Consider the following 57,671-nt stretch of genomic DNA (forward strand, 5'->3'; position numbering starts at 1 on the left):
AAATTAATCCTGTGTGTTCCAACACCCAAATCGTCTAGATTTTGAGCAGTAATATCAAATGCTTTGCTTGCTGTCGTTTGAGAGACAATATTTGTCGGACCTGAAATTTCAATTGAAGCGGTTTCTGGAAAACCTGAAACAAAATATTTTTCTTGATCAATATCAACTACAATGGGTAAATTGGCAATGATTTTGCTTGACGATGTGCTAACACCATTTAGTGGATTTGTTGTTAGCACCTTGCTATTGTTTTCATAATTTACATAGGTAAACAATAAAATTGCAAAAGCAAAGGCAGTCAACCTGATGAACCAAGGAGAATTATAAAGTTTTTCCATCTTTACACTCCTTTCTTAAAGTTATCAACAAACTCTTGGAATGGATTTTTTTTGACTTCTTCTTCTGGAAGAATCAATTCTTTATTTAAAAATTTAATGAAGTCTTCCTTAGATAACTCTCTTAACAAGTCTCCTCGATGAGAAATACTAACATCTCCGGTTTCCTCAGAAACAATGATAGTAATCGCATCAGTAACTTCACTTAAACCAATAGCTGCGCGATGTCTAGTACCTAATTCTTTAGGGATTAATGAGCTCTCAGATAACGGCAAATACCCTGCTGCCGCTGCTATTTTATAATCTTTTATCATCACTGCGCCATCATGCAAAGGAGTATTAGGAATAAAGATGTTAATCAATAACTCGCCTGAAATATCTGCATCCAATGGTATCCCTGTCGCAATATATTCATCTAATTCTGTTTCCATTTGAATTGAAATTAATGCGCCAATTCTTCTTTTAGCCATATATTGAACAGCTTGATCTAATTGTTGAATCATTTTCTTAGCTGGATTGATTTTTCTTTTTGTGTTCTTAAAAAACGTCCCACGCCCAAGATGTTCCAATCCTCTTCGTAATTCAGGCTGAAAAATAATAATAACAGCTAGTACACTCCATTGGATAACTAAATCAACAATCCACTCGACTGTTTGTAATTGTAAGAAAAAACTTCCAATTTTGATTAACATAATAACGGCAATTCCTTTTAATGATTGTACCGCTTTTGTACCTTTTAGCGTTTTAATTAACTCGTAAATAAAAAAGGTCACTACTAAAATATCAACTGCATTAATAAATGTTCGCCATGTAAATAATTGTGACCAATCCATGGACATAAGTACACCTCCAATAACGTTTAAAAATTGCCACTCTTTTTTCATTATACCACACTCCGTAGAAATATAAGGAGCTAGATTATTTAAAATAAGGAGTTTTCTTAAACAGGGATAAAACTTCTTTTATGTCTAAGCTATTACCTAAGATATTTTGCTTCAAAGTTTGTATCCATTGCCTTTTCATTTTAAAGCAATAAAGACAGCTAGCGCATTAAAAAATGCGTTAGCTGTCTTTATTAGCTAGCTTTTTTTATTTAATCAGAGTATTTTGATTGTCCATTATTCAGCCAAGAATAATTTAGCCCTAATAATAAACCACCACCTACAAAGTTACCTAATGTTGCAAACAAAAGATTGTTAAGAACGGCTATAACTGTCATTCCTGGTACATGTCCACCAGTAGTAAAGAAGGCTAATGAGAAAGAAGAAAAGTTTGCTATCACGTGTTCAAATCCTAGAAATGCAAATATAAAAATAATAAAAACAATAGCTAATATTCTAGCTGTATCTTCTTTCATGTTTATCGTGGTAAAGACTGCTATATTAACAATAAGATTAGCAAAGATTCCCTCAAAGAATACTTGAGAAGGACCTTTTTGTAACTTACTTGCAATAGTTGTTACTAGAAAACTATCTTGTGTGACGTGCAAAAAAGCGCCTGTATGTGAAATTAACCAACTTGCTAGTATTCCACCAACCAAATTAAAGAAAATACAGGCAAATAAAATCGTTGCGGCTTTTTTTAGCGGCAGTATCTTGCGGTGAACTGCAGTAGTCATGTACATCATGTTAGAGGTTCCTAATTCAGAATTTAGATAAACAATCATCACCAACGACCAAGTAAACATTAACGCGTAAGCTATTTTCCCACCACCTGGAACAATTGCATTCACAGCTTCTCCTAAGTAAACAGCTGCTGCCGTTCCAATTGTCAGAAACAAACAGGCAAGCATTGATCGCATAAAATAACGTGATTTACTTTTATCGAATAAGTTTTCCTTTTTGAGGATACTTGCCCGTAAAGTTCCCATTAATGAACTTGTTTCAAATTCTTCAACTTCCAATTTTTTCATCTCCAATAATTTTTCTTTTCCTTTTGTTTCTTCATGCTATATATTACACTATCTTTTTTCACTAAACCACTCATTTTTAAATGTAAACGATTCCTAGTTAAACATTCTTTTCACGTTGTTTTTTGGTAAACAAAAAACTATCAACGCAATCCGTCGATAGTTACTATGAGTCATGCAGGATTCGAACCTGCGACCCTCTGATTAAAAGTCAGATGCTCTACCAACTGAGCTAATGACTCTAATAAAACAAGCTATTACGCGCGGCAACGTCCTACTCTCACAAAGGGAAACCCTTCACTACCATCGGCGCTAGGAAGCTTAACTGCTGTGTTCGGCATGGGAACAGGTGTGACCTTCTTGCCATCATCACCACACATAGTTTTAACTTGTTAAATTTGTTTCTTTTCCTATTAATTGGTACAATTGGCTCATCGATTAAATAGAATGAACTAATAAAAACTTCTTTTTAAATTTTACCGCATCTCACAAAATATTTCAAGCTTATTTTAAACTATTTTAAAAAATGTGGTCTATCTCTCATTTAGTATGCATGATTTATTGTGAAATATTTTTTAGTTTTTTCTATAATCGAGTTGTAAGCACTTTCTATTTTATTATTAGTTTTTTGTTTTATTTTTTTGAATTAGAGTTAAAAGCGTTAACTAAATGTAAAAGGAGGTTATTGCTACCGAGAACAGAAAGCAACTTATATAGATATAGAATTTATTTTTTGTTATTTATTTTTTGTTATTATAGAGGAGGAGAATATTTTGGAAAACAACAAGAAAGTTAAAAAGAAATTTTCAATGCCATCATCATTTACCGTTTTATTTCTTATTATTGTCTTTATAGCCGTCTTAACTTGGATTATTCCTGCCGGAGCGTACGATGTGGATGACGCTGGTAATATTTTATCAGGAACCTATCAAACCGTTGATTCACAACCACAGGGAATTTGGGATGTTTTCATCTCTCCTATAAAAGGTATGTTGGGTACAGATACTACGCCTGGTGCTATTGAAATTTCCTTATTTATTTTAGTTCTAGGAGGATTTTTAGGTGTCGTCACAAAAACAGGTGCTCTTGATGCCGGAATTGCTTCTATTGTTAAAGCTTACAAAGGTAAAGAAAAAAAGATTATTCCTATCCTAATGCTTCTCTTCGCCATTGGTGGTTCTACTTACGGGATGGCTGAAGAAACGATAGCGTTTTATCCTTTGATTATCCCAGTCATGATTGGTGTTGGATTCGATACGATGGTTGCTGTTGCGATTGTTTTAGTTGGATCGCAAGTCGGTGTTCTTGCTTCAACAGTGAACCCTTTCGCTACCGGTGTTGCTTCTCAGGCTTTATCGATCAGTCCCGGTGATGGAATCATCTGGCGTTTAATTTTCTTCGTTGTCATGTATGTTGTTGCAACATTCTATGTTTACCGCTATGCTATGTCAGTTGAAAAAGATCCTAGTGCTTCTCTAGTTGCTGATCAAAGAGAAGAAAATATGGCTTTCTTTAAAATATCTGAAGATCAGGAAGCCATGAATAAACGTCAGCGTAATGTTATGATTTTATTTGCTCTTGCATTTCTTATTATGATTGTATCATTAGTTCCTTGGACTTCATTAGGTGATAGTTTGGGTCAAAATTGGACTTTCTTCGAGAGCCTTAACTCTTTCCTACTCGGTATACCATTTATTGGTACTTTACTCGGTGAAAGAATGATTCCTTTAGGCGATTGGTATTTCCAAGAGATTACCATGCTCTTCTTCTTGATGGCCGTTCTTATTGGAGTATTTTATAGAATGCCTGAAGGAGATATTGTTGAATCCTTTATAGATGGAGCAAAAGATTTACTAAGTGTTGCACTAGTTGTAGCCATCGCTCGTGGTATACAAGTAGTTATGGACAATGGTATGATCACTGCGACGATTCTACATTGGGGAGAACAAGGTCTAAGTGGTTTGTCTCCAATTATTTTTACTATCTTAACCTATATCTTCTATATTCCAATGTCCTTCCTGATCCCTTCTACTTCTGGATTAGCAGCTGCGACAATGGGTATCATGGGTCCACTAGGGACTTTCTCAGACGTACCTCAACATTTAGTCATCACTGCTTACCAAGCTGCTAGTGGCTTTGTTAACTTGATTACTCCTACTTCAGGGGTTGTTATGGGTGCTTTAGCAATTGCTCGAATTGATATTACTGTTTGGTGGAAATTTATGTTTAAACTAATGGCTATCATTTTCGTTATTTCTTGTATCATACTCGGGATAGCTGCTGCTGTTGGTTAAGAAATTCACTTTATTTATTCATCATTTTTAAAAATACGAAAGGAGAATTTCATGAAAGCATTTATTCAAGAGGAACATAAAACAGCGTGTGTTGAAACGATCAAAACATTAATCTCTTACCCTTCTTATTTAAGAGAAGACCATCAAGGAGATACACCTTTTGGTGATGATATCCAAGCTGTTTTAGAAAAAACACTTACGATTTGCGAAGATTTAGGAATGAAATCCTATCTAGATCCAGAAGGATATTATGGATATGCAGATTATGGCGATGGCGAGGAATCTCTGGCTATTCTATGTCACTTAGATGTCGTCCCTCCTGGTAATTTAGACTCATGGGAGAGCGATCCTTTTACAGCTATTGAAAAGAATGAGGCCATCTATGGAAGAGGGTCTCAAGATGATAAGGGACCTGCTATGGCCGCTCTCTACGCCTTTAAAGCAGTCGTTGATTCAGGTGTTGCCTTTAAAAAACGTGTTCGCTTCATTTTTGGTACCGATGAGGAAACATTGTGGAGATGCTTAGATCGATACAACGAATTAGAAGAGCCTTCAACAATGGGATTTGCGCCAGATGCTGAATTCCCATTAACTTATGCTGAAAAAGGATTATTACAAGTTAAGTTACATGGCCCTGGAGATGCAGACTTAAGTATGAATTGTGGTAAATCTTTAAACGTTGTTCCTGACGAAGCTAACTACCAAGGTTACCTAAATGAAAAATTAGAAAATGAGTTAAAATCACTAGGCTTTGATTACCAACTATCAAAGGAACAGATTATCGTTAAAGGAAAAGCTGTTCACTCTAAGGATGCACCAGATGGAATAAACGCTATTACTCGATTAGTAACCGCTCTTTCTCCGCATACAAAAAATGAGACTATTGCGTTTATTGCTGAAAAATTAAAAAATGATCCAACAGGGCAAACTATTTTTGGAGAAATAAAAGACGATATTTCCGGACCGCTTACTGTTAACTTAGCTACTATAGCTATTAACGAAAAAGAGTCTACAATTGGCTTAGATTTAAGAATTCCAGTAACGGCTGATAAAGATGCCATTGTTGAGCAATTAACAACTTCTGCAGCAGAATATCAACTTAGTTATGAAGAATATGACTATCTTGCTTCACTTTATGTTCCAAAAAATAGTTTACTTGTAACAACTTTATTAGATGTATACCTTGATAAAACAGGAGATAAGAGTGATGCATTAACTTCTGGAGGAGCTACTTTCGCAAGAACAATGAAAAACTGCGTAGCTTTTGGAGCTGTGTTCCCTGATTCTGATGTTACTTTCCATATGCCTAACGAAAAGATGACTTTACGTGATATTCATAATGCTATGGACATCTACGCAGAAGCAATTTATCGTTTAGCGTGTGAATAAATAGAAAAAATAAAAAATGACGTAAGTGAGCCTATCTGCTCACTTACGTCATTTTTTATCTTTACTAATAATCAGTATAAAAATTAAAAAAACGAATAACTTCGGTGTCAAGCACAGCGAAATAATTCGTTAGTAGATTGATAATGTCTAATCTTTATTTATGTATACTCTTACTTAAAAGTAACTGGGCTAGCTGGATTCGAACCAACGCATAAGGGAGTCAAAGTCCCTTGCCTTACCGCTTGGCTATAGCCCAAGAATGGTGGAGGGGGGCAGATTCGAACTGCCGAACCCGAAGGAGCGGATTTACAGTCCGCCGCGTTTAGCCACTTCGCTACCCCTCCTGAATAAAAAGCTTACTTTATATTATTTAAAAGAAATTGATGCCGGCTAAAGGAATTGAACCCTCGACCCTCTGATTACGATTCAGATGCTCTACCAACTGAGCTAAGCCGGCACATCGTTATAGTCTAATCTCTTTATAAATATGACCCGTACGGGATTCGAACCCGTGATACCGCCGTGAAAGGGCGGTGTCTTAACCACTTGACCAACGGGCCTTTAAACTTTAAGCACAAGACTCATTATATAAAAAAATCAAGCAACTGTAAAGAGTAAAAATGAATTTCACGAATAATTTAATCCTATTTTCATTTTATTAAAATCATCCTGCTATTTTTTGTAGCCAATAGGACTAATTTTTAATCGTAAAAACAGCTAATAAGCGTATTTTACCTACTAGCTATTTAGATACGATTTAAAAAATTATAAAATATCTTACACGAATAAATGATTGACTCCATTTTATAACTTTTTTTTTACTATACTTGTATATCTGAATAAATTTCAGACTTTCTTTCAAACAATGTTTTTGCGTATGGACATAAAGGAATAATTTTTTTATTTTCTTTACGCATTTCTTCAACCACACGATTAACTAATTCTTCGGCTATTCCCTGTCCTCTTAACGATGGATCAACAAAAGTATGATCTAAGATGACCTTATCATCTCCTGAAGGAACATAGGTAACTTCAGCAATCATTTTACCGTCATCACCGTTTTTATAAAATCGATTTTCAGTTTTCTCAAAGTTCATTTTTGCATACCTCTCTTCCTATATAAGAACTAGTCTATTCTTTTCTATTAAAAAATTCAAGAGAAAGGAACACCAAATTCTCCAGCGTACTTTTCTGATTAACTATTTTTTATCTTAAAATTTATTTATTATTAATTCAATATTAGATTTAGTCACTAATTATTTTACTAGGACATCCTATTTAGCAATGGTGGATCTACCTTGATTATTTAAGCTAGTTTTTTTAAAATTCAGATTCACAGAGAAAAGATACAAATAAAAGACTCAGAAACCAAATTGGCTCTAAGACTTTTTTAATTAAGCCACTTGCCGGATTCGAACCGGCGACCTCTTCCTTACCATGGAAGCGCTCTACCGACTGAGCTAAAGCGGCAAAAATTATAAATAAGCAAAAAAATACTCCGCAAGCAGGATTCGAACCTGCGACATCATGATTAACAGTCATGCGCTCTACCAGCTGAGCTATTGCGGAAAAATAAAGATGCGCGGCAGCGTCCTACTCTCACAAAGGGAAACCCTTCACTACCATCGGCGCTAAGAAGCTTAACTGCTGTGTTCGGCATGGGAACAGGTGTGACCTTCTTGCCATCGCCACCACACATCTTTTAGTTATAAGAGAACGTTGTTCTCTCAAAACTGGATAGTGTTTAACTATAAGACAATAAAACCGTTTCTTCATCGTTTAAAAATGGTTAAGTCCTCGACCGATTAGTATTGGTCCGCTCCATACATCGCTGTACTTCCACTTCCAACCTATCTACCTGATCATCTCTCAGGGGTCTTACTCACTTACGTGATGGGAAATCTCATCTTGAGGGGGGCTTCACGCTTAGATGCTTTCAGCGTTTATCCCGTCCACACATAGCTACCCAGCGATGCTCTTGGCAGAACAACTGGTACACCAGCGGTGTGTCCATCCCGGTCCTCTCGTACTAAGGACAGCTCCTCTCAAATTTCCTGCGCCCGCGACGGATAGGGACCGAACTGTCTCACGACGTTCTGAACCCAGCTCGCGTACCGCTTTAATGGGCGAACAGCCCAACCCTTGGGACCGACTACAGCCCCAGGATGCGATGAGCCGACATCGAGGTGCCAAACCTCCCCGTCGATGTGGACTCTTGGGGGAGATAAGCCTGTTATCCCCAGGGTAGCTTTTATCCGTTGAGCGATGGCCCTTCCATACGGAACCACCGGATCACTAAGCCCGACTTTCGTCCCTGCTCGACTTGTAGGTCTCGCAGTCAAGCTCCCTTCTGCCTTTACACTCTACGAATGATTTCCAACCATTCTGAGGGAACCTTTGGGCGCCTCCGTTACACTTTAGGAGGCGACCGCCCCAGTCAAACTGCCCGTCAGACACTGTCTCCCAGCCAGATCATGGCTGAGGGTTAGAGTGGTCATACAGCAAGGGTAGTATCCCACCATTGCCTCCACCAAGACTAGCGTCCTGGCTTCATAGGCTCCTACCTATCCTGTACAAGCTGTACAAACACTCAATATCAAACTGCAGTAAAGCTCCATGGGGTCTTTCCGTCCTGTCGCGGGTAACCTGCATCTTCACAGGTACTATAATTTCACCGAGTCTCTCGTTGAGACAGTGCCCAAATCATTACGCCTTTCGTGCGGGTCGGAACTTACCCGACAAGGAATTTCGCTACCTTAGGACCGTTATAGTTACGGCCGCCGTTTACTGGGGCTTCAATTCTGAGCTTCGCTCGAGAGCTAACCCATCCTCTTAACCTTCCAGCACCGGGCAGGCGTCAGCCCCTATACGTCATCTTTCGATTTAGCAGAGACCTGTGTTTTTGATAAACAGTTGCTTGGGCCTATTCACTGCGGCTGACCAATTGGTCAGCACCCCTTCTCCCGAAGTTACGGGGTCATTTTGCCGAGTTCCTTAACGAGAGTTCGCTCGCACACCTTAGGATTCTCTCCTCGACTACCTGTGTCGGTTTGCGGTACGGGCAGATTGTTTCTAACTAGAAGCTTTTCTTGACAGTGTGACATCGGGAACTTCGATACTTAATTTCTCTCCCCATCACAACTTGTCCTTAATAGAGGCAAGCATTTGACTCACCTCAAGACTTGTTGCTTGGACGCACATATCCAACAGTGCGTATTCCTTAGCCTACTGTGTCCCTCCATTGTTCAAACAAAACAAACTGGTACAGGAATCTCAACCTGTTGTCCATCGTCTACGCCTATCGGCCTCGACTTAGGTCCCGACTAACCCTGGGAGGACGAGCCTTCCCCAGGAAACCTTAGTCATTCGGTGGACGGGATTCTCACCCGTCTTTCGCTACTCATACCGGCATTCTCACTTCTAAGCGCTCCACCAGTCCTCACGGTCTAGCTTCGACGCCCTTAGAACGCTCTCCTACCATAGAACCTAAGTTCTATCCACAGCTTCGGTGTTATGTTTAGCCCCGGTAAATTTTCGGCGCAGGGTCACTCGACTAGTGAGCTATTACGCACTCTTTAAATGATGGCTGCTTCTGAGCCAACATCCTAGTTGTCTAAGCAACCCCACATCCTTTTCCACTTAACATAAACTTTGGGACCTTAGCTGGTGGTCTGGGCTGTTTCCCTCTCGACTACGGATCTTATCACTCGTAGTCTGACTCCCGGATATAAATCAATGGCATTCGGAGTTTATCTGAATTCGGTAACCCGAGAAGGGCCCCTAGTCCAAACAGTTGCTCTACCTCCATGATTCTAATTCCGAGGCTAGCCCTAAAGCTATTTCGGAGAGAACCAGCTATCTCCAAGTTCGATTGGAATTTCTCCGCTACCCACACCTCATCCCCGCATTTTTCAACATACGTGGGTTCGGTCCTCCAGTGCGTATTACCGCACCTTCAACCTGGACATGGGTAGATCACTTGGTTTCGGGTCTACGACCACATACTCATTCGCCCTATTCAGACTCGCTTTCGCTACGGCTCCGTCTCATCAACTTAACCTCGCATGGGATCGTAACTCGCCGGTTCATTCTACAAAAGGCACGCTATCACCCATTAACGGGCTCTAACTACTTGTAAGCACACGGTTTCAGGTGCTGTTTCACTCCCCTTCCGGGGTTCTTTTCACCTTTCCCTCACGGTACTGGTTCACTATCGGTCACTAGGGAGTATTTAGCCTTGGGAGATGGTCCTCCCGGATTCCGACGGAATTTCTCGTGTTCCGCCGTACTCAGGATACTGACCAGAGTGAACAAAGTTTCAGTTACGGGGCTTTTACCCTCTTCGGCGGACCTTTCCAGGTCGCTTCTCCTACTTCGTTCATTTATGACTCTATGTGTTCAGTCCTACAACCCCAGAAAGCAAGCTTTCTGGTTTGGGCTATTCCCGTTTCGCTCGCCGCTACTCAGGGAATCGATTTTTCTTTCTCTTCCTGCAGGTACTTAGATGTTTCAGTTCTCTGCGTCTACCTCTATTGACCTATGTATTCAGTCAATAGTAACACCCGATAAAGAGTGTTGGGTTTCCCCATTCGGAAATCTCTGGATCAAAGCTTACTTACAGCTCCCCAAAGCATATCGGCGTTAGTCCCGTCCTTCTTCGGCTCCTAGTGCCAAGGCATCCACCGTGCGCCCTTATTAACTTAACCTATGGTCATGTTAACTATTCTATTCACCCTAGGGTGAAGAAATACATTAAAAAATAAAACGCGATGTTTTCTTAGTTTCTTGCTTTTCTTACATGTTAAACACTATCCAGTTTTCAAAGAACAATTCTATTCTTTTGCGATTTCATCGCAATGGAGCCTAGCGGGATCGAACCGCTGACCTCCTGCGTGCAAGGCAGGCGCTCTCCCAGCTGAGCTAAGGCCCCCTAAAAAGGAGTTCAAATAAAAAAAGGCTATTAACCTCTCAAAACTAAACAAAGTAAAACAACTGTGACGGTTCCGTTATATCCTTAGAAAGGAGGTGATCCAGCCGCACCTTCCGATACGGCTACCTTGTTACGACTTCACCCCAATTATCTATCCCACCTTAGGCGGCTGGCTCCCAAAAGGGTTACCTCACCGACTTCGGGTGTTACAAACTCTCGTGGTGTGACGGGCGGTGTGTACAAGACCCGGGAACGTATTCACCGCGGCGTTCTGATCCGCGATTACTAGCGATTCCGGCTTCATGCAGGCGAGTTGCAGCCTGCAATCCGAACTGAGAATGGCTTTAAGAGATTAGCTTGACCTCGCGATCTTGCGACTCGTTGTACCATCCATTGTAGCACGTGTGTAGCCCAGGTCATAAGGGGCATGATGATTTGACGTCATCCCCACCTTCCTCCGGTTTATCACCGGCAGTCTCACTAGAGTGCCCAACTGAATGCTGGCAACTAATAATAGGGGTTGCGCTCGTTGCGGGACTTAACCCAACATCTCACGACACGAGCTGACGACAACCATGCACCACCTGTCACTTTGTCCCCGAAGGGAAAGCTCTATCTCTAGAGTGGTCAAAGGATGTCAAGACCTGGTAAGGTTCTTCGCGTTGCTTCGAATTAAACCACATGCTCCACCGCTTGTGCGGGTCCCCGTCAATTCCTTTGAGTTTCAGCCTTGCGGCCGTACTCCCCAGGCGGAGTGCTTAATGCGTTAGCTGCAGCACTGAGGGGCGGAAACCCCCCAACACTTAGCACTCATCGTTTACGGCGTGGACTACCAGGGTATCTAATCCTGTTTGCTCCCCACGCTTTCGAGCCTCAGCGTCAGTTACAGACCAGAGAGTCGCCTTCGCCACTGGTGTTCCTCCATATATCTACGCATTTCACCGCTACACATGGAATTCCACTCTCCTCTTCTGCACTCAAGTTCTCCAGTTTCCAATGACCTTCCCCAGTTGAGCTGGGGTCTTTCACATCAGACTTAAAGAACCGCCTGCGCTCGCTTTACGCCCAATAAATCCGGACAACGCTTGCCATCTACGTATTACCGCGGCTGCTGGCACGTAGTTAGCCATGGCTTTCTGGTTAGATACCGTCAGGGGATGAGCAGTTACTCTCATCCTTGTTCTTCTCTAACAACAGAGTTTTACGATCCGAAAACCTTCTTCACTCACGCGGCATTGCTCCGTCAGACTTTCGTCCATTGCGGAAGATTCCCTACTGCTGCCTCCCGTAGGAGTCTGGGCCGTGTCTCAGTCCCAGTGTGGCCGATCACCCTCTCAGGTCGGCTACGTATCATTGCCTTGGTGAGCCATTACCTCACCAACTAGCTAATACGCCGCGGGTCCATCCATAAGCGGTAGCCGAAGCCACCTTTCATCTGTCTGCCATGCGGCAATCAGAATTATGCGGTATTAGCATCCGTTTCCGAATGTTATCCCCCACTTATGGGCAGGTTACCCACGTGTTACTCACCCGTCCGCCACTCCTCTACTATCGAGTGCAAGCACTCAATAGTAGAAGCGTTCGACTTGCATGTATTAGGCATGCCGCCAGCGTTCGTCCTGAGCCAGGATCAAACTCTCATAAAAGTTGAAGCAACCCGTTAGGATTGTTTCGCTTTTTAACGATGCTTGAAGCTCATTAAAATGACTTGCTAGCGAAATTTCTTTCACTTTGTTTCTTTTGGTTCGACCCTTGGCCGAACCGCCGTTCACAGTTTATTGTTTTACTTTGTTCAGTTTTCAAAGGTCAATCATTCCTGTTTTGACAACTTCCAAATAATAACATTTAGAATAAAATTTGTCAACTATTTATTTTGAATATTTTTTGTTGTTTTTTTACATATTTATTCAAAATCTGTTTTTTTGCTTTCGTACAACTTTTAAACATTAACATATAATACCGATTTATGTCAAGTTTATTTTAAACAAAAAATTAATCAACTATTTTTAAATTTAGCTGTGTTCCAATAACCGCTATTAATATATCAATTTTTTATGCATTCGTCAAGAATATTCCTCAATTCACTAGTGTTGCATAAACATAGCTTAATTTGACCTCATTTCTTGTTTTTCTGAAAAAAGGCAAAAAAAGGGAGTGCTTACGCAAAAGATGACTATTTCCAGAAAATTTTACTTATTCAACTGATTCCATTACCAACGGACACCCTTTCTTTAAGGGTCTAAGTCGGTATCAAAAGATTAAACCATTCTTCTGCCGGTTGAAATAACAGATAACGAAAAAATCGTTTGATTTGGAAAACAGACTGGTTACTTTTTGTTTTTAACTTAATCAAATAGGTTAATAAACTGGCAATCATGGCTAAAATCAGCTGATTGACAACCCCTTTTTCACTTCTCGAAAAAAACTTTTTAATCGTCATATGTTGTTTAATATGCTTGAAGAACAGCTCTATTTGCCAACGTGCTTTGTACATTTCTGCAATGTCAGTAGAGGAGCAGTCAAAACGATTGGTAATAAACTGGAGAGTTTTCCCCTTTTTGTCTTGAACGGTTACTAAACGAAATCTGGACGTTAGATGGTTCTGAGCACCTAATGCGACCATTTGGTCGCTGATAACGGACTCACTCTTGGAAGCTACTAATGGTTCTAAAACATGAACTTTTGTATTCTTTTTGATTCTTGTCACAAAGAAGTAGCCCTGCGAGTGCATCGTATCTAATCGTTCAAAATCAAGGTAACCGCGATCAAACACATAAGTCGCTTCAGGTTGATTAACCAATACTTCTAACTGATTTGTATCGTGCTCGACGGCGTTAGTCAGTGTAAATTCATCTGGGTAAAGATGGTCATTATCCATAAAGCAGAGTTTTAAGTGAAGCTTAACTCCTGATTTTGTTTTACGAAAATCAGCCCATTGATAAAGGTTTTGGTTAAGTGAAAACGTCGAAGAATCAATTAGGTAGAGACTATTTCGTTTCGTTACGGGCCTTTTATTTTTAGCCTGACTAACTAGCTGACTAAAAATGGCTAAAAGAATCTCTGAATCTATTTTTGAGAGAGTTCTAGAGAGCTGAGAATAACTGATACTAGTCATACCCATTTCTTTTTGAAGTTCTTTCGAAACAAAAGCCGCATCCATCTCTCTAAGACTTTCTTTTTCGTCATTGATTCCATGAAGAAAAAGTTGAAGAGCTTGGAAGAAACTAAGTTTCTTATGGTATTTATCAAAGTCAACAATCTTTTTTTGAATAGGGCTTGGTAAAAGATTTAGCTTAATGGAAGAAAACCATTTATTAAAAGCAGAATTTGTTTTATACTTATCCATGTGTTGGGTCCTTTTTATTGGTCTTGGATGAGTCATCTGAGTTCAGTATAAAGGACTTTTTTGCATATTAGAATAATATAAACAAATTTGTGAAACACATAATGTTTCATGCAACACTAGTGTCCTCAATTAAATAAATCTTTTCAGAAATACGGATCTATTTAATTAAGATTACTATTCAAGGTAACTGATTCCCCCTATTTCTTCCTATAGCGGACTCAAAGATGACGGTTCTATCTCTTCTTTTTTTACGATCATCAACAGACCATCACCCAAAGGAATAATACTAGATTCTAACAAAGGATGGTTCATGACTGTTTCTAGAAAAGTATTTAACTTACGATGGATGACCCTTGTTCTTTTTGGAATTTCTTCATCTGGCAATAAAATTGTCCCACCTTGTAATACATCATCTACGACTAGCATCCCACCGATTTTTAACAAGCGAATACATTCAGGTAAAAAATCACGATATTTTGACTTCGCACTATCCATAAATATAAAGTCAAACTTTCCTGTCAAAGTAGGGAGTATATCGGCAGCTTGCCCCTCTAAAAGAGTGATTTTATCTGTTAATTCTAAAATTTCGTAATTTTTTTTAGCCTTTTTAATCATTACATCAAAACGATCTATTGTTGTCACGTGACCATTATCACCTACATGTTGCGCCATTAAACTGGAAGAAAAGCCAATAGCTGCACCAATCTCTAATATTCTCTCCGGTTTAATTTGTCCTAAAAGCAAATTCAAAAAGACAACTGTTTCATGCGGAATAATGGGAACTCGTCTTTCGTTGGCTTCCCTTTGAATTTCTCCTAATTTACCCGGTAAAGGCTTTTGTTTTTTTCTTAAAAATTCTACAATCTCTTTTTGAACGACTGGTCGATCCATCATTTCATTTCTCGCTACTTTAACTTCTTTATTCTCTGCATTCTCCATATCGTTTTTCTTCTCCTCTTTGTTTTATCCTTAGCTTTCACTTGATACTTGTTCTCATATTTTCTATTATAAGTTGTCTAATCTTATCAAACAAGAGTTTGTTTCATTATTTCTTTTATAGCTTGGTCTCAAAAATATTGTAAATACGCTATTTTATATGCTATTATCAATACATAGAACACAATAAAATAATTAAAGGAGGATACAATGATGCTCATTAAATCACTCTGTATTCCTAAGAAAAGTTTAACCACAGTCAAAGAAAGCGCAACTCTTCAAGAAGCAATAGATATATTAGAGAAATCTGGTTATCGTTGTATTCCAATTTTAGATGAAAGCGGGAAAATCTTTAGAGGAAACATCTATAAAATGCATATTTACCATCATCAAGCAAACAACGGTGATATGAGCTTACCTGTTACAACTCTTTTGAAAAATGCAACGAAATTTATTTCCGTAGATTCTTCTTTTTTTAAAGTATTTTTTACGATTAAGGAACTCCCTTATATATCTGTTTTAGATGAAGAAAATCATTTTTATGGCATTTTAACTCATAGCTCTCTTTTAAATATGTTGCAACAATCATGGAATATTAACTCAGGTAGTTATGTTTTAACTATTGCATCTTCTGGTCAAAAAGGTGATTTAACAAATATGACTAAAATTATTAATCGTTATTGTTCCATTTCAAGTTGTATCACGCTAGATGCAGAACGTGAAGAACTTGTTCGTCGTACAATGATGACTCTTGAATCAGGTATAACTGCAGAAACCGTTAAACAAATCAGCGACCACTTAGAAAAAAGAGGATTTCGTGTAGTAGAAGTTGAAGATTTAGAAAATAATTAATCTTCACTATATGTCATAATTAACCATAATAAAAAACCGAAAACAGATTGTTATCTCTTGATAGCTCGTTTCATTGAAACGAGTCTTCAGTATAACGTATTGTTTTCGGCTTTTTATTTTTTAACCTTCTATTCTCTCGTTGAAATGAACCTTTTTATCTAAATAAAGCATAACCGGCGCACCAATTGCCATAATACCTAATTCTCCAATTCCAACTGTTAAATAACCAAACCAAAAAGGAACAGAAAAAGCTAGATATAACTCTAGAGCAATTAATGAAGAAAGAGCAGTAAAAATTAGTGTGTTAATAAAAAATTTTACCCAGACATTAGAAACTTTTTTTATTAGCTTACTGGTAATGAGTAGAGACAACAAGGAATGCCCTACGCCAAATATCAAATCATACCCTACTATTGTTGAAAAAAAGAGATTTGAAATAAACACACCGCTCACTATTCCAAAAATATATTTCCTGTTGAAAATAATGAGATGGTTAAACATTTCAGCTACTCTAAATTGTATCGCTCCAAAAGAAATTGGCGCCAAAATTGCGGTAACCGCTACGTATAATGCTGCAACAATAGCATTAGTGACAAGACTTTTTATTTTCAAATTTATGTTCCTCCTAGTTTTTTTCTGTGGGATGGTTACGAACCACATATTTAATAACCTTGGCATCATATCATTTTTTTTAAAAACCTCAATCTGAACAACTCTTTTGATTATCTTAAAAAACCCTCCTCGATCTAAGGAAGGTTTATGTATTATTTAATTAAATCGTCAAACCGACTTATATAAACCGACACTAATTTCTAAAGCTTCATTTATTTTTTCCATTATTTCTTGATTTAACTGCGTTACTTTTTCTTTCAGCCGTTGTTTGTCAATGGTTCGGATTTGCTCTAATAAGACTACAGAGTCTTTTTCTAGACCAAATTCTTCTGCCGAGATCTCTACATGGGTAGGCATTTTAGCTTTTTGTATTTTCGCCGTTATCGCTGCTACAATAACCGTTGGACTATAATGATTTCCAACATTATTTTGTATAATTAGCACTGGACGCATACCACCTTGTTCCGATCCTACTACAGGTGATAAATCAGCATAATAAATCTCACCCCGTCTTACCATAGGTATTCCTCCTTATGATAACTGGCTATAAATGGGCGCTTACCTCTTTTTCACAAACTTCAAATTCATTACAAATATCAAGATTGATACGAGACATTTCCGCATATCCTTTACGCAAGGTATCATATATAGTTAAGTTTTTTTCTGAAATCTGATTAACCACTGCATTTATCGAGTTGAATTTAGTTGTACTTGTTTGAACATCATCGCTTTGACTTTCTTTATAAACATGACGATTCAAAGAAATCTTAAATACCCGGCCATCGTTATTTCTCATGAACCATACCCTCCAATGAATAGCTTTTTCCTTCTCTCACAAAGAAAACTGCAATTGTACTTAGGATAATGGTACCACGAAACTATAAACATTGGAACCTACAATCGGTAGTTAAAAAAATAGTCGTTCTTTTGTCACTATTGCTAAAACTATTTTAGCGATAATCCTAAATATATATCCTAGGAACACGTGTTGCAAGACCACAGGCAATTTCATAGTGAATAGTGCCTAAATGATTGGCTATGTCTTGCAAAGTAATCTTTTCGTTTTCACTTTCTCCCACAAGAATAACCTCTGTTCCTTCTTCAACTTCATAAGGTAAACGAATCATACACTGATCCATACAAATCCTGCCTATTATTTCACATCTTTTTCCATCTACAAGAACATCTTGTCCTTGTAAATCTCGACGCCATCCATCCGCATACCCTATTGGAACAGTCCCAACCCACTCACCCTCTTTTGCTGAGTAGGTTGCTCCGTACCCTACTGTGTCTCCTAGTTTCATTTGTTTGACATAATTAACTTCACTACTGATTCTCATAGCTGGTACTAATTTATATGGCTCTTTTAAAATACCACCAGATGGATTTAATCCATACATTGCAATACCAAAACGAATCATATTCGAGGAACACGACTGATGCCAAAGAGCTGTCGCACTATTAGCAACGTGTATGAAAGGTGGTTTTCGATGTAGACTAGCTATTAAGGTATTAAACTTTTCAGCTTGTTCTATAAATTGTTCTTGATCCGGACTATCAGCTGTTGCAAAATGGGTAAAAACCCCTTCGAAATAAGTCGTTTCACTTTTATTTATCCACTGTTCTACCTCTTGTAATTCTTCTGGTATTCTAATTCCAATACGGCCCATTCCAGTATCTAAAGCGATATGAACTAATAATTTCTCTTCACAACCATTATTTTTCACTATTTTATTAGCTCGTTCGAGCCAATCCAAACTACTGACCGCTACGCTAAGCTTATTCAATGCTATCAAGTCTGCATAAGTTGCATCTACTAACCCCATAATTAGAATTGGTTCAGTAAATCCTGCTTTTCTTAGCTCTAATGCTTCGTCTAGAATAGCCACGCAAAATCCTGATGCCCCACCTTCTTTAGCGGCCGCAGCAACTTCTACAGCTCCATGTCCATATCCATTAGCTTTAACGACTGCATAAAGCACTACATTTTCATCTAGTCTTTTTATTTCTTGTTGAACATTAGTACTGATTGCTTTCTTATCGATATAAGCAATTGTTTTACGGTGTACTCCTATGGCCACTATTAATTCACCCTCTCCTTTATATTTATTCTTTTTCTAAAATTATTTGAGCAGCAGCAACTGTATCTGTATGTGTAATAGAAAGAAAAATATTTCCAACAAATGGACTTTTTGTTACAACGGGCTTGCCTTTTTCGTTAGGCAATATTTCTATATCATGAAACCCTAGCTTGCCGATACCCGTTCCAAAGGCTTTTGAAAAAGCCTCTTTCGCAGCATAACGTCCCGCTAAAAATTCGATTTGACGAGAACCCTTTAATTCATTAAATATAGCCCACTCAGCTTGAGTTAATACTCTATTTGAAAAAGTACTTCTTTTTTTTACAGCATGTCCAATTCGAGCTATTTCAGTTATGTCTAAACCTATGCCTACAATCATTTTACGCCTCACTTTTTTATGTACTTATCTTTTAGCACCTATTCGCTTTACTCTGAACTTAATTTGAATAACACTCATACTTGTGCTTATATTATCAGAATGAAACGAAATTGTCACTTATTAAACACCTGCGTCTACGTTAAGTTTACTAATAAAAAAAACCATTCTCAATAAAGAGAATGGTTTTATTGGGTTGTATTTGCTTAGTCTTTGTTACGAATAGTAAAATTACGGTCTCCGCCGCCTTGACGTCTGTCAGAGGCTGGCTTGCTACGACGGCTATCGCTACTGCCACGTTTTTTTTCTGAACTGTAACCTGCTCCTGAACCAGAAGCTGACCCGCCACGACGTTCGCCTGGTTTTCCACCACTGCGATTGCCACGGTATCCGCCGCCACTAGATTTCCCTTTATAACCACCACGAGATGATGATCCGCCTTTACCGCCGCCTTTGCTTCCGCCTCGACTTGGTAATGGACGCTCAGGTGTAATTTTAACCGGTACTGCTGCTGCGTCCTTAGAAATACTCTTCAAGAAAGAGGCTGCTATATCTTCAGCTGTATAGGTTTCTAGTAATTGAGCTGCTGCTTTTTCATAAATTTCTAATCCGTTAGCATCAATGATAGAACTGGCTTCTTCCATAGACGCTTTGATTTGTCCTTCAAAAGCTTCAGCGTTTGTTGGTGGACGCAATGGTGTCATTTCTTTTTTAGTTAAATCTTCAATCACACGTAAATAGCCCATTTCATTTGGTGTTATGAAAGAAACTGAAACTCCTTCTTTACCTGCACGACCAGTACGGCCGATACGGTGAACATAACTTTCTGGATCTTGAGGAATATCATAGTTATAAACGTGTGTTACTCCTGATATATCTAATCCACGTGCAGCTACGTCAGTTGCTACTAAGATATCAATTTTACCTGTTTTAAAAGCTTTTAAAACACTCATTCGTTTTTGTTGAGAAAGATCGCCATGGATTCCTTCTGCACGATATCCACGCATTTCTAAGCCTTTAGCAATTTCATCAACGCGACGTTTTGTACGTCCGAAGATGATCGTTAACTCAGGTGTTTGAACATCGAATAAACGTGTCATGATATCAAATTTCTCGAAATCTTTACAGCGAACGAAGAATTGTTCAATTAAACTATCAGATAAAGTCGTTGCTTTGATACTAACGTGTTCCGGATTCTTCATGTATCTTACACCAATACGTTTGATAGGAGCTGGCATTGTCGCTGAGAATAACAATGTTTGATGTTCTGCCGGAACTTCATTAATGATTGTTTCGATATCATCAATAAAGCCCATATTCAACATTTCGTCCCCTTCATCCAAGACCAATGTTTCAACATGATTTAATTTTAATGTTTTACGTTTGATATGGTCTAATAAACGTCCAGGTGTACCAACAATAATATGCGGTGCATCTTTTAATGCACGAATTTGACGACTAATATCTGCTCCACCATAAACAACTTGGACACGAACTTTTTTGTCGCGACTTAAGCGGAATAACTCTTCTTGTGTCTGGATAGCCAATTCACGTGTTGGTGCAATAACTAATCCTTGAACTGCACGATTGTTGATATCAATTTTTTGTAACATTGGTAAACCAAATGCAGCTGTTTTCCCTGTACCAGTTTGTGCTTGCCCGATGACGTCTTTTCCTTCAAGTGCTAATGGAATCGTTTGTGCTTGAACCGGAGTTGCCTCCTCAAAGCCTAAACGTTCTACTGATTTTAATAATTCTGGTGCTAAACCTAATTCTGAAAATTTCAAATATATTTCCTCCCAATTTTGAAAACCGTAAAGAGAGATTTTTGCGAAATACAGGCACCATCATTGTTTCAATTCAGACGCACCTGTTGCTGTCACTCCATATAAAAATTCAACTTATTTTTAAATACTGTTTTTAGCTGAATCCTTCATTTCATATCAAAAGCCTGGATAAATTCCAAGCTCGTCTGCTTATCTATTTTCACAAAACCCTCGTTGGTTTTATCTTTTTAATTAAATCTCTTATTTAATCTAACTAATCTTAACACGTCTAAATACGATTATCAAACAATTTACTCCCTCAATTTTATGAACACGTTTCCTTTTTCAAGTTTTTAAATTTATCTTATTTTAATTTTATCATCTATCCTCCTGACTTTTTGTTTGTTCATCAGCTATTTCTATGCTGCGTCTATTCTTTATATAACAGAAATTTTGCTAATAAATAATTTCAAAAAAAGAATTGAGGAAAATCCCCAATCCCTGTGTTCGTTACTAATCGCGTCTATTTCCAAAAATACGCAACAAGGCAAGAAAAATGTTAATAAAATCTAGATATAAACTTAGAGCTCCACTGATAGCTACTGCTCCTAGTGAATTTTCTCCACTAAATTGAATATAAAGTTGTTTTAATTTATGCGTATCATATGCAGTAAATCCAACAAAAATTAAAACTGTAATAATAGATAAGACAAAATCAGCAGGACCACTACGCAGAATAAAGCTGTTTACTAGCATAGCAACAATCAAACCAATTAAAGCTCCTCTTAGCTGTCCGCCTAATGTTGACATATCACGTTTGGTAAAAAAGCCTACTAAACTCATTCCAGCGAAAGTTGCAGAAGCCATTAAGAAGGCTGAACCAATACTTCCTAATTCGTAAATCAAAAAGATACTTGCTAATGTAATACCGTTTAATAAAGCAAATGCAATAAAGCCAAACAAAGATGAACTAGCTGACCTCATCTTCATTCCATTGGTAGCTAGCTTTGATACTAAAAATATCTCTGCTATAAATAAACCAATCAGCCCAAAGGGGCTACCATAAACCAAATTTAAAATAAATGGACTTTGAGAAGCATAAAATGCTGTTATTCCTGAAATAGCTAGACCTAAGGTCATATAACCGTATACTGAGGCAAAAAATCTAGCCATAGTCGGTTGCTCAATAAAATCATTTGTGACATCTTTTCTTTGAGTATTCAAGTCTATCCCTCCTCTAATCCGTTTTGATAACAATAATATATCAATTAGTTAGCTTCTCCAAATCAGCCTTAAGGCTGATTTTTAGTTAGCTGTCGTAACTTGGAGCGCTCTAATAACAGATAATAAATCTGTCCCAAAGCTAGCTTTTAAGAGTACATAATCTTTTGGTTGAATAAGATTTTTTAGAAAAGCAATCATTGGATCTTTATCCCCATCAAAATGATGCAATCGTTCTTTACCAAAAACTGTTTTCAAAGCCTCATACAAAACTTTCATATGCGTCCCATACAAAATAACTTGGTCAACTTCATCTATTGATAAAGCATCTTGTATACTTAAATGTAGCTCGTCTGTTTGTTCTCCTAATTCTAGCATATCGCCTAAAACCACTATTTTTCTACCACTATTTTTTAATTGACTGAAGTTAGTTAAAACTGCTTTCATTGCGGTAGGATTAGCATTATACGCATCATTTAATAAAGCACTCCCATGAATACCATCTAACCATTCTGTCCGATTTTCCGTTAGCTGAAACGTTGCTAATTTTTGGACAGCTTTATCAATCGGAATACCTAGCACCATCGCACTACTTAAAGCAGCTAGTGCATTATCAACATTATACGTTCCTGTTACAGGCAACTTGATGAAACTACCTGGACTTAAATTTGTTTCAAAGATTGTTTCTTTCATTCCAGATACTATTTCTAATGAATAACTATCATTTGTTGGTAACGGCCCAAATGTTTTGACTTGCTCATGTTTTAGAATATTTGCTCTGTCTATCAAAAGCGGTTCGTTTCCAGGAATAATCAAGATCCCGGTTTCTTTTAAACCGGAAATAATTTCCATCTTTGCATCTGCAATCCCTTCACGAGAGCCAAGATATTCAATGTGTGATTCTCCAATCATTGTAATAATGGCAATATCCGGTTTCGCTAAATTAGAAAGCACTTTAATTTCACCTGCATGATTCATGCCCATTTCTAAAATAATCACTTCTGTATCTTGCGGCATTTCTAGAATCGTAATCGGTAAGCCAATATGATTATTAAAGTTGCCTTGTGTTTTATGAACACGGTATTGGCTAGATACTACTGCTTCAGTCATATCTTTTGTTGTCGTCTTACCATTGCTACCTGTGATGCCGATTACTTTAGGGTGGATTTTATTAAGGTAATATTCTGCTAAGTCCTGGAGCGCTCTCAATGTATCCGCAACTTGAATAACTGGAATATCCGTTGGTGCATCTTCTAGTGGATTGCTCCAAAAAGTTGCTACTGCTCCTTGATCAATCGCCTGTGCGATAAAACTATGCCCATCGTTCTCACTTACCAACGGAACAAACAATGAATGTGCGCTTAATTTTCTAGAATCAAATCCCACGTTATTAATTTCAATCATTTCCCATGTATCTTCTATCTTATGAGCATGCACAGCCTGTGCAATTTCTTTTACTGTTAATGAAAACATAAGTTATCCTCCGTTTAGTTAAATCTTTAGTCTCTCTTATAAAAAAAGTGGCCTGGACATTTGTCCTACCACTTTTCTTACTAGGAAAATCCTTCTTACTAGAATTGAACTCGATCCGTTTGTTCAAATTTTAGCGATTCTTCAAATCGTTTTAAAGCTAATTGAATAAGTTCTTCAACTAAGTCACCATAATTTAAACCAGTATGTCTCCAGAGTAGAGGATACATGCTATATTGAGTAAATCCTGGCATCGTGTTTAACTCATTAATAAAAATTTCATCATTTCCGGTTACAAAAAAATCACATCGACTTAAGCCAGTTCCATCAATCGCTTCAAATGCTCGAATGGAATAAGAGCGCAACTGTTTTTCTACTTCTTCTGAAACACGAGCAGGTATTTGCAAGGTTACTTTATTATTAATATACTTGGCATCGTAATCATAAAAAGCACTTTCTTTTATCAGTTCTCCTGGTACAGACGTATGGATATCGTCGTTTCCTAGAACAGCTACTTCAATTTCTCGAGCTTCAATTCCTTGTTCTACAACTACACGACGATCATATTGCAACGCTAGATTAATGGCTTCTTCTAATTCTACACGCGTTTGGGCTTTACTAATCCCAACACTTGAACCAAGATTTGCCGGTTTGACAAACATTGGATAAACTAAGGTACCTTCACATTTTTTAAATACGTTATCAGCATTCGTTAGCCAATCTGATTTACGAATAGGGACATAAGGAACTTGAGGTAAGCCAGCTTGTTGAAAGAGTTGTTTGCTTATTATTTTATCCATTCCACATGAGCTAGCTAATACTCCAGCTCCGACATATGGCATGCCAATGACTTCAAATAGGCCTTGAACTGTACCATCTTCTCCATTTGGACCATGTAAGACAGGAAAAATAACAGCATCCTTTTCTCTTAGTTCTGAAGGTTTAATTAGTTTTCCTTTGGAAAACATTCCCTCTTCAGTAGAAAAACAAACTTCTTCTGAGCTATTTACTAAACGTAAAACTTCAGATGATTGGATAATTTCTGCCTGTTTAACAACTGCGCCTTTTATCCATTCTCCATCTTTTGTAATATAAACTGGTTCAACTTCATAATAATCATAATAGATTTCTTTGATAATAGAGAAAGCTGTTAATATTGAAATATCGTGTTCAGCACTTTTTCCTCCATATATTAGAAAGATTTTCATTTGGTTTTCCTCCGAGTTATAACTTTTAGTCTCGTATTCTAAAACGAGTTCTCTTGAATTCAAACGTTATTGTATCATATTTTTATTGATAACAATAGGAAACATTTTTGCTAGATTTTCCTTTTATCTTTGTATTATTTTAAAATCTAAAGTCTTCTCAATCTAAAAAGATGACGTTATTTAAAAACAGTCATTCGTGTTAAGAACAATATAAACAAAAAAAGCCACTAAACAAAAGTTTATATGACTTTTTACCTATTCAAAGGTTCAAGTAAACTTTCTTCTTTGAAAGACCACTTACTTTGGTTTTTATCGTAATAAATTGTACCAATTAAATCTTTCTTTGAGAATACTTGATTCAAATCTCTCAAGCGGTCTTCAACTAAAAAAATTGGTATTTCACAGATTTGTTGCTGTACTTGTATCTGAGTAAATGAAAAAAGAACTCCTTCTCTTAACAAAGGAATCAATTGTCTAATTAGTTCTTTGGGTGCAGGCTGAATTTTAGTTTCTTTTTGAAAAAATTTCTTCTTTTCATTACACTTTAATTCTAATGATTTCGTTAGGCTATCATTTAAAAAATCGTAAAACTGTTCTAAATAGCGAAAATATATTTTTTTGAAATTATCAGTCATTGATAAGTAAATATAATTGTTTTGTAATTTATAATAAAAAGGAGAATGTAAATGGGTATGTGCATGAGCAACATATAATAATTCAGATATTTCAACAGGTGTTAATTGTCTTAATAATTCCATACTTTCAAAATCTATACACTTAAAAGCGTAACTAGAATTTCCATCTATATTATCTTTCAAATAATTACGAACTTTTTCTACACCGTGAATCATTTGAAAGCCAGTATGTGGTTCAAATTCCCCTATATCTTTTGAGGCATTCAGTAACAGAATGTTTTCAGGTATTTTTCTTATGATTTCATCGTAGTTTTTAAAGATAATGCCCTTACATAGAACAGAATTAGTTACGCCATCTAGATGAACATAAATATAATCCGAAATCACTAGATACCCCTCCTCATTCATTTTTCTTTACGTCTTATTATACTATGATTTTCTTTTTTAAACTGTATCAATTTAGTGATAGTTTCATTACAACAACATAATGGTAGCGTTCTATTACGACAATTTTGTAACAAATGTTTTTTAAAAGTTATTTTATGTCCAACTTGATAGGTAGATTAAAATTGTTGACCCGTCCTATTTTTAAAAGCCTATCTTGTCCCATAAAGGCTTTCATAAAAGTTTAAGCTTATTTTGTTCAATGTTGAATTTAGCAACTAGTAAAACAAAGTAATCAAAAGTAAGTTAACAGGCTAAAGTAAGAGTTAGACAAATTCACCGTTCAAATTTCAATCTATTTCTTCTACATCTAAACAGAAAATTTCACGTGCTTTTCTCTTCAATAAGCAGATTAATCTACATTAGCAAGTTATGCATCTCTTTTATTCCAGCTTTATCTACAACATTTGATGTATGGCTTAATATCTTCTATTTTATCCTATCAAATAATCTTTAAAAAAGCACGTGATATCAAATTTTTCTCAATTAAAAAAAGCTCTAAGACTAGAGCTTCCGATAATAATTCTGTTATTCAGCTGAGTTTGCGTCTGCCAAACCATATTTTTTGTTGAAACGATCGACACGTCCGTCTGCTTGTGTAAATTTTTGACGTCCTGTGTAGAATGGGTGTGAATCAGATGTAGTTTCAACACGGATTAATGGGTAAGTATTGCCGTCTTCCCATTCAACAGTTTCACTTGAATGTTTTGTAGAACCAGACAAAAATTTAAAACCTGTAGTAGTATCCATGAATACAACTTCTTTATAAGTTGGGTGAATTTCTTTTTTCATGCGCTCTCGCTCCTTTGCCCTGATACATTTGCTGAACCAGAGTTCTTTTTTATTTTTTATTTAACAGTAGAATACTACCACGTCTATTGCCTTATTGCAATCTATTCTCAACACTTTTAATCTTCTATTTTTTACCTACGTATATTACGAGTATTTTTTACCTGACTAAAGGTTTTTTCTGAAAAGCTCTCGAAAAATTGTTTGTTATTTTCAGAGTTACGTAAAGCTTGAATAAATTGATTTGTTAATTCTAAAGAATCCGTTACCATCGCATGACGTAGTTTCCAGATTTCATCTAAATACTCTTTATCTAAGAGTAGTTCTTCTTTTCTTGTACTTGATTTTTTGACATCAATAGCCGGGAATATACGGCGTTCTGATAATTCTCTTGATAAATGAAGTTCTGAGTTTCCCGTTCCTTTAAACTCTTCATAGATAATATCATCCATCCGACTACCTGTTTCAACTAAAGCTGTTGCCAAAATAGTCAAACTACCGCCTTCTTCGATATTTCTTGCTGCTCCAAAAAACTTCTTAGGACGATAAAGAGCTGCAGGATTGATCCCACCACTTAATGTTCTTCCACTTGCAGGGATAACCAGATTATAAGCACGAGCTAACCGAGTAATACTATCCATCAAAATAATAACATCTTGCTTGTCCTCTACTAAGCGCATCGCTCTTTCTAAAACTAGCTCAGCAACACGCACATGATTTTGAGGTTGTTGATCAAAGGTTGATGAGACAACTTCACCTTTCACGCTGCGTTCTATGTCTGTTACTTCTTCTGGACGCTCGTCGATTAACAAAACGATCAATTCAGCTTCTGGATAATTCTCAGCAATACCATTTGCAATGGCCTTTAAAAGGGTCGTTTTACCGGCTTTTGGTGGTGCAACAATTAGACCTCGTTGGCCAAAACCAACTGGAGCTACAATATCAATCATACGAGCAGATATTTTAGATTGCTCTGTTTCTAATTTAATTCGACGGTCAGGATAGAGTGGTGTTAATGCCGGAAAATGCGACCTCTCCTTAGCTTGTTCTGGATTACTTCCATTCACTTTACTCACTTGCATCAATCCGTAATATCGCTCAGAAGGCTTTGGAGGTCGAGCTTTTCCAGTCACCTTATCGCCATTTCGCAACCCAAAACGTTTAATTTGAGAAGCAGAAATATAGATGTCTTCTTTACTGGATGTATAATTAATCGGTCTTAAGAAACCAAAATCTTGTTGTGCCATGATATCTAAAACACCTTCAGCCATAAAGAAACCTTGCTTTTCTTCTTGCGCCCGTATAACTGCTAAAGACAATTCTTTTTTATTCATCTGACTGTAACAAGGAATTTTTAATTCTTTAGCGTAAGCATAAATTTCTTTCAATGTTTTTTTTTCTAGTTGTTCAACAGTCAATATCTCACTCATATTTTCGACTCCTATATTATAGTGTGTTCAGTTTCTATCATCTTAACGTCCGCACCTAAATCAGTTAATTTTCTAATAATATCATCATAGCCTCTTAAAATATTTTCTACGCCCGTAATCGTAGTTGTTCCTTCCGCCATTAATCCAGCTATTATCAAACAAGCACCTGCTCGCAAGTCACTTGCCTCGACTTCTACACCTTTTAACTCGCATGGACCCTCTAAAAGGATTAAATCTCCTTCTACACGTGCTTTTGCGCCCATACGAACTAATTCTGGAATATGCTTCACACGCTTAGTATATATCGTATCTAAAACTGTTGATTTCCCTATTGTTTTTAGTATTAACGGCGTTAAAGGCTGCTGTAAATCTGTTGCAAACCCTGGATATGGGAGCGTTTTTACATTGATTGGCTTTAATGGAAGTTGCGCTTCTTTCACACGAATATTGTCTTCTCCAATGGTCATGGGAACACCCATTTCTTCCATCTTTGCCACTAATCCTTCTAAGTGTTCTACAATAACATTTTGAACCGTAATATCTGTTCCAATTGCTCCAGCTAAAGCTAAATAAGTTCCAGCTTCAATTCTATCTGGTATAACAATATGTCTGCAACCATGAAGTTCGTCGACTCCTTCAATACGAATAACACCCGTTCCTGCTCCTCGAACCTTTGCACCCATATTATTTAACAGTGTTGCTACATCAATAATTTCAGGTTCACGAGCAGCGTTTTCTATGATGGTTGTTCCTTTTGCCTTAACAGCAGCAAGCATCACATTAAGTGTTGCTCCTATAGAAACGACGTCTAAATAGATACGAGTCCCTTTTAGTCCTTCTACAGGAGTTCTAAGATACATCGCTCCTAATTCATTCTCAACTATTGCTCCTAACGCTCGAAAGCCTTTTAAATGTTGATCTATTGGACGAGGTCCTAAAAAGCAGCCGCCCGGTAAACCAACGACACCTTGTCCGTATTTAGTTAACAAAGCGCCCATAAAATAATAAGACGCACGCAAACTTTGTATTTTACCACTTGGCATAGGAATTGAAACCATTTCTGTTGGGTCAATAATTAATGTTGAGCCATCAAAATTTGTTTTAACGTGCATACTATTTAAAATTTCAATCAATGAATGCACATCTTGAATATTTGGCACTCCTTCTAAAGTAACTGGAGAATCAGCTAGGATTGAAGCTGGAATTAAAGCAACGACACTATTTTTAGCCCCGTTGATTGTAACTGATCCACTTAACTTCTTTCCTCCGTTAATAACTATTTTTTTCATTGTCATACCTCACTTTATTAGTTTACCTATTTTTATTGGCTATTGTTTTAAATATTTATTTCACTATTTCTTATAGTAAAAATCACTGGCTTCTACTTTTTTCATTTTTAAATAAATGATTATATTTATTTATGTGTAATGGAACCACTACTCTATAGATGAAAAGTTCACTCCTATTATCTAATGAGGTTCAAAATTTATTATTTAAATTAGTAATAATCTGAGAAAAAACACTTCAGTGGTGAATAACTTTATTTTTTATTAAACACTGATTCATGTTACTATACTATTGTTTAATATACAATTATTATTATATGGATACTCATTTAAACAATCTAGGCAAAAATTTTCCTGTTGATAAAGCGATAAAAAAAGAGCACAAACAATCGTTGGATTGTCCGTGCTCTTTTTTTATCACTTTTCCAGATTAAAATTAAGCTTTGTTTGATGAACCAAAACGTTGCATAGTTATTTTAACTGTAGCAATAATTCTTGCTTTACCTGGTGCAATAACTTTACGAGGATCGTAAACTTTATCGTCAGTAGCTAATTTTTCACGAACGCCTGCAGTCCAAACTTGTTGTAACTCGGTGTTCACATTGATTTTAGAGTGACCATTTTCAATAGCTTTTTTAATTTGGAATTCTGGAATTCCAGATCCACCATGCAATACTAATGGAGCATGAGTTAAGTCAGAAATTTCTTTCATTTCGTCAAAACCTAAAACAGGCTCGCCTTCGTAGTCGCCATGAACAGAACCTAAAGCTGCTGCTAAGGCGTCAATGTTTGCTTCTTTAACCATACGTAGACATTCTTTAGGATCAGCATACTGAACTCCGCCAGTAACGCCATCTTCGGTTCCGCCAACTGTTCCTACTTCAGCTTCTACAGAAGCACCTTTTGAATGAGCATATTCAACAACTTTTTTCGTTGCAGCAATATTTTCATCAATTGGGAACGCTGAGTTGTCGATCATTACAGAAGAATAACCAGCATCAATAGCTGTTTTACAGTTTTCAAATGAAGAACCATGGTCTAAATGTAATGCAACAGGAACAGTAATGTTCATTGTTTCCATTAAAGCTTCAGTCATTGCAGCAACAACTAATGGGCCACCCATGTATTTCCCAGCGCCTTCAGATACTCCTAAAATTACTGGAGAGTTTTCTGCTTGTGCTGCTTCTAAAACGGCTTGTGTCCATTCAAGGTTGTTAATGTTGAATTGACCAACCGCGTATTTACCTTCTAATGCCTTATTTAACATATCTGTCATACTAACTAAACGACTCATATATTTTTCCTCCTTAAGGAAAGGTTTTATTTGTCAAGGTCTTTCCTTGACCAACATTACTATTATACCAAATAAAATAAATAATTCCTAGACTTAAACCATCAATTCTCATGATAAAATAAGAAAAGAATCGAATTTTACTGTTGGTTTTTCAATGACGCTTTAATAAATCCTGAAAATAATTTTTGCGGACGATTTGGGCGTGAAAGAAATTCTGGATGGAACTGACAAGCTACATAGAAAGGATGGTCAGATAGTTCAACAATTTCAACTAAACGATTATCAGGTGAAACCCCAGAGAATACCATACCTTTATCTTCTAAAACTTTACGGTACTCATTGTTAAACTCATAACGATGGCGATGACGTTCTTGGACAACTTCTGCATTATCGTAGTTCTTAGCTGCAACAGAACCAGCTTTTAACTTACATGGATACAATCCAAGACGCAGTGTACCACCCATTTCTACTACATCTTTTTGGTCACTCATTAAGTCAATGATATTGTGTGGTGTCTTAGGATTTGTTTCCGTAGAGTGTGCTCCTTCGAGACCAACTACATTTCGAGCATACTCAACACATGCTAATTGCATCCCTAAACAGATACCAAAGAATGGAACAATGTTTTCACGAGCATATTGGATAGCTACGATTTTACCTTCTAATCCACGGTCACCAAAACCACCTGGAACTAAAATACCATCGGCATCTTTTAATAACTCTGCTGCATTTGAAGGAGTTACCTCATCTGCATTAATCCAATCTATTTCAATTTCTGAGTCTTGTGCATAACCAGCATGGCTCAAAGATTCAACTACTGATAAATAGGCATCAGGTAATTCGACATATTTTCCTACTAATGCAATTCTTGTTTTTTTAGATAAGTTCAATACTTTTTCTTCCAACTTAATCCACTCTGTCATGTCAGCAGGAGGTGCATCAATTTTCAAATGGTCACAGACAATTTGATCCATACCTTGTTTTTGTAAATTTAACGGAATGGAATACAGTGTGTCTACATCTAGTGATTCAATGACTGCTTCTGAAGCTACATCACAAAAAGAAGCTAATTTATTTTTTAAGTTTTGAGAAACCGGACGTTCGCTACGCACTACCAAAATGTTTGGTTGAATCCCTAGCCCTCTTAACTCTTTAACGCTGTGTTGAGTTGGTTTGGTTTTCATTTCACCAGCAGCACCAAGATATGGAATCAAAGTTGTATGAATATACATCACATTTTCTGTTCCAACATCTCTCTTCATTTGACGCAATGCTTCTAAAAATGGTAGAGATTCAATATCTCCAACTGTTCCTCCAACTTCAGTAATCACGATATCCGAATCTGTTGTTTGACCAGCGCGCATGATTTTCTCTTTAATTTCATTTGTAATATGTGGAATAACTTGGACAGTTGCTCCCAGGTATTCACCTTTACGTTCTTTGCGAATAACTTCTGAATAAACTTTTCCCGTTGTTACATTTGAATAGCGGTTCAAGTTAATATCAATAAATCTTTCATAGTGCCCTAAGTCCAAATCTGTTTCTGCCCCATCATCGGTTACAAAAACTTCTCCATGTTGGTAAGGACTCATTGTACCTGGATCCACGTTAATATAGGGATCGAATTTTTGAATCGTTACTTTCAATCCACGATTTTTTAACAATCTCCCCAATGAAGCTGCCGCGATTCCTTTACCTATCGAAGAAACTACTCCACCTGTTACAAAAATATACTTCGTCATTTAATCGAACTCCTTTTTTGATAAATTTGGGTAGTTAAACAAAAAAACAAAGCTCCCTATTCCGTTAAGAATAGGGAGCTGATAAATTACTTTCAGTCCTTGTCCCTTAAAAAAAACACTAAGGGAGCCCAATAAATATGATACAGCCCCGAATGACTATCGTCAAGGTTTTTGTATCTATTTTTATTTATTTAATTGTTAAGCTGTTTTTTTGAGTAGTTAGACTAAAGTTGCCTGGATCAATAGTCCTTTTTATCATCCGCTTCTTCTTCGTCTTCAATAACAGTTAATTCGCCTTCAACACCATCTGGCAGCTCATCTTCTTCATCTTCGTCTGCACCAATTTCTGTTAAATCTTTTTTATATTTGCCGATATCTTCTTTATCTTCTGCTTCAATCACGACGCCGTCATTATCAATAAGAAGCTCTTCTTCCTCTTCCTCGTCATCATCTTCTGGGTCATCATTGCTGTAATCAATTTCGTCTTCACTTGAAACAAAGGCACTTACTTTTTTACGTTTTTTACGTTTAGGTGCTTCGTCTTCATTTCCTTGCGTAACTTCCTCATCAATAAAATCAATTGGGTACCATGAACGCAAACCCCAACGGTTTTCTCCAAGAGAAATAAAACTACCATTAATATTCAAATCTGTATAAAATTGTGATGTGTTATTTTTTGATTTTTCTGCAGTGAATCCTAAATAGTCTTTGATTTCTTTAAGTAATACATCGAAATCTAAAATCTCACCTTTTTGATCTAAAATAGCATGAGCGACTTCTATCATTGATAATTCGCTTTTATTTTGTCCTTCAAATCTTTCAAATTTCACGAAAGCCACATCCTTTCAACAGTCTATTCTTTATCTTACTATATTTAGATAGTAAAAAGCAATCGTAATTTATGTTCACCAAGCTTTTCTTGCCCAAGATATAAATCGTATTCCAATTGTAGTTCACCTGAAAAGGGTTCTTGTCTAAAACTGACTTGTAATTGGCGCGTTGCCGTCTCCATTATGATTAAACCCTGTGGCGTTTGGTAGCTTGTCTCAAAACGTTCACCTTGCTCAAATCTCATCCGAGTAGTTGTTTCTCCTCTGCGAATAAGTGTAACGCCTCCCGCTGCCTCAAGTTTAAATGTTACAGGTATCTCTATTTCATCATACGCTTCTTGATAACGAATATAATAAGACCCATTCCTATATACAACTTTCCCCATTTGACTAAACACAAAACTTTCAGTCGAACCGCCTTGTGAAACAGTTGTTTCTACTTCTACTTTAGCTGCCATACCTTTGCTTAAATCTATCTCCACTAGATTAACTCCTTTATATTTATAGCCTTATTTCCATAGGTTAACATCACTTTATCCTTTTATTTTTCCATTAATTTGTAAGCGGCTACTAAGATATCCTCTTCTTGAGGAATAGCAGCACGTTCTAACTCTTTTTGATAAGGTATCGGGATTGATTTACCCCCAAGTCGCTGGATAGGTTTTTTCAATGCATAAAAAGCTTTACTTTCAGCTACAATACTGGCTATCTCACCACCAAACCCACTTCTTTTAACTGCTTCGTGAACAATTAAAAGTCTGCCTGTCTTTTGCACTGACTTGATGATAGTTTTTGTATCTAAAGGAACTAATGTACGCGGATCAATCACTTCTAAGGAAATCCCTTCTAGTGCTAATTGTTTAGCAACTATCAAACTTTTATGGACCATAATCCCTGTCGCAACTACTGTAATATCTTGCCCTGATTGTTTTATATCGGCTACTCCAAAAGGAATGACGTATTTTTCTTCTGGGACTTCACTAGTTGTCTGGTAACACAATTTATGTTCATAAAACATCACAGGATTATTATCTTCAATTGCAGCATGCAATAAACCTTTAGCATCGTAAGCCGTTGAGGGTTGGACAACTTTCAAACCAGGAATATGAGCTGTCCAGTTTTCTAAACTTTGAGAGTGCTGAGCAGCGTGACCTGTTCCTGAGCCTGCTGCTGTTCTTATAACCATCGGTACAGAGACTTTCCCACCGTACATATAATGTATTTTTGCTGCTTGGTTGACTATCTGATCTAAAGCGATTGTGATGAAGTCTGAAAATTGGATTTCAATAATTGGCCGCATGCCTGTCATAGCTGATCCAACTGCTGCTCCCGCCAATGCACTCTCTGAAATTGGTGTGTTCCGAATCCGTTCCGCTCCATATTTTTGAACGAGCCCTTTAGTCGCGCCAAAACTACCGCCATATAGTGCGATATCTTCTCCCATCAGAAATACTCGTTCATCGCTTGCTAGAGCTTCATCTAGCGCTTCATTGATAGCGGCTAAATAGGTTATCTCGCGCATTGTCATCCTCCTTATTCAGCATAGACGTTGGTTTCTAAGTCAGCTAGCGTTACGTCTTCCATCTTTTTAGCCTGTTGGATAGACTGTTGAACTTTTTCCCTACTTTCTTCTTTCCATACAATTAATTCCTCTTTAGAGGCTAAATTCGCTGCAAGTAATTGTTGTTCTGCTAATAAGATAGGATCTTTTAGCTGCCACTGGGCTTCTTCTTCTTGTGTCCGGTATTCTCGTTTATCTGATTTTGAATGGCCTCTAGAGCGATAAGTTAATGCTTCGATCAATGTCGGACCTCCCCCGCTCCGGGCTTTTTCGATTGCAGCAGAAGTAGCATCAACTACTTCTAGCCAATTATTGCCGTCAATTGTTTGCCCTTCAAAGCCGTAACTCTCGGCTCGTTTTGATAAAAAAGAAATATTTACCATTTGTTTTATCGAACTACTCATTCCATATTGATTGTTTTCAATAAAAAAAATCACTGGTAATTTCCAAATGGAGGCTAAATTCAATGACTCATGAAAACTCCCTTCGTTGGTAGAGCCATCACCCGCATAACACATCACAACTGCAGTCGTTTTTTTAATTTGAGCTGTCAACGCAGCTCCAACTGCAATGGGATATCCTCCACCAACAATTCCATTCGATCCTAAATTCCCCGTCTCACTGTCAGCAATATGCATACTGCCGCCTTTACCATGATTTGTGCCACCTTTTTTCCCGAATAACTCGGCCATCATTGCAGACATATCTGTCCCTTTGACGATTGTGTTAGCATGTCCTCGATGAGTTGTCGTAATAAAGTCAGTCGATTTTAATAAATAACCACTTCCAACCGCTGTTGCTTCTTGCCCAATAGAAAGATGAGTTGTGCCATGTATCTTGTCTGCTATAAATAACGCTTCTACTTGTTCATCAAAAAAACGAATTTGCCACATAAGCCGATACATTTTTTCAAAATCATCTAATAGCAAACCGGCTTGATTGGATAAGATTGGTTCCATTAAGTTCACCACTCTTTCCTCTTTATATTTAGCGTTCTTAGTGTGTCTTAGTATAGCCTTTTTGATACAATACGGTCAATATATCTAGATAATTTCTAATGAGATATACTGATTTTAATAGGAGTTATCTTCCTTTTATAGGAGTCTCTATTAAATTTTGGTATACTAATAGCGTATCTAAACAAGAATCTTAATAAAGGAAGTAATCGAATGACTTCACTGCAAAAAAACGACTTTTTAACCAATCAATCGTACGTCATTTATGATTCAGCTACGATGCCTTTTAAAAATCAAACAATTTCTCATTTTGCTTTATCAGATAGCTTAACAACTATTATTGGAAAACAACAAAATAAAGCAGCCATTCATTTTTGGAGCACTGATCCGTTAGTCATCATTGGAATGATGGATACTAAATTGCCTCATCTATCAGATGGACTAGCTGTTCTAAGAGCAAATCAGCAACCCTATATTGTTCGTAATTCAGGAGGTTTAGCCGTTGCAAGTGATTGTGGTATTCTTAATTTCTCTCTTATTTTTTCGGAAGAATTAATCAATCGGATAACCATTGATGAAGGTTACGACTTCATGTTTCGCTTAATTAGTGATACGTTTAAAGAATACAAAAAGTCCATTGAAGCTCATGAAATTTCCGATTCTTATTGTCCAGGTGATTTCGACCTAAGTATTAATGGTAAAAAAATTGCTGGGATAGCTCAACGACGAATAAAAAATGGTGTTGCGATTATGATTTATCTAAGCGTGACAGGCGACCAAAATAAGCGTGCTCAGCTGTTGCAAGATTTTTATACAGCTGGATTACAAGACGAACAGGTAAAGTGGCATTTCCCAAAGATTAATCCCGATGTAATGGGCACATTAGAAGAACTACTTGAAGTTCAATTAACTGTGCAAGGTGTAAAAGAAAAAATTATTCGAACGTTACAAGAACGTCACTGCACAATTGAACCTGGTGAATACACCCCAGAAATTTTATCTCTCTACGGGGAGAGCAAGCAAAAAATGATTGACCGCAATTTACAGATGCTTAAAGAATCCGCTCAAAAGGAGTTGTTGATATGACCCTTAACTATGATGCTGAACAATTACTACCTATCGAACAAGTTTTTCGTGATCCTGTTCATGACTACATTCATATCCAGCACCAATTGATTTTAGATTTAATTGATACTCGTGAATTTCAACGTTTGCGTCGAATCAAACAATTAGGAACCTCTTCTTTTACTTTTCATGGGGCTGAACACTCTCGCTTCACACACTCACTAGGTGTTTATGAAATTACTCGAAGAATTTGCGATAAATTTGCCCGTAATTATCCTGAAAAAAAATCTGGTGATGGCGGTTGGGATGATTCAGAACGTTTAGTGGTCTTATGTGCTGCGCTCCTTCACGATATTGGTCATGGTCCCTATTCACATACGTTTGAACGAATTTTTAAAACCGATCATGAAGCGATAACTGTTGAGATTATCTTATCTCATGAGACCGAAATCAATAAACTATTAAAAGCAGTAGCCAGTGACTTTCCTGCTAAAGTAGCTAGCGTTATTCAAAAAACCTATCCTAATCCTCAAGTCGTACAATTAATCTCTAGTCAAATTGACGCTGATCGAATGGATTATTTATTAAGAGACGCTTATTTCACTGGTGTTAACTACGGAACATTCGATTTAACTAGAATTCTACGTGTTATTCGTCCTTATAGCGAAGGGATTGCTTTTCAGATATCAGGAATGCATGCAGTGGAAGATTATATCGTCAGCCGTTATCAAATGTACATGCAAATTTATTTCCATCCTGTTTCTCGAAGTATGGAAGTTATTCTTGACCACTTGTTAAAGCGTGCCAAGGAATTATATGAAGACCCAGAGATGCATTTGCATTTCCAAACAGATTTATTAATTCCTTTTTTCAATCAAACTGCGACACTAGAAGATTATTTAAAATTAGATGATGGTGTATTAGGAACTTATTTTACACTATGGAGAGAGGAAAAAGATGCTATTTTAAGCGATCTAGCTACTCGTTTCCTTGATCGTAAGCCATTCAAATCAGTCCATTTTGTAGATAAACAAGATCAGCCTATTTTAGAAAAATTAACTACTCTTATTCAAGAAGCGGGCTACGATACAGATTACTATACTGCTGTCAATAATAGTTACGATTTGCCTTATGATTTTTATCGTCCCAATCAACTGACTAATCGGACGCAAATTGAACTAATGTATCCTGATGGTTCTTTTGTTGAACTTTCAAAAGCTAGTGAAATTGTATCTTCTTTAGCCGGGAAAATGAGAGGCGATGAACGATTCTATTTTCCAAAAGAATTTTCAAAACCTAAAACAATGAAAGAAATCACTTTATTTGAACCTATTTATCAAGAGTTCAAACAATACATTAAAAATGATGCCATCATTCAACCTACAAAAATACTGGAGGAATAAGAAATATGACTATTGAACTCATTGCTATTGATTTAGATGGAACACTATTAAACAATAATAAGACTATTAGCCCAAGAGTAAAAGATACGTTGATAAAAGCAAAAGAAAAAGGAATTAAAGTTGTTATTTGTACTGGCCGACCTTTACCCGGCGTAACCGATTTTTTAAAAGAATTAAATTTACAAGAAGCGGGCGATTACGTGATTACGTATAATGGTGCGCTTGTTCAAAAAGCAGACGACGGTATGGCTATTGCTCACCATACTATGTCATTTGATGACTTTTTAGAAGTCGAAGCAATGAGCCAAAAAATTGGTGTTCATTGTCAGACGTTAGATGAAAAAGCGATTTATACTTCCAATAAAGACATTAGCAACTATACCGTTCGTGAGTCTACTTTAGTGAATATGCCTATTAAATATAGAAGTGTTGAAGAAATGGATTCTAGCTTAGTCATCAGTAAAATGATGATGGTTGATGAGCCTAAAATATTGGATGCCGGAATTGCACAAATTCCTCCCGTTTTTTACGAAAAATATACGGTATTAAAAAGTGAGCCTTTTTATTTAGAAGTATTAAATAAAGCTGCCAGTAAAGGTCTAGCTTTAAAAGATTTATCTGATATCTTAGCTATCCCTAAAGAAAAGGTTATGGCTATCGGAGACAATGAAAACGATCGAGATATGCTAGTTTTTGCTGGCGTTGGAGTTGCGATGGGCAATGCAGTTGAGGGTATTAAGGCAATTAGCGATTATATTACGGATACAAATGAGTTAGATGGTGTAGCAACCGTTATCGAAAAATTAGTGTTTAACGAATAAAAAGACCACTTAGGAGTAGCTACAGTTTGTAGTAACCCTTAAGTGGTTTTTTTATTTTTGGCTAAGTAGTTCACCGTTTACAGCATAGTTTTCCGGTTGCATTTCATTAAGAATAACATGTACTTTTTCACTTGGAGCATCTGTATTTTTAACGACCGCTTCAGTTACTTCTTTGACTAAATTGATCTTTTGTTCCACTGTACGTCCTGCAACTAATTCAATATGCACGAATGGCATTTTCATTCCTTCTTTCTCTTTTAAATTTTTTCTTGATTTTTTTACAATAGAGCGTTTCATTAGAAATTCTTAGTATTCTTTTGTATACTTGTTTTGCACGAAAGATACTAGAAAGGAGTTTTGCTACATGTCAGATTCAAAAGTTTTGTACCAAACTACTGCTATTAATACCGGAGGAAGAAAGGGAGAAAGTCATTTACCAGATAAATCTTTCTCGGTACGCGTATCTACACCTAAAAAAATGGGGGGTACTGGTCAAGGAAGCAACCCTGAGCAACTTTTCGCACTTGGATACAGTGCTTGTTTTAACTCCGCACTGGAGCATATTATGAAAGAAGCAAATGCTAGTGGAAAATCACAAGTTACTGCAACGATTGAGTTAATTTCTGATCCTACTGACAACGGCTTCAAACTAGCCGCTACTATGGAAGTTGCTATTGAAGGGAAAGATTTGGCTGAAACAAAAGAATGGGCTGATAAAGCGCATGCCTTTTGTCCTTATTCAAAGGCAACTAAAGGCAATATCGATGTTACAGTAACAGCTGTTGAGTATAAAAGAGACATTTGAAAATAACTATTCAGTAAAAGAGTCGGATTTTTTAAATCCGTCTCTTTTTTCTATGTTTATTCTTCTAACGGAATAATCTCTTCTTTTTTGTCTTTCATATATTGTTCAACTGCCCAACGATGACTGCCACGTTTCAACTTCTTCAACGCTTCTAAAGGTGTCATCCACTCTATTACGTTAAAGTCTTCTAAAGGATCACCAATTTTTAGCCAAGAATCAATGATATAAAAATAAGCAGGATTGTGGTAATACTTTTTACGATGAGTAGAATAAAAGTAGTCTTCCCCGGCACCGATATACTTACCCACTTCTACCTCATAACCTAGCTCTTCTACACATTCTCTTTTAAGAGTCTCCTCATCTGTTTCTTGTTTCTCTTTTTCTCCCCCTGGCAATAAATATGAGCCATTTGGTGGTGAAACAACGACTATTTTATCTGCAGTAGAATTTAATAAAATACCATACACTCCAATTCGTATATGATAGTTTTCTGTTTTTAGTCTTTCACCAAAAGTATGAGCAATCATATCCATCACCATCCAATTTTTTATGATCCTTCTATTCTAATCTTATTCTCATTATTTTAACCGTTTACGTAAAAAGAGTCAATCTTATTTACAATAAATCGAGTAGGAGGAGCCTCACGGCTCCGACCTCTCACACCACCGTACGTACCGTTCGGTATACGGCGGTTCCATTTTATACTAAACATGTATTTTATCGTAATGCTCTACACAAGAGACTAGGCCAAATTGGGCAAGTCTCTTGTTTGTGATAGTCGTTGTTAAAATCCAAGAATAGGCAATACGTACGACACCCTTACTAGTGTGACTATTTTTATAGGCACTGTATTTGTCCATCCCTAATTTTATTAAGTTCTTTCGCCGATTCTTAGCTGTTTTCCATTTATGCCAAATACACATTCTGAGACGGACTCTCAAATGAGAGTCAATTTTCTTTAAAATGCTTTTCATTGAACCTATTTTATAGTAGTTTATCCACCCTCGAATCACTTGATTCAGTCGTTCCACTTGATATTTCGTATCAATACTCCAATTCTTACGTGTAAGTACTTTAAGTTTATATCGAAAGTTTTCTACTGAGATTTTATGTGGTTTCGCTTGATAGGTTTTCTTATTAAAATCTCGGTAAAAACCGAATCCTAAAAATTTCATTTCTGGATTATTTGGCTTCGTAATCTTAGATTTTGTACTATTAACAATCAATCCTAACTTTTCTTCGATAAATTTTGTAACGGAACGCATCACTCTTCTCGCTGACATTTCACTCTTAACCATAATGATACAATCATCAGCGTAACGAACGAAACGGAGGTTTCGTTTTTCCAGTTCCTTATCAAGTTCATTAAGCATGATATTGCTCAATAGCGGTGAAAGGTTCCCTCCTTGCGGAGTTCCAATGCTAGTATCTTGAATAATCCCATTAACTTGTACTCCACTGACAAGAAATTTACGAATCAGCGAAATTACATCTCCATCGGAGATTGTTCTAGAGACTAAATTCATCAATCGGTCATGTTGCACCGTATCAAAGAAACGTTCAAGATCGATATCAACAATCCAGTCATATCCTTCATTGAAGTACACTAACGCCTGATTAATCGCCATTTCAGCTTGCCGGTTTGGTCGAAAACCGTAACTATAGTTACTAAAACCTTTATCGAATAAGGGAGTCAATACTTGTGCAATGGCTTGTTGAATCATACGGTCTTTAACTGTCGGGATTCCTAGTAAACGAACACCACCATTTGGTTTAGGAATCTCCACTCGAAGAACGGGTGAGGTTTGGTAGTTTCTTTGACGAATCTGAGCCATAACTTCTTCTTTGTTTCGAAGAAAATATATTCCTAGCTCGTCAATTGTCATGCCATCCACACCTGCGACACCTTTATTTCGTCTTACTTGTTCGAATGCTACAGTCAAATTCTCTTTATCTAAGATACGCTCAAGGATTTTTCTTTCATACATGTTTGTTATTTCCTTTCCTTCTCGTGAAGTCGGTATCCACTTTCTCGTCTTTTGACCAGCGGTCTATTTCCTCTTCCAATATTGATTTCCATAACGATAAAACGGTTCAGCCCTTCGCTCTGTCTAACTTTCACTAGCTGTCTTCACTACTACGGCTTCTGCTGACTTCTCCTGTCTCAGGCTTGTATCACTACAAGTTTTTGAAATAAGAACAGAAGACCTCCCCAGTTAAGGTGCGAACTCTTTCTCTCCATCTATCTGCCATATCTACATCACACGATTGATACATTAGCTATTGGACTTCAGCTTCTTTTGCAACCTTATCCTCGTGCACTGCCTCCTATATGATTTCTGTTCGTCAGACCAGAGATTTGCCTCGAGCTTCCTTCAGATTCCACCTCACGGTGGACACCCTTGCTTTTAGCTACATGCTTACCGCTAATCGGTCGCACTCAGGACTTTCACCTGTTAGAGTTTGCCCATGCTGGGCGAACAAAAACAGAGTAGATTTCTCTACTCCTAAAAAAAGTCCAACTTTTTAGTGTCAGTATAACAGCTACCAAATAGTACCTTTTTTTGATTAGCATTGATTTTTGGATGTTTTCTATCTATTTTATTTAAGCTTTATCGCTTTACGAAAAGCTTTGTTCTGAAGAACACCATACAATAAAATACAATTAACCGGCGCTAAAACTAAATTTTGGATAACGCGTGCTGGAAAAATAACGTAAATCGCTTTGTCTAATATGATTTTCAACCACAATGTATTTAAACCCAAGTTAACAATCACTGTTGTCAACAAGACCGCTAAGATTACCCGCTTGAGTGTTTTAGGTTTTTTATATAAAATCAAACCATAAATAACGCCGCCTAAAAAAGCAGATAATGTAAAACCCGGGAAATATAAAGCTATTTTTGGAAATAACATAATCCCCATAAAGTCTGCCATTGCAGCAGCTGTACCCGCAATCCAAGGTCCATAAAGCATCGCAATGATAGCAACTGGTAAGAAACTAAAACCAATTCGAACAATCGGTGTCTCTATTGCTATGAATCTTGTTAATATAATATCCAATCCCATCAATAATCCGATAATTGAAATACTTCTTGCATCAAACTTATTCTTAACCATTTTGAAGATCTCCCTTTAAGAGCTCCACACATAAAAACTATGCAGCGAATGCAGAAACAAAACCGCAAATTACCTAAGTAATTCTTCGTCTGAGGGCAACATCCCATCCCTACAGCACTTAACGCTTCATTTCCTACTCTGTTTATTTGACTGACAAGTTTATTTGACTTGTTGCCGAAGGTAACTATAGCATGATTTGAATTCGTCTGCCAATCTAACGCCTGTTTAATTGTTTTTTTTAGAAATCAGAAAAAACAAGAATAACCAACATAAAATCTTATCTCATTGAAAAAATATATTTGGTCATAAACTTAATGTTATCTCTAGTTTTTTGAATAACAGATAAAAAACAGATACTATTTTCCTATTCAGAAAGTAAATGACTAGTATTCTTTTTTTATTAAAATTTATTTTACCAACATTTTCATACTTGTATTTATCTTAACTAATTTTTCTAATTTTTCTTCAACAACTTTATTAATCTCATTCATTTTATCAACTGCGCTCATGTAATTTAGATGTTCTTGTATACTCATACTTTCTTTAAATTGCATAATATTTTTTTGCATTTCAATTATTTTATTTAATATATCTAGACTATCTCCATATGCTTCAATAAAATCTTCTATCTCTACTTTTAATTCAATCCCAACTTTAGTTTCTGCCACGGTATTCCTCCTATTGCTATTTTTTTTTGAATAGATAAACCCAACTATCTTTTAGACTAAACAATTAATAACGACCTTTTTCATTCTTATTATGAAGGAAGATTTCTCCTTAAAAAAACGATTTGCCCCATTCCGTATAGAATAAAGGCTAAGAGAAATAAAAGAATCGTTAACCAAAAACTACTCTCTTTTCCAGCGAGAATGTTTTCTGGAGAGAACAAGGTTAAGAACGTAGCATATTTCAAGAATTCGTACTCTTCGCTTTGCCTGGCTAACATTTGTATCAAAAAGGCTGCTAAAGGAACTCCAATGCTCCATAAATAGGCTGTCCGTGCTTCATTACACAGACAAGATATTAGAAAACCAAAACCATTAATAAATAAATGCAAACCTAGCAATCCAATATTTAAATATAAGTAAGATGAAATAGTTAACTCTCCCGGGAAAGTTAGTTCTGAATAAATTAAGCCAATTATTGTAGAAGCCGTTAATAAAAGAGTCAAACTGCCAATAGCTACTATTGTTTGAGTCCGTATAATTTTGCTTCTAGATATCGGTGTTGCTAATAGATAAGCCATAGAACCATTGTCCACATATTTAACAACTAATTTATTTGATAAAATAATAGAAAAAATGAGTGGAAATAGAATTAAAATAAAATTAAATAAGTAAGAAGACAGATACCCTGTTAAGTTTGCTTCTGCTGCTCCTACCATACCAAATGCTTTCATTATTCCAGGCATTGCTTTTTCAAAATCAGCCATAATATTCCCTAGCTCAGGATCGAACATAGAAATAATAATTGTTTCATACATCGTTAAGATAAGGATAAATAATACTAATAATACCCAAATAGATTTCATTTCTTTTTTCAATAATGGCCAACTAAACATTGCTATCCTCCCCATAAAAATGCATAAAAGAATTTTCTAATGTCTGAGCTTTTAATTCCATATTTGCAAGAGAATAGTTCGCTAATACTTTTATTAAAGGATTAATATCTCCTTGAATCGTTACGTTAATTTGTGTTTGATTCATAACTTTTAATTCAAACGGTTCTATCATAAATTTTTCCGCCGTTTCATGATTAAAAAACGTTAAAACAAAAATTTTATTTTGATTTTCTTTTAATATCTTTATATTTTCTATTGCTACAAGCTTACCCTTTTTTATAATGACTACTCGGTCACACGTTCGCTCAATTTCTTCAAGAAGATGGGAAGACATTAAAATAGTCGTTCCTTTCTTTTTTTCTTCTTGGATAAGTTTAATAAATTTTTTTTGCATAAGTGGATCTAATCCACTTGTAGGCTCGTCAAGAATCAAGAGATCACTTTCCTGCATGAATGCACAGATTAAACCGATTTTTTGTTTCATCCCTTTAGACATTTTTTTTATTTTCAAATTAGGATTTAACTCAAAATAAGCGCATAGCTCTTTTGACCGATTACTATTTTTTATTCCTTTCATTTCACTAATAAACTGAATAAATTCTAATCCATCCATATTATTCATAAATGCAGGTTCTCCTGGTAAGTATCCAATATGTTTTTGAACACTTCTTGCCTCTTTCATAGGATCTTTCCCTAAAATATGACAAGACCCTTTGTCTGGTCTAGAAAACCCCATGAGATGTCTGATTGTTGTTGTTTTACCAGCACCATTGGGACCTAAAAATCCTAATACTTCTCCTTTTTTTAAATGAAACGTTAGATCAAAGATTCCACGATCGTCTCCATAATCAACTGTCAACTGCTTAACTTCGATAATATTCATGCACTCTGTTTTCTCCTTACCCATAAGAATGAATTTTATTATTTTATTTATTCCATCAAAATTTTTTCAACTTAAAGTGATTGTAAATTATGTAAAATAATCAACTTGTTTATCTAAGAATAGTATTTATTTTTTGGATATAATTAAATAAAAAAAGGCTTCTAATAATTTCAGTATAAAAATATTACGCACAATAGTTAAATTAATTTCTATACTTTTAAAATAGGTTCAAGCCGCTTGCAATCTTTAATTACCAAATATTTCTTATTTAATCATATTATCATAATTTAAATTAAATTTATATTCTATTTTTCTTTTACAACAAAATACACAACTTCATTTTTATATTTATCTTTACTCTTGCCTATGGTAACATGTCTGTTTATAGGATTTTTTACACTGATGATTTTTAAAGAAGGAAGGTATCTATGCAAAATTATAAAAAAGAATGGTTTGGCAATATTAGAGGAGACATCTTAGCAGGAGTGGTTGTTTGTTTGGCCCTATTCCCTGAAGTTATTGGCTTCATGCTAGTTGCTGGTGTAGAACCCATTGTTGGGGTTTATGCAACTTTTTTTATCACAGCTGTTGCTGCATTCTTTGGAGCACGTACAGGATTAATTTCTGCAGCTGCTGGATCTGTTGCTTTAGTCCTTGCAAACTTAGTTGCAGAACACGGTGTTAATTACCTTTTCGCTGCGACCATTTTAGCTGGAGTTATACAAGTAGTATTAGGTCTTTTTAAAGTAGGAATTTTAATGCGTTATATCCCAAAGCCTGTCATGTTAGGATTTGTAAATGGTTTAGGGATTATGATGTTTTTATCTCAATTAGACCATTTTAAAGGTTCGTCTGTTTTAATTCTATTGGGTGTCATTGGAGTAGCTATTATTTTTTTAGCACCAAAGCTGACAAAAAGAATTCCTGCACCTATTATTTCAATTGTAGTCATTACAGCACTAGTCTTAGGTTTAAATTTAAATGTTCAACTATTAGGTGATCTGGGGACGATTTCTAGTGAGCTGCCTCGTTTTGGAATCCCAAAAGTTCCATTTACTTTGGAAACGTTAAGAATTATCTTTCCCACTTCTCTATCGGTTGCAATAGTAGGCCTTGTTGAGTCTTTATTAACTGCTCAATTGGTCGATGAATTAACACATACACCTAGTGATAAGAATAAAGAATCTTTGAGTCAAGGTTTAGGTAATCTAGCTTCTGGATTTTTTGGTGGAATAGCTGGCTGTGGAATGATTGGTCAAACAATTATTAATATCAGTTATGGCGGTATCGGTCGTTTAGCAACATTTCTGTCTGGTTTCTTTATGTTGATGTCTGTTGTTTTATTCAACAAAGTAGTCGTCCAAATCCCCATTATTGCTTTAGCAGCTGTTATGGTTGTTGTAGCTTATGAAACAGTCGATTGGAGATCAGTTAAACGATTAACAATCATGCCTAAAAACGAAAGCTTTGTTATGATTACAACTATTGCTATTGTCTTGATTACACATAATCTGGCTTATGGAGTAGTAATAGGAACATTAATAAGTGCTATTTTTGCAGCATTCAAAATGACTCATATTAGTATCGAACCTGGTACAGATACTGACGATTACCATTATAAAGCTCATGGTCATCTTTATTTTGCATCAGCTGAGAAGTTTACAGACTTTTTCATGAATAATTTTAGTCATGAAGGAAATCTAGTTATTGATGTTAGTGCTATGACACTATGGGACTCAACAGCTGTTGAGGCTGTGGATAAATTGATTAGTAAAAATAAAAATACCGGTTCAAACGTTACTCTCATCAATCCCAATAAACAAAGCAAAGATCTTTTGAAAAAAATATCTTCTCATCATAAAAAGTGATGCTAAAAGAATAATGAACTAAAGACGAATAGAAGCAGGGACTGATATCCTTGCCTCTATTCTTTTATTTTTAACTTTTTTCTTTATTTCATTCAACAGGCATCTTCTCACCCGTAAACGTATTGAGTTCGTAAGACATATCTCTGTTATTTTTCTTTTCTGCATCAGAAATGTTCTTACCAAGTACTCAATAATATAAGCCTATTGGAATAACCATTATCAGTAGTCCTAATCTTATCTGCCACATACAATCTCCTTTTATAAAACTATCTTAAAACTCTTTAAGCTAATTTAGAGCTAGTTTTTTTAAAATTCTATATTTAGTAGAGAGCGCCCAGCATGATGATGAATTTTTCTCCAATCTACTAATCCTTCACCTAAACCACGTAACAAGATTTCTCCTGTTCCCATATTAGTAGCTAAAGGAATCTCATAGACATCACTTAATCGTAAGAGAGCATTGACATCTGGTTCATGAGGTTGTGCTGTCAAAGGATCTCTTAAGAAAATAACCATATCTATTTTGTCCTCTGAAATATAAGCCCCAATTTGCTGATCTCCACCTAATGGACCTGATTTGAATCGATGAATATCTAATCCTGTTTCATCAATCAATCTTTTCCCTGTTGTTCCAGTAGCATAAAGAGAATGTTCTTTTAATATTTCTTGATAAGATGAAATTAATTTAACCATTTCATCTTTTTTCTTATCATGAGCAATCAATGCAATATTCAACTTTATTCCTCCCTTTTACAATTTAACTTTGTAGCAATCATAACACGGAATGAATGAAACCGCATTAATGACTATGAAATAAAAAATTCTAAGACTAATTAGTGTAAGCAATTCTTTTTATTATTTTAAGGCTAAGTGTATTACTTTCAATTCTTTTATTTTATTTTTACGATTTCATTTTTATTTTTTCTTGTTTTCTTAATAAAAAATATATTGTTTATTCATACTTTCTTCACATTTCGTTAGTATAGTAAGTACATACCAATAACAACCAACTTTTTATATTTTCATTTTTACCTAATACTCCTCCAAAGTATAGGTACTACTCCTTTTAGCCACTCGCTTTTGTAGCGAGTGGCTTTTTGTTTTTAACCTCATACTATTAAACAGACTAAATTATTACTATTTCTAATCAATAAGAAGAAAAAAATTCAGCTGCTTTAATTAAATTAGATAAAAAACATGAAATAAAAAAATAGTTTTTGAAAAGAAAGCTATCCGCCAAGTTAAAAAAATTCCTCAGCTCATTCTAAGTAGTCGCGAATAATTATATGATTATAGTTAATTTTTCATATATATTTTACAGTAAATCTCTAGCTACTATAAAATAAGATAAACCTTAAACTTTTTTATTTAAAAGTCTAAAGATTTTTTATTGTTTTTAAAAGAAGTAACTATAATTTGATCGTTTTAAGAATTTATACTATGGTTTACAAAGGTCCTTTTTTGAAAACAAATAAAAGAGTGCCAATAATCAGAGAGTTGTCTCACTTTTTATCTTCGGTTCTCCATAGACAAATGATGAAGGATAGTTTTTTTGACCAAAAACTGTTAAAATAATAGGCAATTGAAGGTCAGATACATTAGTTTTTAAATGACTCTATTTTGAAGGAATGGATGGGTGTAATGAATAAGACAGCAAGACAAACGTTAGCATCATGCAAACGAGTGATCATAAAAGTTGGAACCAGTACGATTATGTACCCTAATGGAACAGTTAACTTACAAAGATTAGATAAATTAGCTTTTGTTTTAAGTGATTTAAGAAACCAAGGCAAAGAAGTTATCTTAGTTTCTTCTGGAGCCGTAGGTGTTGGACTTCATCGATTAAAATTACGGCAATCACCTAGATCTATTCCAGAACAACAAGCTGTTGCTTCTGTGGGACAAAGTGAACTCATGAGTTTATACAGTACTTTTTTCTTCAACTATGGACAAATTATTGGTCAAGTTTTAATGACACGAGATATTGTTGTATTTCCAGAAAGTCGTCTGAACGCTATTAATACGTTCGAACAACTACTCAAGCAGAAAGTTATTCCTATTGTGAACGAGAATGATACCGTTGCAGTAGATGAGTTAGATCATGCTACTAAATTTGGTGATAATGATAAATTATCCGCTATCGTAGCAGAAATTACTCAAGCTGACTTGTTGATTATGTTATCAGATATCGATGGATTTTATGACTGCAATCCTAATGAAGATAATCAGGCTAATTTATTTCATGAAATTAATTGCATCACGCCAGAACTTTTTTCACTTGCAGGTGGTGTTGGTTCGAAATTTGGAACTGGTGGGATGGTCTCGAAATTAAAAGCAGCTGACCATGTTTTAAAACATTCTGGTAAAATGGTTTTAGCAAATGGTGCTAATCCAACAGATATTTTTAAAATTATTGCCGGTGGAGAGATAGGCACTCTTTTTGTTCCTGAACACGACTAACTAATAGAGAGGAATCTATGTGTATGAAAACATTAATAGAATTAGGTGAAGAAGCAAAAAAAGCTAGTCGTTATCTAGCCTTAGCTTCAACCACAGAAAAAAATCATACTTTAAAAATGATGAGTTTAGCAATCCTAGATAACGTTGACGAAATTTTATCAGCTAATCAAAAAGACTTAGCAGCAGCTAAAGAAAATAATATCCCAGAAACACTTTTAGACCGATTGATTTTGAATGCCAATCGTCTTCAAGAAATGGCAGATGGCCTAATTCAAATTGCTGATTTGCCTGATCCAATTGGAGTCGTTGATGGTATGTTTAAAAATGAAGCTGGTCTAACTATTGGAAAACAAAGCGTTCCACTTGGAGTCATTGGTATTATTTACGAATCTCGCCCCAATGTAACGACAGATGCTGGAGCTCTATGTTTTAAATCTGGTAATGCCGTTATTTTGAGAGGTGGAAAAGAAGCTATTCACTCAAATACAGCCTTAGTTAACATTCTACAAGAAACATTAAACGCTACTGGTTTTCCAATAGCCTGTCTTCAGTTAATTGAGGACACTTCTAGAGAAACCGCTCGCGAAATGATGCGGTTAAATCGTTATTTAGATGTTTTAATTCCTCGAGGAGGCGCTCGTTTAATTCAAACAGTATTAGAAACAGCTACTGTCCCAGTTATAGAAACCGGAACGGGCAATTGTCATATTTATATCGATAAAGATGCACAACTAAAAATGGCTACAGATATTATTGTTAATGCAAAATGTTCTCGTCCTTCTGTTTGCAATGCTGCTGAAACGTTAGTGATTCATAAAGACGTTGCTGCGGAATTTTTACCTTTTATTGAACAAGCTCTAGCTGATTACCATGTAGAACTAAGAGCCGATGAAAAAGCTTATCAACTTCTGAAAAAAGCCATCCCGGCAACAAAAGAAGATTGGGAAACAGAATTTCTAGATTTTATTCTTGCTATCAAGGTAGTCGATTCTCTTGAAGAAGCTATCGATCATATCAATCAATACAGTACAGGTCATTCTGAAGCTATTGTAACCGACAATTATTTTTCAGGACAACGATTCCATCGCGAAATAGATTCTTCAACCGTTTATGTTAATGCTTCAACACGCTTTACAGATGGTTTTGAATTTGGTTTTGGTGCAGAAATCGGTATTAGCACTCAGAAACTTCACGCCCGTGGACCAATGGGACTAGCTGAATTAACTTCTTCTAAATACATTGTTTTTGGTGAAGGACAGATTCGTTAATGTCTCGTTCATTAACAATAAGCTGCTATCTGATTTAAACCAAGGGATGATTAACCTTGGTTTTTTATGTAGCTATTTCTTCCATTCGTTGACACACAAATAAATAGATCGTCTATCCTTATTTTATCTAAGTGCTAGTCAGTCACTTTTATCTAGTTCATTTATACTAAACTAAAAAATTAAAGAAAAAGGTGATCGATTATGACAAACAAACAGTCCATTGCTATTATCGGTGCTGGTATCGTAGGTGCAACAACAGCGTTTTACCTTAGCACTGCAGGCTACGATGTCACTATTTATGATGAAGGTACCGGGCAAGCAACTTCAGCAGCTGCTGGAATTATCTGTCCGTGGCTTTCACAAAGACGCAACAAAAAATGGTATCAATTAGCTGCTACTGGAGCAGCCTTTTATCCGACTCTACTCCGCGACTTAAAAGAAGATTCAATTCATTCTGATATTTATCGTCAAGTTGGGACAATCGTTTTCAAAAAATCTCCTGAGTTATTGTCTAAATTAGAAAAAATAGCTTTAAAAAGACGAGAATTAGCTCCTGAAATAGGAGAATTAACTATTCTTTCGCCTGATGAAGTAAAAGCTAAACTGCCTTTATTAGTATCGAATCAATCTGCTCTGTTTGCTTCAGGTGGCGCTCGAGTAGACGGGTCATTACTTACTAAAAAATTAATGGATACCGCTGTGTCAAATGGTGCAACAGTTAGCAATAAAAAAGCTCAATTACTCTTTTCTACTAATGGAACTTATACTGTCTCTACTTCCGAAAAGAATCAAGAGTTCTCCACTGTTATTTTAGCTGTAGGTGCTTGGCTACCAGAAATTTTAGAGCCTTTAGGATTTTCTGTTGATATTCGACCTCAAAAAGGTCAATTAATTTATTTAGAAGTAGAAGAAGAGACAAAAGATTGGCCTGTCGTTATGCCAGATGGCGAAAAAGATATGATTCCTTTTCCAAATGGCCGTATCGCAGTCGGTGCTACTCATGAGAATGATGAAGGGTACGACTTAGCCATTGATAAGGAAAAACTAGCTGCTATGTTAGCCGACGTCGCTAGCGTTGCTCCCAGTCTAGCAACTGCCACAATCAAAGAAGCACGTGTTGGCACTCGTGCTTACACGTCTGACTTCGCGCCATTCTTTGGTGAAATTCCAGGCTATCCTAATCTTTATGTCGCTAGTGGATTAGGTTCGTCTGGTTTAACTTCTGGACCAATTATTGCTCGAATTTTGACTCAATTAATTATGAATGAACCGACTGATCTTCCAGTGTCCGATTATCCTGTAGCTTCCTATATTCAAAAGTTAAGTATTTAACTGTCTAAATTAAATTTATAGTCTAAAAAGGAGTTGAGATAAGATTATCTCAACTCCTTTTTAGACTATAATTAATTAGATTTAAGCGATAAATTATTGTTTAACCGCATAACTTAAAGGCTCTATTAAGAATTCTTGTTTATCTTCAATATAAACACGGTGCCAAACCATAAATGTTAGCATAACCCATATTTTGCGTGAATAATCAATTTTACCTGTCCTATGTTTATTCAATAAATCTACTACGTATTTTTTATTTAACAAATGGTCTGTTTGCGAATCCTTGATAATTTGCAGAGCCCATTCATACATTTCATCTTTAAGCCAATGACGAATTGGAACTGGAAAACCAAGCTTTTTACGATATAAAACATCATTTGGAACAATGCCTTCAACAGCTTTTCTCAAAATATATTTCGTCGTCCCATTAGCAATCCTCAAATTAGCTGGGATTTGTTGGGCAACTTTAAATACTTCTTTATCAAGAAAAGGTGTTCTTAATTCTAAAGCATGAGCCATTGTCGTTCTATCTGCATTCAATAGTAAATCACCACTTAGCCAGGTGTTGATATCAATCAATTGCATTCTATCAATCGCACAGTACCCTAGCGTTTTTTGGTACAAAGGATTTGTTACAGCAATATAAGGATAGTTGGCATCGTAATTTTTCAATATCTTTTTCTTTTCAATCTCATCAAATATCTTAGCATTACCCACATATCGATTTTCTAAAGAGGTTGTTCCTCTTAAAAGAAAACTTTTACCTTTTACTCCTTCTGGCATCAGTCTAGCTAGGTGATTGATTGCGTGATTTGTTAAACGACCTGTATTAGCAAATAACCTTAAAGAATGTGGCTCGTTGTATATCCCATACCCACCAAATATCTCATCTGCACCTTCACCTGACAAGGCTACTTTCACATATTTTCGAGCTAACTTCGACAAGAAAAATTGAGGAACAGCTGCTGGATCAGCTAAGGGATCATCCATATGCCAGACGAATCTAGGAAACTCATCCATGAACTCTTGAGCTGTGATAGTATAACTGAAATTATCTACTTTCAATTCTTCTGCTGTTTCTTCTGCTAAGTTTATTTCATTATACCCCGGTCTTTCAAAGCCCACAGACAGCGTTTTTAACTTTGGGTTAAACTCTCTAGCTATTGCAGTAATAATAGAAGAATCGATACCACCTGATAAAAATGAGCCAACTGTTACATCCGAACGCATATGTTTTTCAATCGAATCGTATAAACTATCTTTTATTTCCTTAGCAAATTGTTCTTCTGTTTTCACTACTGGTATAAAATCCGCTTGCCAATACTTTGTAATCACTATTTCTTTATTTAATTTTTTAGTAACATAATGTCCCGGTGGCAATTCTTTGATTGCTTTATTCATTGTATTTGAACTTGGTACATATTGAAATGTTAAATAATTTTGTAAAGCTATTTGGTCTAATTCTTTATTCTCAATAACATTTAAAATAGCTTTCTTTTCTGAAGCAACATACAATCCTTCATCTTCAACAGCATAGTAAAATGGTTTGATACCAAATTGATCACGTGCCCCAAAAAATGATTTTTCTTGCTTATCCCAAATAACAAAAGCAAACATTCCACGCAGTTTCTCTGTTACCTTTTCTTTGTATTCTGTATAAGCAGCTAATATGACTTCTGTATCACTGTTGGTTTGAAAAGTACACCCTTTAGCAATTAATTCATCTCTTAGTTCTATATAATTGTATATCTCTCCATTAAAAATGATCCAATACCTTTCTTCTTCGTAAGATAATGGTTGATGACCGTTTTCAATATCGATGATACTTAAGCGTCGAAATCCTAACGAAATAGATTCATCAATATAGTAACCCTCTTCATCTGGACCTCTGTGAACAATAGGTTGGTTCATCTTTTGAACAAGTTTTTTTTGACTTCCAACCAATTGTTCTTTTTCATTCGATACATATCCAACAAATCCGCACATTTTGATTTCTCTCATTTCTCCAGCTCTTAGATAAGAATCTTTCTTTGCTGTTATTTGTATTTATGTTTATATACTATTAATTTAAACTTTGTCTTATTCTATATAGTCTAATTTACAGGAAGTTTTTTACTATTTCAATACTAAATGACGAAATCGCTACATTTATGTCTAAACCGTTTCAATTATTACTTTATTTTGCTTTTATATAAGAAAACAACTAATCTTTAAAGACTAGTTACTTTGACAAATAACTTATTCAAGTAAAGACTCTTTTTATAAATTGACCACAAAAAAACAACCTCTAAGCTTTCAGGCTGTTTTTTTCTTATCATGATTATTCCTTTTATTTCATATAAACGTTGTACTTCCCAGTTATTGGATCCATTTTTGTTAATGTATTTGTTGAAATATCGTATTTAAACATACCAACCATATTTGAAATTTCTATTCCATCCACTTCATGAGCATGACGAATTTCAATTTGATAGTTATTTTTATCCTCTTTTGAACTATAAAATTGATTATCTTTAGCAGATATACCTGTCATAGCTATAATTTTTTCTAGCACCATAATCCGTTCCTCTTCAGGCGAAATAACAGGCGCTTTTTCTGAAGTTATTGAGCTACTTGTACTTTCTGATGAGAGGGTTTCTGAACTTTCAGTCGCTTCCTTCTCAACTAACCAGGTTTTAATCTCTTGATCACTAACAGTTTTGATATCCTTATCCGTTGCTTGATTGAATTCGGTTGCAGCCAAATCAGAAACTCTTTCAGTCTTATAAGCTGAATCCTCCAAAATTTCTGACGTTTTATCTTTTTTCACTTTATCTGCTTGAGCAGTATTGATTTTTGTTTTTAATTCGGTTACTTGGGTTTCTAGTTCGGGGTAATCCGTTAAATCATTTTCTAATACTATTTCAATCGTACCAGCTGCTTCATCCAATTTACCACTTTCAAATTGTACTAAGCTAGTATTATAGTTTTTACGGTAGCCATCTTCAGTAGATTGTATTGGACTTAATGAATCTATTTCTACAAGTTCACTAGAATTCGTTGATGATTCTATTAAAGTACTATTTGCCTCTTCGTCGCAAGCAGTTAATACAAATAAACCTGTTGTCACTATAAGTAAACCTGCTAATTTTCTAATCATCTTTGCTTCCTCCTTTAGATATCTTTTTCTTCATTATACCCTAAATTCTTTATCTTCCTAATGCTTTATGTACGGTTTGTATAACTTCTTTATTTCGATTATACTTAAAAAAAACTAAATGAAGGGATGTTATGTATGAGAAATTTTATAAATGAGTTTAAAAAATTTGCTTTTAGAGGAAACGTACTAGACTTAGCAGTCGGTATTGTCATAGGTGCTGCTTTTACAACAATTGTTTCTTCTTTAGTAGAAGATATCATTATGCCGTTTGTCGGTATGCTAACTGGTGGCCATGATATTTCAGCTTTATCTATCAATATAGGTACAGCTAAGTTGGCCTATGGTTCTTTCTTACAAGCTATTCTTAACTTCTTAATTATTGCGCTCGCTATTTTTATTTTCATAAAAATAATTAGTAATGCTGCAGCTAAATTTAGACAGGAAGAAGAAATTGAAAAACTAGAAATTGAAATCCCAGCTGCTGAAAAATATTTGAAAGATATTCGCGATTTATTAGCTAAAGAAACCTCTCCTATTGATTTGTCTTAGACCAAAAAACCTTTCTGAAAGACTTTTTTTCAGAGAGGTTTTGCTTATTCTACTTGATAATCAGGATTTTGATAACTCTCTTTTTTCAGTCCTTTATTACTCATCATAATAATAAAACTAAACAGGTACAATGCAGATAAAAACAGCATCACAGCTAGTAAATTGAATTTGTCTAAAATAATCCTGATAGATACAGAAGAAAAGCCTCCTACTGCACGTCCAACATTCAATATGATATTATTTGCTGCAAGAATAGCAGCTAAGATTGAGCCCATTTGATCAGAGATTGTTACAATAGATATTATTACGCCCGTTTTTTTCCTAAAGAAAACTTCAGCGACCAACGCCATACCTTTCCGTATTCTCCTCCAGCTCCTACACTTGCTAAAAATCGGAAAATATAAATCAAGTAAATATTATTTGCAAAGTACATAGTTGCTATCGCAAAAGCAAAAATATAAACCGTGTAACTGAACATTTTTACTCGACCATGTTCATCTGCTAATACACCAAATAAAACGCCTCCTAATAACATCCCTAGATTTGTTATCGCAGAGATCAGTTCTGCCGCCGCACTCGTTAGCTGCAATTGAATAGTAATCGAAGAGAGCGAAAAGGATAGGAGTATAACATCCATATTCTCTAATCCGTACCCTACTGCTGATGAATTCAATACCTTCTTTTGGTAGCCTGACATAGTTTGATTACTAGTTGCCTTTTGTTGTTTCCTATTTTATTTTCCTCCTAAAACGAATGATCTCGGTCATTCATTATTTTATAACATTAGTAATAGTTTACGGAGTATCTTCTCTTTGAGCAACTCTTTTTTAAATTTGTATTTTAAAAAAAACACCTAAACAAAAGTCCTGATGCTCTTTCTCTTATTAAATACTATGAAAAATAGCATAAATTTCTTGTTTTTTACTTTCTCTTACTTTAGCAACTAATTTAATGGCTTCCTTACTTGAAATCTCTTTTTCTTCCATCAAAAGATTAACGTGTTCAATTACCGATAAATTTTCCCACGATGTATCTGGTTTTGCTATCAACGAAGCTTCACTATTTCCTTCGATAATTAGACAAAATTCTCCTCTAATTTCTGAATTTTCAGCCCATTCTACCATTTCTTGGGTTGTCCCACGAATAAACTCTTCGTATCGCTTAGTTAATTCGCGGCAACAAACTAATTTTCTGTCTGGTCCAAAAACCGTTACCATATTTTTTAATACTTCCTTTAGTCTATGCGGAGATTCATATAAAATAAGTGTTTCAGGTCTACAATTTAATTCCTCTAATTCATTTAGCTGTTCCTTCTTTTTGCGTTTCAAAAATCCATAAAAGTAAAATCGTTGTGGTGCAATTCCTGATGCTATTAAGGCTGTTAAACCAGCACTTGCCCCTGGCAATGGGACTACGGGTATATCAGCATCAATACAAGCAACCACTAATTCATGTCCAGGATCACTAATAGATGGCATCCCTGCATCACTAACTTGAGCAACCGTCTCACCTACTAGTAACTTCTCTATCAATTGATCTATTCGTTCTTTTGTATTGTGTTCGTGAAAACTAATTTGGGGTGTTTTGATTTCAAAATGATTTAGCAATTTCTGTGTGTTTCGTGTATCTTCTGAAGCGATTAAATCGACTTCTTTAAGTAATCTGATACCACGTATTGTCATATCTTCTAAATTTCCAATAGGTG

General features: G+C 35.9%; 50 protein-coding genes, 8 tRNA genes, 4 rRNA genes and 2 riboswitches (2 of these 64 cut by a window edge). Of the genes, 12 read left to right on the top strand and 50 right to left on the bottom strand.

Going from position 1 to position 57,671, the window contains the following annotated elements:
• From B9Y54_RS02105 to rrf (B9Y54_RS02125), 5 genes are all read right to left on the bottom strand, one after another.
• Positions 1-338, bottom strand: partial view of a CdaR family protein gene (locus tag B9Y54_RS02105; protein WP_085558771.1) — the 5' end (the start) only. Its footprint begins 802 nt before the window's first position; 338 of the gene's 1,140 nt are visible here — the first part of the coding sequence; it begins with the start codon at positions 336-338; its stop codon lies off the left edge, out of view.
• A 2-nt stretch (positions 339-340) separates the two neighbouring features.
• Positions 341-1,174, bottom strand: coding sequence for a diadenylate cyclase CdaA (gene cdaA / locus B9Y54_RS02110; RefSeq protein ID WP_085560479.1), 834 nt, complete (start codon positions 1,172-1,174; stop codon positions 341-343).
• Positions 1,175-1,428: 254 nt separating this feature from the next.
• Positions 1,429-2,247: a formate/nitrite transporter family protein gene (locus tag B9Y54_RS02115; protein WP_090005176.1), complete on the bottom strand. Its 819-nt coding sequence runs from the start codon at positions 2,245-2,247 to the stop codon at positions 1,429-1,431.
• Positions 2,248-2,413: 166 nt separating this feature from the next.
• A tRNA-Lys gene (locus B9Y54_RS02120) sits at positions 2,414-2,486 on the bottom strand.
• Positions 2,487-2,505: 19 nt separating this feature from the next.
• Positions 2,506-2,621 (bottom strand): 5S ribosomal RNA (gene rrf, locus B9Y54_RS02125).
• A gap of 396 nt (positions 2,622-3,017) precedes the next feature.
• Between rrf (B9Y54_RS02125) and B9Y54_RS02130 the strand changes: the two genes are divergently transcribed.
• Together B9Y54_RS02130 and B9Y54_RS02135 are read left to right on the top strand one after the other, a co-directional pair.
• The gene (locus B9Y54_RS02130) at positions 3,018-4,538 is read left to right on the top strand and encodes a YfcC family protein (RefSeq protein ID WP_085558772.1); all 1,521 of its coding nucleotides are present in this window, start codon (positions 3,018-3,020) and stop codon (positions 4,536-4,538) included.
• 51 nt (positions 4,539-4,589) lie between these two features.
• Entirely contained in the window at positions 4,590-5,927 is a 1,338-nt protein-coding gene (locus B9Y54_RS02135; RefSeq protein WP_085558773.1) for a M20 family metallopeptidase, read from the top strand.
• A gap of 184 nt (positions 5,928-6,111) precedes the next feature.
• Here the strand turns inward: B9Y54_RS02135 and B9Y54_RS02140 are convergent.
• From B9Y54_RS02140 to B9Y54_RS02200, 13 genes are all read right to left on the bottom strand, one after another.
• A tRNA-Gln gene (locus B9Y54_RS02140) sits at positions 6,112-6,183 on the bottom strand.
• A gap of 4 nt (positions 6,184-6,187) precedes the next feature.
• Positions 6,188-6,271, bottom strand: a tRNA-Tyr gene (locus tag B9Y54_RS02145).
• 40 nt (positions 6,272-6,311) lie between these two features.
• Positions 6,312-6,384: transfer RNA gene (locus B9Y54_RS02150), tRNA-Thr, on the bottom strand.
• A 31-nt stretch (positions 6,385-6,415) separates the two neighbouring features.
• Positions 6,416-6,487, bottom strand: a tRNA-Glu gene (locus B9Y54_RS02155).
• A gap of 261 nt (positions 6,488-6,748) precedes the next feature.
• Entirely contained in the window at positions 6,749-7,024 is a 276-nt protein-coding gene (locus B9Y54_RS02160) for a GNAT family N-acetyltransferase (RefSeq protein WP_085558774.1), read from the bottom strand.
• A gap of 300 nt (positions 7,025-7,324) precedes the next feature.
• A tRNA-Thr gene (locus B9Y54_RS02165) sits at positions 7,325-7,397 on the bottom strand.
• A gap of 26 nt (positions 7,398-7,423) precedes the next feature.
• Positions 7,424-7,496 (bottom strand) — tRNA-Asn (locus B9Y54_RS02170).
• A gap of 11 nt (positions 7,497-7,507) precedes the next feature.
• Positions 7,508-7,623, bottom strand: a 5S ribosomal RNA gene (gene rrf / locus B9Y54_RS02175).
• Positions 7,624-7,712: 89 nt separating this feature from the next.
• Positions 7,713-10,633: ribosomal RNA gene (locus tag B9Y54_RS02180) — 23S ribosomal RNA — on the bottom strand.
• A gap of 151 nt (positions 10,634-10,784) precedes the next feature.
• Positions 10,785-10,857 (bottom strand) — tRNA-Ala (locus tag B9Y54_RS02185).
• Between the two features lie 88 nt (positions 10,858-10,945).
• Positions 10,946-12,503 (bottom strand): 16S ribosomal RNA (locus B9Y54_RS02190).
• Together the 16S, 23S and 5S rRNA genes with 3 tRNA genes alongside form the textbook arrangement of a ribosomal RNA operon.
• Before the next feature lie 593 nt (positions 12,504-13,096).
• Positions 13,097-14,203 carry an IS4 family transposase gene (locus B9Y54_RS02195; RefSeq protein ID WP_085558775.1) on the bottom strand — a complete coding sequence of 369 codons (1,107 nt, stop codon included), beginning with the start codon at positions 14,201-14,203 and terminating at the stop codon, positions 13,097-13,099.
• Positions 14,204-14,410: 207 nt separating this feature from the next.
• On the bottom strand, positions 14,411-15,142 hold the full coding sequence (locus tag B9Y54_RS02200; RefSeq protein WP_085558776.1) for an O-methyltransferase: 732 nt from the start codon (positions 15,140-15,142) through the stop codon (positions 14,411-14,413).
• Between the two features lie 210 nt (positions 15,143-15,352).
• Between B9Y54_RS02200 and cbpA the strand changes: the two genes are divergently transcribed.
• Positions 15,353-15,991: a cyclic di-AMP binding protein CbpA gene (gene cbpA, locus B9Y54_RS02205; RefSeq protein ID WP_085558777.1), complete on the top strand. Its 639-nt coding sequence runs from the start codon at positions 15,353-15,355 to the stop codon at positions 15,989-15,991.
• Between the two features lie 120 nt (positions 15,992-16,111).
• On the opposite strand, the gene B9Y54_RS02210 is transcribed toward cbpA, so the two are convergent.
• From B9Y54_RS02210 to B9Y54_RS02300, 19 genes are all read right to left on the bottom strand, one after another.
• The gene (locus B9Y54_RS02210) at positions 16,112-16,603 is read right to left on the bottom strand and encodes a QueT transporter family protein (RefSeq protein ID WP_085558778.1); all 492 of its coding nucleotides are present in this window, start codon (positions 16,601-16,603) and stop codon (positions 16,112-16,114) included.
• A gap of 7 nt (positions 16,604-16,610) precedes the next feature.
• A riboswitch (PreQ1 riboswitch) is annotated at positions 16,611-16,655 on the bottom strand.
• A 116-nt stretch (positions 16,656-16,771) separates the two neighbouring features.
• Positions 16,772-17,122, bottom strand: a complete 351-nt coding sequence (locus tag B9Y54_RS02215; protein WP_085558779.1) for a type II toxin-antitoxin system PemK/MazF family toxin — start codon at positions 17,120-17,122, stop codon at positions 16,772-16,774.
• A gap of 25 nt (positions 17,123-17,147) precedes the next feature.
• Positions 17,148-17,399 (bottom strand): hypothetical protein, encoded by a 252-nt coding sequence (locus tag B9Y54_RS02220; RefSeq protein ID WP_085558780.1) that lies wholly within the window; start codon positions 17,397-17,399, stop codon positions 17,148-17,150.
• A 166-nt stretch (positions 17,400-17,565) separates the two neighbouring features.
• The gene (gene alr / locus B9Y54_RS02225) at positions 17,566-18,684 is read right to left on the bottom strand and encodes an alanine racemase (protein ID WP_085558781.1); all 1,119 of its coding nucleotides are present in this window, start codon (positions 18,682-18,684) and stop codon (positions 17,566-17,568) included.
• Between the two features lie 25 nt (positions 18,685-18,709).
• A complete protein-coding gene (gene acpS, locus B9Y54_RS02230) occupies positions 18,710-19,063 on the bottom strand; it encodes a holo-ACP synthase (RefSeq protein WP_085558782.1) in 354 nt (117 codons plus the stop codon).
• 203 nt (positions 19,064-19,266) lie between these two features.
• A complete protein-coding gene (cshA, locus tag B9Y54_RS02235; protein ID WP_085558783.1) occupies positions 19,267-20,847 on the bottom strand; it encodes a degradosome RNA helicase CshA in 1,581 nt (526 codons plus the stop codon).
• A gap of 492 nt (positions 20,848-21,339) precedes the next feature.
• Positions 21,340-22,050, bottom strand: coding sequence for a Bax inhibitor-1/YccA family protein (locus B9Y54_RS02240; protein ID WP_085558784.1), 711 nt, complete (start codon positions 22,048-22,050; stop codon positions 21,340-21,342).
• A gap of 81 nt (positions 22,051-22,131) precedes the next feature.
• Entirely contained in the window at positions 22,132-23,520 is a 1,389-nt protein-coding gene (locus B9Y54_RS02245; protein WP_085558785.1) for a UDP-N-acetylmuramoyl-tripeptide--D-alanyl-D-alanine ligase, read from the bottom strand.
• A 98-nt stretch (positions 23,521-23,618) separates the two neighbouring features.
• Positions 23,619-24,725: a D-alanine--D-alanine ligase gene (locus B9Y54_RS02250; RefSeq protein WP_085558786.1), complete on the bottom strand. Its 1,107-nt coding sequence runs from the start codon at positions 24,723-24,725 to the stop codon at positions 23,619-23,621.
• Positions 24,726-24,976: 251 nt separating this feature from the next.
• Positions 24,977-25,747, bottom strand: a complete 771-nt coding sequence (locus tag B9Y54_RS02255; protein WP_085558787.1) for a hypothetical protein — start codon at positions 25,745-25,747, stop codon at positions 24,977-24,979.
• Positions 25,748-26,332: 585 nt separating this feature from the next.
• Entirely contained in the window at positions 26,333-26,596 is a 264-nt protein-coding gene (locus B9Y54_RS02260) for a type B 50S ribosomal protein L31 (RefSeq protein WP_085558788.1), read from the bottom strand.
• Positions 26,597-26,727: 131 nt separating this feature from the next.
• Positions 26,728-28,023, bottom strand: coding sequence for a transcription termination factor Rho (gene rho, locus B9Y54_RS02265; RefSeq protein WP_085558789.1), 1,296 nt, complete (start codon positions 28,021-28,023; stop codon positions 26,728-26,730).
• 11 nt (positions 28,024-28,034) lie between these two features.
• Positions 28,035-29,312 (bottom strand): UDP-N-acetylglucosamine 1-carboxyvinyltransferase, encoded by a 1,278-nt coding sequence (locus B9Y54_RS02270; protein WP_085558790.1) that lies wholly within the window; start codon positions 29,310-29,312, stop codon positions 28,035-28,037.
• Positions 29,313-29,745: 433 nt separating this feature from the next.
• Positions 29,746-30,603 (bottom strand): class II fructose-1,6-bisphosphate aldolase, encoded by an 858-nt coding sequence (fba, locus tag B9Y54_RS02275; protein WP_085558791.1) that lies wholly within the window; start codon positions 30,601-30,603, stop codon positions 29,746-29,748.
• 137 nt (positions 30,604-30,740) lie between these two features.
• Complete coding sequence (locus tag B9Y54_RS02280) at positions 30,741-32,345, bottom strand: CTP synthase (RefSeq protein WP_085558792.1); 1,605 nt, start codon at positions 32,343-32,345, stop codon at positions 30,741-30,743.
• Positions 32,346-32,584: 239 nt separating this feature from the next.
• A complete protein-coding gene (gene rpoE / locus B9Y54_RS02285; protein ID WP_085558793.1) occupies positions 32,585-33,175 on the bottom strand; it encodes a DNA-directed RNA polymerase subunit delta in 591 nt (196 codons plus the stop codon).
• A gap of 44 nt (positions 33,176-33,219) precedes the next feature.
• A complete protein-coding gene (locus B9Y54_RS02290) occupies positions 33,220-33,657 on the bottom strand; it encodes a YwiB family protein (RefSeq protein WP_234987787.1) in 438 nt (145 codons plus the stop codon).
• 59 nt (positions 33,658-33,716) lie between these two features.
• Complete coding sequence (locus B9Y54_RS02295) at positions 33,717-34,697, bottom strand: alpha-ketoacid dehydrogenase subunit beta (RefSeq protein WP_085558794.1); 981 nt, start codon at positions 34,695-34,697, stop codon at positions 33,717-33,719.
• Between the two features lie 11 nt (positions 34,698-34,708).
• Positions 34,709-35,695 carry a thiamine pyrophosphate-dependent dehydrogenase E1 component subunit alpha gene (locus B9Y54_RS02300; protein WP_085560482.1) on the bottom strand — a complete coding sequence of 329 codons (987 nt, stop codon included), beginning with the start codon at positions 35,693-35,695 and terminating at the stop codon, positions 34,709-34,711.
• A gap of 210 nt (positions 35,696-35,905) precedes the next feature.
• Here B9Y54_RS02300 and B9Y54_RS02305 point away from each other — a divergent pair, with 210 nt between their 5' ends.
• Genes B9Y54_RS02305 through yidA form a run of 3 tightly spaced genes read left to right on the top strand, consistent with a single transcriptional unit; the run spans position 35,906 to position 38,981 of the window.
• A complete protein-coding gene (locus tag B9Y54_RS02305; RefSeq protein ID WP_085558795.1) occupies positions 35,906-36,778 on the top strand; it encodes a lipoate--protein ligase family protein in 873 nt (290 codons plus the stop codon).
• The gene (locus B9Y54_RS02310) at positions 36,775-38,160 is read left to right on the top strand and encodes an HD domain-containing protein (RefSeq protein ID WP_085558796.1); all 1,386 of its coding nucleotides are present in this window, start codon (positions 36,775-36,777) and stop codon (positions 38,158-38,160) included. Before B9Y54_RS02305 ends, B9Y54_RS02310 begins: the two co-directional genes overlap by 4 nt.
• A gap of 5 nt (positions 38,161-38,165) precedes the next feature.
• Entirely contained in the window at positions 38,166-38,981 is an 816-nt protein-coding gene (gene yidA, locus B9Y54_RS02315) for a sugar-phosphatase (RefSeq protein WP_085558797.1), read from the top strand.
• Positions 38,982-39,032: 51 nt separating this feature from the next.
• On the opposite strand, the gene B9Y54_RS02320 is transcribed toward yidA, so the two are convergent.
• Complete coding sequence (locus tag B9Y54_RS02320) at positions 39,033-39,278, bottom strand: 2-hydroxymuconate tautomerase (RefSeq protein WP_143062515.1); 246 nt, start codon at positions 39,276-39,278, stop codon at positions 39,033-39,035.
• Between the two features lie 67 nt (positions 39,279-39,345).
• On the opposite strand from B9Y54_RS02320, the gene B9Y54_RS02325 reads away from it, so the two are divergent.
• Positions 39,346-39,786, top strand: a complete 441-nt coding sequence (locus tag B9Y54_RS02325) for an organic hydroperoxide resistance protein (protein ID WP_085558798.1) — start codon at positions 39,346-39,348, stop codon at positions 39,784-39,786.
• Between the two features lie 56 nt (positions 39,787-39,842).
• On the opposite strand, the gene B9Y54_RS02330 is transcribed toward B9Y54_RS02325, so the two are convergent.
• The 6 genes from B9Y54_RS02330 to B9Y54_RS02360 all read right to left on the bottom strand — a co-directional run bounded on the left by B9Y54_RS02330 (position 39,843) and on the right by B9Y54_RS02360 (position 45,350).
• The gene (locus B9Y54_RS02330; protein WP_085560484.1) at positions 39,843-40,313 is read right to left on the bottom strand and encodes an NUDIX hydrolase; all 471 of its coding nucleotides are present in this window, start codon (positions 40,311-40,313) and stop codon (positions 39,843-39,845) included.
• 177 nt (positions 40,314-40,490) lie between these two features.
• Positions 40,491-41,774 carry a group II intron reverse transcriptase/maturase gene (ltrA, locus tag B9Y54_RS02335; protein ID WP_085558799.1) on the bottom strand — a complete coding sequence of 428 codons (1,284 nt, stop codon included), beginning with the start codon at positions 41,772-41,774 and terminating at the stop codon, positions 40,491-40,493.
• 613 nt (positions 41,775-42,387) lie between these two features.
• Positions 42,388-42,906, bottom strand: coding sequence for a folate family ECF transporter S component (locus B9Y54_RS02345; protein ID WP_085558801.1), 519 nt, complete (start codon positions 42,904-42,906; stop codon positions 42,388-42,390).
• A gap of 40 nt (positions 42,907-42,946) precedes the next feature.
• Positions 42,947-43,049, bottom strand: a riboswitch (THF riboswitch).
• Positions 43,050-43,313: 264 nt separating this feature from the next.
• On the bottom strand, positions 43,314-43,574 hold the full coding sequence (locus B9Y54_RS02350) for a hypothetical protein (RefSeq protein ID WP_085558802.1): 261 nt from the start codon (positions 43,572-43,574) through the stop codon (positions 43,314-43,316).
• An 89-nt stretch (positions 43,575-43,663) separates the two neighbouring features.
• On the bottom strand, positions 43,664-44,467 hold the full coding sequence (locus tag B9Y54_RS02355) for an ABC transporter permease (RefSeq protein WP_159446041.1): 804 nt from the start codon (positions 44,465-44,467) through the stop codon (positions 43,664-43,666).
• On the bottom strand, positions 44,460-45,350 hold the full coding sequence (locus B9Y54_RS02360; RefSeq protein ID WP_085558804.1) for an ABC transporter ATP-binding protein: 891 nt from the start codon (positions 45,348-45,350) through the stop codon (positions 44,460-44,462). Before B9Y54_RS02360 ends, B9Y54_RS02355 begins: the two co-directional genes overlap by 8 nt.
• 428 nt (positions 45,351-45,778) lie before the next feature.
• Here B9Y54_RS02360 and B9Y54_RS02365 point away from each other — a divergent pair, with 428 nt between their 5' ends.
• Complete coding sequence (locus B9Y54_RS02365) at positions 45,779-47,218, top strand: SulP family inorganic anion transporter (RefSeq protein ID WP_085558805.1); 1,440 nt, start codon at positions 45,779-45,781, stop codon at positions 47,216-47,218.
• 306 nt (positions 47,219-47,524) lie between these two features.
• Here the strand turns inward: B9Y54_RS02365 and mgsA are convergent, their stop codons facing one another.
• The gene (gene mgsA, locus B9Y54_RS02370; RefSeq protein ID WP_085558806.1) at positions 47,525-47,953 is read right to left on the bottom strand and encodes a methylglyoxal synthase; all 429 of its coding nucleotides are present in this window, start codon (positions 47,951-47,953) and stop codon (positions 47,525-47,527) included.
• A gap of 906 nt (positions 47,954-48,859) precedes the next feature.
• Here mgsA and proB point away from each other — a divergent pair.
• From proB to B9Y54_RS02385, 3 genes are all read left to right on the top strand, one after another.
• Complete coding sequence (gene proB, locus B9Y54_RS02375) at positions 48,860-49,678, top strand: glutamate 5-kinase (protein ID WP_085560485.1); 819 nt, start codon at positions 48,860-48,862, stop codon at positions 49,676-49,678.
• A 23-nt stretch (positions 49,679-49,701) separates the two neighbouring features.
• Positions 49,702-50,946 (top strand): glutamate-5-semialdehyde dehydrogenase, encoded by a 1,245-nt coding sequence (locus B9Y54_RS02380; RefSeq protein ID WP_085558807.1) that lies wholly within the window; start codon positions 49,702-49,704, stop codon positions 50,944-50,946.
• Between the two features lie 201 nt (positions 50,947-51,147).
• Positions 51,148-52,278, top strand: a complete 1,131-nt coding sequence (locus B9Y54_RS02385; RefSeq protein WP_085558808.1) for an NAD(P)/FAD-dependent oxidoreductase — start codon at positions 51,148-51,150, stop codon at positions 52,276-52,278.
• A gap of 93 nt (positions 52,279-52,371) precedes the next feature.
• On the opposite strand, the gene asnB is transcribed toward B9Y54_RS02385, so the two are convergent.
• Positions 52,372-54,264: an asparagine synthase (glutamine-hydrolyzing) gene (asnB, locus tag B9Y54_RS02390; RefSeq protein ID WP_085560486.1), complete on the bottom strand. Its 1,893-nt coding sequence runs from the start codon at positions 54,262-54,264 to the stop codon at positions 52,372-52,374.
• A 343-nt stretch (positions 54,265-54,607) separates the two neighbouring features.
• Entirely contained in the window at positions 54,608-55,417 is an 810-nt protein-coding gene (locus tag B9Y54_RS02395; RefSeq protein WP_085558809.1) for a hypothetical protein, read from the bottom strand.
• Between the two features lie 135 nt (positions 55,418-55,552).
• Between B9Y54_RS02395 and mscL the strand changes: the two genes are divergently transcribed.
• Positions 55,553-55,966 (top strand): large conductance mechanosensitive channel protein MscL, encoded by a 414-nt coding sequence (mscL, locus tag B9Y54_RS02400; protein WP_085558810.1) that lies wholly within the window; start codon positions 55,553-55,555, stop codon positions 55,964-55,966.
• Positions 55,967-56,010: 44 nt separating this feature from the next.
• Here the strand turns inward: mscL and B9Y54_RS12665 are convergent, their stop codons facing one another.
• The 3 genes from B9Y54_RS12665 to rsmI form a co-directional block, all read right to left on the bottom strand.
• Positions 56,011-56,310 carry a hypothetical protein gene (locus B9Y54_RS12665; RefSeq protein ID WP_234987789.1) on the bottom strand — a complete coding sequence of 100 codons (300 nt, stop codon included), beginning with the start codon at positions 56,308-56,310 and terminating at the stop codon, positions 56,011-56,013.
• Entirely contained in the window at positions 56,271-56,663 is a 393-nt protein-coding gene (locus tag B9Y54_RS12670; RefSeq protein ID WP_234987790.1) for an MFS transporter, read from the bottom strand. Before B9Y54_RS12670 ends, B9Y54_RS12665 begins: the two co-directional genes overlap by 40 nt.
• A gap of 187 nt (positions 56,664-56,850) precedes the next feature.
• A protein-coding gene (gene rsmI, locus B9Y54_RS02410; protein ID WP_085558811.1) for a 16S rRNA (cytidine(1402)-2'-O)-methyltransferase crosses the window boundary here: on the bottom strand, positions 56,851-57,671 show its 3' portion. The gene runs 58 nt beyond the window's last position; 821 of the gene's 879 nt are visible here — the last part of the coding sequence; its start codon lies beyond the right edge, outside the window — the gene reads right to left on this strand; its stop codon occupies positions 56,851-56,853.

Source organism: Carnobacterium iners, from assembly GCF_900177385.1.
Taxonomy (GTDB): domain Bacteria; phylum Bacillota; class Bacilli; order Lactobacillales; family Carnobacteriaceae; genus Carnobacterium_A; species Carnobacterium_A iners.

Bases quoted from the DNA above. Each gene is read 5' to 3' on its own strand.
- cdaA (WP_085560479.1), bottom strand. From the start codon at position 1,174: ATGTCCATGGATTGGTCACAATTATTTACATGGCGAACATTTATTAAT.
- B9Y54_RS02115 (WP_090005176.1), bottom strand. From the start codon at position 2,247: ATGAAAAAATTGGAAGTTGAAGAATTTGAAACAAGTTCATTAATGGGA.
- B9Y54_RS02135 (WP_085558773.1), top strand. From the start codon at position 4,590: ATGAAAGCATTTATTCAAGAGGAACATAAAACAGCGTGTGTTGAAACG.
- B9Y54_RS02160 (WP_085558774.1), bottom strand. From the start codon at position 7,024: ATGAACTTTGAGAAAACTGAAAATCGATTTTATAAAAACGGTGATGAC.
- B9Y54_RS02195 (WP_085558775.1), bottom strand. From the start codon at position 14,203: ATGGATAAGTATAAAACAAATTCTGCTTTTAATAAATGGTTTTCTTCC.
- B9Y54_RS02200 (WP_085558776.1), bottom strand. From the start codon at position 15,142: ATGGAGAATGCAGAGAATAAAGAAGTTAAAGTAGCGAGAAATGAAATG.
- cbpA (WP_085558777.1), top strand. From the start codon at position 15,353: ATGCTCATTAAATCACTCTGTATTCCTAAGAAAAGTTTAACCACAGTC.
- B9Y54_RS02215 (WP_085558779.1), bottom strand. From the start codon at position 17,122: ATGGTAAGACGGGGTGAGATTTATTATGCTGATTTATCACCTGTAGTA.
- B9Y54_RS02220 (WP_085558780.1), bottom strand. From the start codon at position 17,399: ATGAGAAATAACGATGGCCGGGTATTTAAGATTTCTTTGAATCGTCAT.
- acpS (WP_085558782.1), bottom strand. From the start codon at position 19,063: ATGATTGTAGGCATAGGTTTAGACATAACTGAAATAGCTCGAATTGGA.
- B9Y54_RS02245 (WP_085558785.1), bottom strand. From the start codon at position 23,520: ATGTTTTCATTAACAGTAAAAGAAATTGCACAGGCTGTGCATGCTCAT.
- B9Y54_RS02250 (WP_085558786.1), bottom strand. From the start codon at position 24,725: ATGAAAATCTTTCTAATATATGGAGGAAAAAGTGCTGAACACGATATT.
- B9Y54_RS02260 (WP_085558788.1), bottom strand. From the start codon at position 26,596: ATGAAAAAAGAAATTCACCCAACTTATAAAGAAGTTGTATTCATGGAT.
- rho (WP_085558789.1), bottom strand. From the start codon at position 28,023: ATGAGTGAGATATTGACTGTTGAACAACTAGAAAAAAAAACATTGAAA.
- B9Y54_RS02270 (WP_085558790.1), bottom strand. From the start codon at position 29,312: ATGAAAAAAATAGTTATTAACGGAGGAAAGAAGTTAAGTGGATCAGTT.
- fba (WP_085558791.1), bottom strand. From the start codon at position 30,603: ATGAGTCGTTTAGTTAGTATGACAGATATGTTAAATAAGGCATTAGAA.
- B9Y54_RS02280 (WP_085558792.1), bottom strand. From the start codon at position 32,345: ATGACGAAGTATATTTTTGTAACAGGTGGAGTAGTTTCTTCGATAGGT.
- B9Y54_RS02295 (WP_085558794.1), bottom strand. From the start codon at position 34,697: ATGCGCGAGATAACCTATTTAGCCGCTATCAATGAAGCGCTAGATGAA.
- B9Y54_RS02300 (WP_085560482.1), bottom strand. From the start codon at position 35,695: ATGGAACCAATCTTATCCAATCAAGCCGGTTTGCTATTAGATGATTTT.
- B9Y54_RS02305 (WP_085558795.1), top strand. From the start codon at position 35,906: ATGACTTCACTGCAAAAAAACGACTTTTTAACCAATCAATCGTACGTC.
- B9Y54_RS02310 (WP_085558796.1), top strand. From the start codon at position 36,775: ATGACCCTTAACTATGATGCTGAACAATTACTACCTATCGAACAAGTT.
- yidA (WP_085558797.1), top strand. From the start codon at position 38,166: ATGACTATTGAACTCATTGCTATTGATTTAGATGGAACACTATTAAAC.
- B9Y54_RS02320 (WP_143062515.1), bottom strand. From the start codon at position 39,278: ATGAAACGCTCTATTGTAAAAAAATCAAGAAAAAATTTAAAAGAGAAA.
- B9Y54_RS02325 (WP_085558798.1), top strand. From the start codon at position 39,346: ATGTCAGATTCAAAAGTTTTGTACCAAACTACTGCTATTAATACCGGA.
- B9Y54_RS02330 (WP_085560484.1), bottom strand. From the start codon at position 40,313: ATGATTGCTCATACTTTTGGTGAAAGACTAAAAACAGAAAACTATCAT.
- ltrA (WP_085558799.1), bottom strand. From the start codon at position 41,774: ATGTATGAAAGAAAAATCCTTGAGCGTATCTTAGATAAAGAGAATTTG.
- B9Y54_RS02345 (WP_085558801.1), bottom strand. From the start codon at position 42,906: ATGGTTAAGAATAAGTTTGATGCAAGAAGTATTTCAATTATCGGATTA.
- B9Y54_RS02355 (WP_159446041.1), bottom strand. From the start codon at position 44,467: ATGTTTAGTTGGCCATTATTGAAAAAAGAAATGAAATCTATTTGGGTA.
- B9Y54_RS02360 (WP_085558804.1), bottom strand. From the start codon at position 45,350: ATGAATATTATCGAAGTTAAGCAGTTGACAGTTGATTATGGAGACGAT.
- B9Y54_RS02365 (WP_085558805.1), top strand. From the start codon at position 45,779: ATGCAAAATTATAAAAAAGAATGGTTTGGCAATATTAGAGGAGACATC.
- proB (WP_085560485.1), top strand. From the start codon at position 48,860: ATGAATAAGACAGCAAGACAAACGTTAGCATCATGCAAACGAGTGATC.
- B9Y54_RS02380 (WP_085558807.1), top strand. From the start codon at position 49,702: ATGAAAACATTAATAGAATTAGGTGAAGAAGCAAAAAAAGCTAGTCGT.
- B9Y54_RS02385 (WP_085558808.1), top strand. From the start codon at position 51,148: ATGACAAACAAACAGTCCATTGCTATTATCGGTGCTGGTATCGTAGGT.
- asnB (WP_085560486.1), bottom strand. From the start codon at position 54,264: ATGTGCGGATTTGTTGGATATGTATCGAATGAAAAAGAACAATTGGTT.
- B9Y54_RS02395 (WP_085558809.1), bottom strand. From the start codon at position 55,417: ATGATTAGAAAATTAGCAGGTTTACTTATAGTGACAACAGGTTTATTT.
- mscL (WP_085558810.1), top strand. From the start codon at position 55,553: ATGAGAAATTTTATAAATGAGTTTAAAAAATTTGCTTTTAGAGGAAAC.
- B9Y54_RS12670 (WP_234987790.1), bottom strand. From the start codon at position 56,663: ATGTCAGGCTACCAAAAGAAGGTATTGAATTCATCAGCAGTAGGGTAC.